The organism is Pseudoalteromonas gelatinilytica (genome assembly GCF_001641615.1).
Taxonomy (GTDB): Bacteria; Pseudomonadota; Gammaproteobacteria; order Enterobacterales; family Alteromonadaceae; genus Pseudoalteromonas; species Pseudoalteromonas gelatinilytica.
Genome location: NZ_LRRU01000019.1, coordinates 173,015 through 218,047, shown reverse-complemented (window position 1 = coordinate 218,047; position 45,033 = coordinate 173,015). Strand labels below are relative to the sequence as shown.

The window sequence follows — 45,033 nt, the reverse complement described above, 5'->3', positions numbered from 1 at the left end:
TCGCTAACTTTACTCTCGCTAACTTTACTCTCGCTAACTTTACTCTCGCTAACTTTACTCTCGCTAACTTTCCCTCGCTAACTTAAAAACAAAAAAGCCCTTACAGCGAGCTGTAAGGGCTTTGTTATCACTATTTAAAAGTCTTATTTACGTTTACGGCGGCGGCCGATAAGCGCTAGTGGTGCAAGTAGTAGTGTTAAGAAACCAAAGCTACCGTTGCTAGATTTAGTTACTTTCTTCTCTTCTACTGGCTCAGCTTCGTTAGTTACGGCAACAGTGAACTGCTCTGATACAGAGTCTGTACCATCGCTTACTGTTACTTCAAATACTAACTCGTCATCGCTTGAGATAGCACCTGGCGTGAAGCCTAGAGTTGCAGTGTCAGCACCTGTAAGTGTTGCTGTTGTGCCGCTTAGTTGCGTCCAGGTGTAGCTTAGCGTGTCATCACTGTTACGGTCTGACGCTGTTGCCGTTAAAGTGCCTGAAGCAGATTCAGAAACAGACGCATCACCCGATACAGACACTAATGGAAGTGCGTTATCACATGCTAATGCATCACCTGCAATTACATTTGAGAAGATTGGTGATGTTACATTGCTAACAGTTACGTTATCAATCCACCAGCCGAACTCACGTACTGCACTATCTGATGACATACGGAAACGTAATTTTGCACGGTTACCGTTTAGTTCAGTACCGAAACGAATTGTTTCGTAGTTACCGTAAGCACCGCTGCCATCCACATTGTTACCTGTGAAAGTATCGCGATCTTGTAGTGCTTGCGCGTCGTTTTCGATTAACGGGCCATCGTAACCAACATCAAATGTACCGCCCATTTCAGTAACATCAACCCAGTTACCGCCGTTTACGCTGATCTCTACAACACCACCATCCCATTCGTTTTCGATTAGGTAGAAGTGCCAGAATGAAACTTCAAAGTCACCCGCAAAACCGATATCAAACTCTCTTGACTCAACTGCAACATCAGACTGGAAGTCATTGTTGTTTAGGTACATTGTTTGCTCGCCAAGACCAAAGCCAAAGCTGTTAAAGAAGTTGATATTACCGCCCGTTGCCATGCTTTGTGTGCCAACTGCTAAGTCGTCACCTGTCATTACGTTTTCTTTCCAATCACGTAATGATGCACCTGCTACTTCCATATCGTCAGCAGTTTGTGAGCTCACTGGTGCTTTATCTTCAAAGTCCATGTTCACAAGGTAAGATACTGTATCGCTTGTAGCTTCAACAATTTCATCATCTGCAGACAGCTCTGGGAATGACACTTCAATTTCAAGTGTATCAGCAGTGCCTGCATCATTTAGTGTAAACGTGATAGGCGCGCTTGTTTGCGAAGCATACGGATTTGTATCGTCGAATGTGATTAAACCATCATTTTCGAATGTTACATCGTGACCGCTAACAACTGTTAACTGTGCTTGTGTACCCGTTAGTACTTCACTACCGGTGTTCATGATGCTAACAGTTAATGTACCTGTTTCGCCTTTATCTAGCACGTTATCGTTTGAACAATAACCTAATTCAGCACCGTTGTAGTTTGCATTCATTGCCACATCTTTGAATGTGAAGCTAGCAAGTTTCATTTTGTCTGATTCAACAACGCCTGTTAAATCTTCACTGAAACGCTCTGGCGCTTTAGCACCTAAGCCCATACCACGCTTAGCGAATGCACCTAAGATTAGTTTGTAATCTTCAGGGTCAACTGCGTACGCTGCAGCTAAGATAGCATCACGTGCTTCAGTATATAGCGGAGCAACAGGAGTTAGCTTGTAACCAGCAACTAAGTAGTTAGCCATGCGGTTTTGCGCATCTTCAAAGCCGTGCTCGTTAATAAGTGCTACATAGCTTTCCCAAAGCATAGTTGCCCAAATTTCACCTGCTGCGTGTGGTGAAGCAACACTTGTTGGTGCAATACCTACATCAGCACCTGCATCTTCGGTAATATGACGGAAAGACAGCGGGTTTACTTCCATATTTGTTGAATATGGAACACGACGAATACCATAGTAGAAATCTTCTACGAAAGTACCGCTACCGTATGCTTTTTGGAACTTGTCGTTACCTGCGATGTTGATGTCATCAGCTTTAGCAATAAACATAAGAGAGTGGAAATCACCCCAACCTTCGCCCATCGCACGGCCTTGGAAGTTGATAAGACCTGATGAGTTACCCACTAAACGGTTACTGATATAGTGACCCCATTCGTGAGCAATAATACCGTTATCTAGCGTACCGTCTTTTAACGTTGCTTTATTGAACATGTTCACAGTTACAGTGTCGCCTGCAGCGATACCATCGTAAAGCGCATGACCGTCAGCATAGTTCAGACCCATGTTAGGAATGATCACTGCATCGTCTTCACCGCCCATTGGCGCTGGTTCATCTGTATCTGGGTTGTTGTTTACAACGATAGCACCAATTGCACCTGCTTCTTGAGCGTGTAGAACTTTTGCTGTGAAGTTACAAGAACCACGATCGACTAGCGCAATTTTGCCAGCCAGTTCTGCTGCATTTGTTGCAGGTTCACAACCGTCTGTTACGCTACCAGAATCAACGTTATTACCATCAACTAAACGAACAACTTCGCCTGCGATATCAGCAAATTGCATTTGACCAAAGCCAGATACTTTTGATGATTCAAGAAGACCAATCGTTGCGTCAGATGTAACAACCACACCGTAATCAACGCCAACTTTTGCGTCTTTTGAGTTGTATAGATACATTTGCATGCGAGGGCTTGCACCGTCAGCAGGCGTAGACATGTTTGCGTTGTTTAAACCACTATTATCTTGCGCTTGTGCTTCGATTGGGTCGCCTTCTACACCACCACGACCGTAGTTAGATACCTGCGCAACATTTGATGTTTCATCAAAACCATGGTCATAGAAGAAATCGTGTAAGAAGTTGTTCATATAGAACAAGTTTACGATTGCAGCTTTACGGTTATCGTAGCTGTTTGCTACTTGATCAACTTGGTAAGGATAATCGAATGTGAAATCTGATGTAGTTTCAGCAGTGAAGTCACCTTCTGTGTAACCTTGAGGTGCAATTACATCAGCATAAGCAAATACGTTGTTACCTGATGTTGTTGTTGCATCGTCTGCAAGCCACGGATCCATCGTGCTTAATTTTTTGTAGTAAGACAGGCTTACAAGTGGCGCATCTAGGATTTCAGTTTCATCAACTTGATCTGGGCCATCAGCTGGGATCACATCGCCGTGTGGACCTTCCCACGGGTAACCATCTTCGTCAGCCCATACACGGTAGTTAAAGTCTGCCGCGTGTGCTTTTAAGTCTTTCTTGAAATAAACTTTGCTATTTTGCGCGCCGATAACGTAGCTGAAGTAATCGCTTTCTAAGCTGTTTTTATCAGCAACTTCTACTTCAACATAGTATGCAGATTGCAGCTCGCCCGCTACTTCAAAGAACACTTTCTTAGCACGAGGCTGACCTAATACAACTTTGTCACCGTTTTGGTTAGACACAGTGTATTTAACATAGTCACCTTGTTCTGTTGACTTAGTTAGTGACACGTCGATATCAGCAAGTTCTTTAATTGCACGTTTAATGCTTTGCTCTGCACCTACAAATTCAGCAAGCGGTGCGAACGACTGCGTTGCATTTGAACTTGTGTTAGCAAAATAGCCAGAACCTGCGACTAGGTTATATTCTTTGTCCATGATCAGGTTGTATTCACGGTTGAATACTTCAATGTCATGTACTTTTTGCTTATATTTAGCAGTGATTGAACCAAGCTTTTGCTCAGATAAATCCGTTAATACTGCGTTTGAGACGCCTTTTTTAGCGGTGCTAACACCCGTTAAGGCATTTAAATAAAAATCTGCAGCATAGGCATTGCGTTGCTCAGGAAGCACCATCGCCATATCAGGTTTAGCTTGACCAACTGCATTCCATAAGAACGTAGCTTTACCTAACTGCTCATCGAAAATTGATTTGTGACCCGATACAGTTCTGCGCTCAGCTAATGCACGTTGCTGAGATACTTGAGGGTTGAATTGCACTTGAGAGCTAACGCTTGAGGCATTATAGAAGCGAGTTTGTTCACTAGCTTGCACTTGAGATGATGCCAAGATAGCCGTTACCATAGTAGCAACAGCTGTTACTTTGAATTGAGACATTCCTTACGTTCCCTATTGTTATATTTTTATTTTCGGTTAACAATCATAACCAAGTCCAATGTACCCAATACAGCAATTAAAAAATAGAATTAATTGTAAACAAAAGTAACAGACAAACAGGATTAAAATGAAGCAAATAATTAAAATACAAACACTTACACTAGTATTAGTACTAGTATCAGGCTGTCAAAAAAATGAAATAAGCGAGCAAGATACAGTACAACAGCCAACAACCAGTTCACAAAAAGAACAAATTTCAGTTAAAGATGTTAAAAAAGCAGTCGAAATCAACAAACAAAAATCGACGAATGCTTTTAGTAATAATGGTGAAAAAATTACCTTTGATGCACCTACTTTAACCAAAGGCACAGAAGTCTTTAATCACGCAATGCAAGAGCGCGGCATCGCCACTGGGGCAATTTACTTAACGCTAAAAGAAAACAGCTTACCAGTAGAGCTTAGCAGCCAATATACGCTGAAAAAAATGACCAACAAAAGCTATCGCTACCTTGCTGAAAAAGACACTGATTTATTAAAAGTACAAAACGCTTTTAAACAAAATGCCAACGTCGATGTTGTTGAAATTAAAGTTGATTATTCACCGATAAAAGAGGTGATGTAGATTGGGTAGAGCGCAGCGAAACCCAACGTGAAGGAGCTGTCAGCCGTCAGACGCGCGAAACAAGTTTCACGCCTACTAGTAGCAGCGGGTTTATCCCGCGTCATCATGCGATAGGTTCTAGAAGGAGCTGTCAGCCTTCAGCTATCAGCCGTCAGACGCGTGAAACAAGTTTCACGCCTACATCAAACCGTAGGCGTCATGCTTGCATGGCGTGTCTAACATTCAACGCCATTTAATCAAGCTAACTCAACATTCAAAAACAACACTTTTCGGCTTAAAACTTACAGCTGAAAGCTTAAAGCTGTTTTACCTACTCCACCACAAAATCAAAATAGGTGGTGGGGTATGCTTGCGGTTGGTAGGTAAAATGCCACCATTCCATTGAATAAGGGGCGAAACCGGCCTCTGTCATCAGGGTCTTCAGTTTATATCGATTGGCTTTTTGCTCAGCACTTATGCGCGGGTCGTCGGTGTTCGAAAGAGTGTCGAACATATCAAACGGTGAGCCCATGTCGAGCTCTTTGCCTTTTGCATCAACTAAGGTTAAATCAATCGTTGAGCCACGGCTGTGACCCGACTTGGCGGCGATGTAATCACCAAGCAGCTTGTCTTTGCCTAAGTTTGGATAAAACTCAGCTTTTGTGCGGGTATCTTCTAAATCGTTAACCCAACGCACAAAGTGATCAACGGCGCGCTGCGGGCGATAACAATCAAATATTTTTAAGCTCAGGCCTTGGGTTTGCGCTGCTATTTGCACATTTTGAAGCGCAGTGGCAGCACTGTTGTGCAATAAACATTTAGGTGCGTTGTAACCATCAACAGGTTTGCCAACAAAGTTATGATGACCAAAATAACGGATATCTAACACGGCATTCGATAGTAAAGCACCTACATCAACAAATTCGCTACGTTTATCATCGCTTGGGGTGGCACAAGCAGCGCTTGCACTCATAAGCGCAATACCGAGTAAAGAAGTGGATTTAGTTAAACGAGCCAACAATGTGAATGCCATTTTGATTTTCCATAAATAACTTAATAGCATCCACTATTGCACATTAAATAACTTATTCCAAGATTGAAGGCTCAGAAACGGGTGTAAGGTCTTGGCTATATGTTGCATCGACAACCGAGCGGTTACGACCTGTTTTTTTAGCTTGATATAAAGCTTGGTCAGCAAGCTTAAATACTTCATCAATGCTTAATTGCTCAATTGGCCAGCCCGAAATACCAATTGATACATTAATGCAGCCAACCGGGTCAATGTAGCTTTCTGACACCCGCATACGCAAACGCTCAGCCAGCTGATACGCACGTTTTGCTTCCACTCTTGGCATAATCACAATGAATTCTTCACCACCTGTACGAGCAACCACATCACTATCACGAGTAACATCTAACAAAATTTTAGCTAACGACTGTAGAACCACATCACCAATGTCATGACCGAACTCGTCGTTAACCCGTTTAAAGTGATCGATGTCGATAGCCAATACAGCAAAAGGGCAACGTTGAGCTATCAAATGGCTAATTTGCATATCGAGGCTACGGCGATTATGCAGGCAAGTGAGGGGATCAGTTTGCGCTTCTTGGCGCAATAGCCCTATTTTACTTTGTAATAACCCTACCCCTTTTAACATGGCTTTTCTGAGTTCATTACTTTCAAAGTACCATGAGCGAATTTGTGTCAGCTCAAGTGACGTTGAAGGGCGATCTAAAGTATTTGCAGTTTCGGCTAACTGCCTTAAAGGCTGAGCAATTAAACGTGCTAACACCCAAATCAATATAAATGTGAGTACACCTATTGGGGCGGTTTTTACAAACACTTGCCACATTAAATTATCAAGCGGTGCAAGCGTGCTTTCTAGAGGGCGCTGAGTGACGACTCCCCATGGAGCAACTGTCATAGGAGCGTAGCCTGCAAGCATCTCAACGCCTTTGCTATTGGTAACAAGCTGGGTGCCGGCGTTTCCTTTTAGTACTTCTTCAATTACTTGGTTATCAAACACTTGCTCACCAATACGGCTTTTATCTGGGTGATAGAGTAAGCGATGGTTTTCATCAACCACATACAGATAAGAGCCATCTTGATAATAATGAACTTGCAGCAATTCATTTAAAATACTGGCACGTTTTAAGTACAAAGTGCCGCCAATATAACCAATGAAGTTACTTTGTTTATCGAATAAAGGCTGCGACATAAAAATCAGTAAATTGCCTGCCATCGAAATGTACGGCTCGCTGATCATTGGAGTACGATACGACAAAGCCGCTTTAGTGCCAAAGCTATCTACTTTACGGTTTTGTAGTTTCAATGACTTTGGTGATACCCCTAAAATATCGCCTTGTGCATTAACAATAATGGTCGAATTAAAACTATTGGTTTGTAGCCTTAGTCGGTCAGCCTCAGAATTAATTAAGCCTTGATTATTAAAATCGTCTTCAAGTATTTTTCCAACATAAGCAAGCTGTTGCTGAGCAGTTAGTAAAAAGTTATCGGTCGCCGACACCAACTTAGCGGCGTATGCTTTATGGTTATTTAGGGTTTTATCTATTAGTTGTTGCTTCTGAACTTGATAGCTCGAGTAATAACTATTTAGAAAGGTAATAAGCGTTGTAGAAAACGCTAACACTAAAATTAAGCGGCGTAGGTTTAAACCATGGCTAAGACTATTAAGCACGATATTTCTCACATACAGGCCCAAAGTCCATATCGGGTACATCTAATACCTTTATACTAGCAAGATGTTCTGTGTACCTCTATAGAACTTTTGTCATAATTTGATTTAGCGCAAACAAATGAGTGCAATTACTCTAATTAATTAAAGTAACTCGGTTTAATAACTTCAGCTACCAAGCGCTCGTTGAATATGAACGGCATCAAAGCCACCTACCAACAACCTTCGCGGTTTAACATATTGAATTTAATGAACTATAAACTTAAGACAGTTAAAAGAACGGCTAATACGTACGATTTATATTGTTCAAAAAGCAGCTTGCTTTGATGTAATAATTTATTACACTATAAAAACAAAATAACAATAAAGTTTTCCTATGCGTCACCACTGTGCTGAAATCATCAATAAACTCCCTTCACATCGCCTCATGGCGTTAGATGTAATGCGGGGCTTGACTATTACCGCCATGATATTAGTGAATAACCCGGGTAGCTGGGGAGCGATGTATTGGCCTTTGAAACATGCACAGTGGCATGGTTGGACACCAACCGACTTAATTTTTCCGTTTTTTATTTTTATTGTCGGCATGTCTATCACGCTTTCAGTAAATAGCTTGCGTGCTAAAGGGGTCAGTGATCAACACATACTAAAAGCAGGGGTTATTCGTACCATTAAACTCATTGCCCTCGGTTGGTTTTTAGCCTTGTTTTATTACAACTTTCGAGACCCTTCTTTTAGCTGGGTTGATGACAAATTATTGCAGCTGCGTGTGTTGGGCGTGCTGCAACGTATCGGTTTGGTCTATTTAGTTGCTCTGTGTTGTTATCTCTATTTATCGCCTAAGAAAATAGCCATTACTTGCATCGCTCTTTTATTTTTTTATGGTGCCGCCATGCTTTATATCCCGTATACCTTGCCAAACGGCAAGGTAGTCAGTGGCTTCTGGCTACATGGCAATAATTTAAGTGCCTTCATAGATAATGCCGTACTTGGTAGTCATCACCTGTATTATGCCAATGCTAAGCCGCTGCCATTTGACCCTGAAGGGCTGTTCTCAACACTGCCTGCCATTGCAAGTGCGCTTAGCGGCATGTTGGCTGCGGTTTATTTAACTAAGCAACCCGACCTTAAAAAGCAAGCCCGTACACTTATCTTAGTGGGCGCATTAGCCGTTATTGCTAGCTATGCGATTGCACCAATAACACCTATCAATAAAGCGTTATGGACGCCGAGCTATGTGTTACTCAGCTCAGGGCTTGCAGCGATCTTCTATGCACTGTGCAGTGCTATTTTAGATATTTATAAGCTGCGTAGTTGGGGCGCTCCATTTATTGTATTTGGTGCAAATGCGATATTATTTTTTATGTTTGCAGGCGTGTTTGCACGGCTATTAATTATGATACCGCTCGGCGATAGCAGTTTAAAAGGCAGTATTTATGGCTTAATACAATTAGTGATCAGCAATGATCACCTCGCTTCTTTTAGCTTTTCACTGCTGTTTTTAGTGGTGTCTTATGGTGTCATGTACAGCTGCTACCGCAAAGGCATTTTTTGGAAAGTGTAGGCTTTAAAATTGATGAGCCAGTCAATCACTGGCTCATCAAATTAGCAATTACGCCCTGTTATATTGCATGGCTTTGTTTATCGAGCAGATACAAAATAGACTGATAACTAATGCCACTGTGTTCAGTTAAACCAATTTCGCAACTACGGCTATTAGACACACCCCGACTACAGTTTTTTGGCACTTGTTGTTTAAGAGTTTTTAACGCGTTGCCATTGAGCTCTGGTAAGTTAAAGCCCTTATCACCGGCAAAACCACAGCACTCAATATCAGCTGGAATATTCACCTCATTACTACATGCCTTGGCAAGTGAGACTAGGCTTTGCTCTTTACCTAATCGCTTAGAACTACAAGTAACATGGAGCATCACCGGCTCATTTACGGGCGTGACTTGCAAATTAGGCAGTAAATGCTGGGCAGCAAAATCAGCACTTTCATAAATTGTGAGTGCCGTATTTTGCGCGGCATTAAGAGTAGTAAGTGCACAAGGGCTGGCATCAAAAACAATGGGGTATTGGCCATTATTTGAAAGTGCCTCGAGCTCAGTAAGTAACTGCTCACTTTTGTTTTTAGACTCTTTATTAAAGCCTTTGCTAGCAAATGGCATACCGCAACAAAGTGAATCTGCTTGTTTCGGAAGTAGCACTTCATAGCCTGCTTTGGCAGCGAGTGAATAAATAACATCTAGTAGTGGGCGTTTATCATCGGCAAGTTTATCAGCCGCAAAAATCCGGCTTGCGCAGCTTGGCATATACACCAACTTTTTCGCTTGTTGGGGTTGTTGAAGCTTTCTATTAATTGGTTGCTCAGCTCTTGGCCATGCCGAGTAATACAGCGGTGTACCAAGTAACTTATTAGCAGGTTTACTCAGGCTTCTTAGGTTACTGCTGCCGATTGCTTTTTCGAGCACCTGCATCACGGTTAAACCAAATCGTGCACCCGTTGCAACAACCGCAAAATGCTTGCTGGCAAAGCGTGATAATGACCGTGCAACTTTGCTTGATAAGGCTTGCTCTGCTCTGAGCGATTTTATAAATTCGCCCGTGTTTATTCCCACCGGGCATTTAAGACCGCAAAGACCCGTTGCCGCGCACGTATCAATACCTAGGTATTTAAAGTCGGCCTCGATAACACTGAGCTTTTGATTTAACTTCTGTTTGCTTGCTACATCTTCGGTTGTTAGTAATTGATTGTGTAGCTCTGTGCGGTGTCGCCATAAAGTAATACGCTGCCTCGGTGTTAAGCTAAGTCCTTTTGATGGGCAAACAACTTCGCAAAAGCCACATTCAATACAGGTATCGATAATATCATCACTTTTTGGCATGACTTTTAAATGCTGAGTGTGGGCATTTTTGTCGTGATTAATAATAACCCCAGGGTTAAGAATATTTTGTTTATCAAATAGTGCTTTAAGCGCAACCATCACCGCGAAGCCGTCGTCTCCCCATTCGGTGGCAACAAACGGCGCCATGTTACGCCCTGTACCATGCTCAGCTTTTAATGACCCTTTTAGTTCAACCGCCACTAAGTTCGCCACATCAGCCATAAATTGCTCGTATCGGCTTACTTGTTCAGGTGTATCAAAAGCTTGGGTGAATACAAAATGCAGATTTCCGGCAAGCGCATGCCCAAAAATAATGGCTTCATCATAACCATATTTAATAAATAATTGATGCAGCGCATTAACGCCCTCAGCTAATTTATCAAGAGCAAAGGCAACATCTTCAATAATTACAGTGGTGCCAGTTTCGCGCACTGCGCCAACCGCAGGAAACGTGCCTTTACGGATATTCCAAAGTGCCGCATTACGGGCGCTGTCTGCTGAAAACTCAATCGCTGCCAGTTGACTTTGCTTAAACTCAGCAAGAAGTTGCTCGGTGACCTTTGTGAGCGCATCAAGAGCCTGTGCATTTTCAGCTCTTAACTCAATTAGCAGTGCCGCTGATTGCTCAGGGTAGCTGGCCACTTCTTTTGGCATTATGGCATGCTCAGACACCGACATCAGAGCACGTTTATCTAGCAGCTCAACGGCCGCAACATCAAGTTCACTCAGCCTTTGTACCAGCTCACACACCTTGCTGATATCGTCAAAAATAAAGAAACCTGTGTGTTTGTACTTATGTTCAACCACAGTGTGGTAGGTGATATCGGCGATAAAAGCTAACGTACCTTCAGAGCCAATAATGAGGTGCTTAATGATTTCGATTGGATCAGAAAAATCCAGCAGTGCATTTAAACCATAGCCAGTGGTATTTTTTAAACGGTATTTATGGGCGATGCGCTCACTCAAATCGGGGTTTTGCTTTACGCTATCAACCAGGTTCATTAGCTCATCAATCCAAGGGCTATGGCTTTGCAAAAAGGCATTACAGCTTTGGCTATCAGCCGTATTCAGCACAGTGCCATCGGCAAAAATGAGGGTCATATCTTTTACTGTGTGGTAGCTGTTTTGCGCCACTCCACAACACATGCCTGATGAATTATTTGCCGCCATCCCCGCTATTTTGCAGCTATTAATTGAAGCGGGATCTGGGCCAATCTTTTTACCAAACGGGGCTAATACTTGATTTACTCGAGCACCAATGATCGCCGGTTGTAAGCGTATTGCCTCGGCGTCATCAAGGATTTCAAACTTGCTCCAACTATCGCAAAGTAAAACCAATACCGAATCGGTAATTGCTTGCCCAGATAAACTCGTTCCGGCGGCGCGAAATGTGATGGGTACCTGTTGCTCGTTGGCAGCAATGATCACCTGCCTTGCTTGATTTTGATTGCTCACTAATACAATTAACTCAGGGATTAATCGATAAAAGCTGGCGTCTGTTCCGTACGCATAACGGCGCGAGTAATCTTCTATTAATGCTGACTCTGGTAAAAAAGGTTTAATTTGCTGTTTAAATGCGTGTAATCGAGTTAAAGCCATCTCGCCCCCAGGCTTGTCATATTTACGCTGATGATTATGGAATATATTATTACTTTAAATTGTACTAAAAAGCGACCCATTAAATTGATAAATTATCAACTTGCCACGCTTTTTATCAGCATAAAGGTTTGGTTATTTAAGCCTATTAGCCCTATTTGGTGATCTAACTTAGCTTTTTGCAGTCGGACTCAAAAACCGTTAGGGTAGCAAAAAAATACTGTATTTATATTTAAAAACCCATTAACATCAAGAATAATTTATTCTAAAAACTAAATAAGCGTTTTGCTTTGGAGCTTGCTGTGTTAAATAAGTTTGCACTATCGTCACTGGTTATCGGATTAGGATGTTTCATGCCATTACAATCATCATTTGCTGAGTCTGCATTAACTTTAAAACAACAGTTAGGGCAAAAGCTCATGCTTGACCTACGTTATTACTGTGAGCAAGACCCGGGTGAGCAAAAATGCCGTACACCGGTGACAGAGCTGCCGGCTGATTTAGCAAATATCATCACTAAACATAACATTGGTGGGGTGATTTTATTTGCAGAAAATATCGATACCGTGCCGCAAGTGATCAAACTTAATAATGACTTACAAAAAGCCGCTGCTAAGTCAGAGTTAGGCTTACCGCTGTTTATTTCGATAGACCAAGAAGGTGGCCGAGTTGCCCGTATTCCTCGTGATGTAGGTACGTCGTTTACCGGTAACATGTCGATTGGTGCGACCTATAAAGAACATGGTACCCACTTCGCGACTGAGTCTGCCCGCATTATTGCCGACGAGCTATTGGCACTGGGGGTTAATGTTAACTATGCACCCACGGTTGATGTAAACATGAACCCAGATAACCCAGTTATTAACGTGCGCTCTTACGGTGAAGATCCGCAATTGGTTGCAAAACTAGGTGGTGCCCAAGTGGCAGGGTTTGAAAACAACGGCGTTATTTCATCGTTAAAGCACTTTCCGGGGCATGGCGATACTAATGTAGATAGCCACACAGGCCTGCCAAAAGTAATGCATGATAAAGAAACTATTTGGCAGCAAGATCTCCCCCCTTTTAAAGAAATTATTAAAAACCAACAACCGGGTATGATCATGACTGCGCATATCCAATACCCAGCCCTCGACGACAGCACGTTTGTCAGTAAAGAAGGCAAAACCATGATCAAACCTGCTACGATGTCGCGCAAAATCATCACTGATTTATTACGTGATGAACTTGGTTATCAAGGTGTGGTGATCACAGATGCCCTCGATATGGCGGGGATCAGCCACTTTTTTGAACCAATTGAAGCGGTAGTAAATACCTTTGCAGCGGGTGTTGATATTGCCCTGATGCCAATCGAAATCAGAAGTCCTAAAGACTTAGCTGTACTTGAAGCCCTAATTGAACGATTAGAGCAAGAAGTACAACGCGGCACGTTAAATGCCAACGAAATGAGTGTTTCTGCAACACGCATTTTAAAACTTAAAGAAAAGTTTAAACTCAGCTCTTCACTTGATGACGAAGCAGCCATCAAAAAAGCGCAGCTGTTACTGGGTGATCAAAGCCATAGAAAAGTAGAAGCCGAATTAGCATTGGCAGCTATCACCGAAGTGAAAAACGAGAAAAACACCCTACCGCTTAGCATTAAATCGGGCAGCAAAGTGCATATTATTATGCCAGACACCCGCAAATGCTATGCTCTGCAGCAGGCGTTAATTGATAACACCGATAAGCTAATCAGCTTTAGCTGTACGAGTTTGCAAGGTTATGAGCCGCTTGCAACATTAAAAGAAATTAACGAAGCCGACATAATTATTGCCGCTAATGCGTCTCCAAAACAAAGTGCTGTTGAAGTTGGCGGGATGGATGATTTAGCTGATAACCCTGAGTTTGCAATTGCTAAAGCCGACCAATCTGCGGCATTAGAATCATTGCTAAAACAAGCAAAATTAGCCCATAAAAAGACCGTTTTTGTAAGCTTACGTGCCCCTTACGATATTGCCCAATTCGGAAAATTTGGCGATGCTGTACTTGCCACCTATGCTTACAATATAGATGTAGATACAGATGAAAAGATTGCTGGCCCTGCATTTACAGCGCTAGCAAACGTTTTACTAGGGAAAGCCCCTGCTAAAGGGCAGCTGCCCGTTACTATTAATGACCTGAACTGAGTGTTATTGTAGCAACAATGGGCAAGTGTTAATTTCAAGGAGAGTCACATGCAAAAAAATGCATCTTTAACCACCCCAGCGGCTATTCGTAAAATGGTACGCGAGGGTGACTACACTGGCAATACATCGGGCTTTGCACCGGGCTTTGTGCAAGCTAATTTAGTGATTTTACCTAAACAATACGCGTTTGATTTTTTGCAGTTTAGCCAAGCAAACCCGAAAGCTTGCCCAATCATTGCAACTAGCCGCATACCGGGCGTTACCGATATGCCAACGGTTGGTGAAGACATTGATATTCGTAGCGACTTACCTCGTTACCGCATCTTTAAACATGGCCAAATGGTTGAAGAAGTGACCGATATTTCGAGTCACTGGCGCGACGATTTAGTCACCTTTTTAATTGGTTGCTCGTTCTCATTTGAAGAAGCGCTGATTGCCGCGGGTCTTGAGATCAGAAATATCAGCGAGCAAAAAAATGTGCCTATGTATGTGACCAATATGGCTTGTCAGAGTGCGGGGATTTTCCACGCCAATATGGTTGTGAGTATGCGCCCAATGAAACCTGCCGATGCCATTCGTGCCATCCAAATTTGCAGCCGTTTTCCAAGTGTACATGGTGCACCAGTGCATTTTGGCGACCCTGCAGCAATTGGCATTAAAGATATCAACAAACCTGAGTTTGGTGATGCGGTAACCATTAAAGAAGGCGAAGTGCCCGTATTTTGGGCCTGTGGTGTTACTCCACAAGTTGCGATTGCTAACGCGGCTCCTGATTTTTGTATCACGCATAGCCCAGGGCACATGCTGATCACCGATATTCCAAATAGTAAAATGGCAGCGTTATAAATGACGATGAAACTAAACTGCGACCTTGGCGAAAGCTTCGGTATGTGGAAAATGGGCTTAGACGAGCAAGTTATGCCACATATTGATATGGCAAATATTGCTTGTGGCTTTCATGCTGGCGATGCCGATGTGATGGCAAACACCCTAGCCCTCGCCAAGCAGCACAAAGTAATGATTGGCGCACATCCAAGTTACCCAGATAAGCAAGGCTTTGGTCGCCGCTCAATGGCTATGAGCGAAAAAGAGCTGACCAATTGCCTGCATTATCAAATTGCTGCAATTGATGGTATGGCTGCAATACATGGTTTAACGCTCGAATACGTTAAGCCACATGGTGCATTGTATAACGATATGATGAGTGACGAGCAAACGCTGAATATCGTTATGCGTGCAGTGGCAAGTTATGCAAAGCCATTAAAATTAATGATTTTAGCGACCAACCAAGCTGCAAAACACAAAGTACAAGCAAACGATCTTCAACTAGAACTCATTTTAGAAGCATTTGCCGACCGTCAATACACAGACGAAGGTAAGCTTGTTGCACGTTCTTTAGCGGGCAGCGTACACGACAAAGCGGCACTAATGGCGCAAGTTAAACAGTTAGTTGCACATGGCACAGTCACTACACGAAGTGGTGAGCAGCTGGCACTTAATGCCGATAGCCTGTGTGTACATGGCGATAATGAAGCGGGTATTGCGCTCATTCAAGAGATCAAAGCACTATGTCAGCAAGCCTAAGCGACGCTGCGCTCAGCCAACAAATTGAAACCATGATGGTTGAACAAAACCCGCGTGGAATGCAGCATTTATACGCAAAACAACTTACGGGTACATATTTACGCGCAGCAAAACACCTTCATCAAGCACAAGGTACTGTGTTGATAGGTACGGGCTTTGCGGTTAACAATACTTTCGAAACCGACGGCCCAGTTGGTGCAATTGCACTTTACAAGGTACTCGAAAGACTTGATAAACAGCCCATTTTGGTTACTGGCAACCCCCTTTACAGTGCCTTGAAAAATGACTTTAACTGTTTTGAGCTGCCAATTAATAGCATTGATAATGCGCACTCTTTTAGCATTAAAGCCCTTGAGCAGCTAAAACCTGATTGTGTTTTATCAATAGAACGCCCGGGGCTTAACGAGCATCAGCGTTATTATAATATGCGCGGTATTGATATTTCGGAGCATTGCGGCTGCTTTGATTTTTTTGTAACAGAAGCACCTTGCCCCACCATAGCGATTGGTGATGGCGGTAACGAAATAGGCATGGGTAACCTTGCACAGCATATGCAAGCGCTAAACATCACTCCTTGTTTAACTCCTTGCGATGAGCTGTTACTCGCCGATGTATCTAACTGGGCAGCATACGGACTTATTGCCTTTTTAAGTCGCTGGCATAACAGCGATTTGCTGGCTGATATTGAGCCACTCAACATTTTGCATTACCTAAGTGAGCGCGGTAGTGTCGATGGCGTCACCCATAAAAATGAGCTCACCGAAGACGGCCTGCATGCAATACATGGTCAACAATTAATAACTCGGCTTCGCCAACTTGGCGGCTTTACGACAGAGAATGAGGTTTAACAATGGGCACGGTATACCTAAACGGTGAATACCTTGGCGCTGATGAAGCAAAGATTTCACCAATGGATCGCGGCTTCTTATTTGGCGATGGCATCTACGAAGTGATCCCATCATACCAAGGCAAAATGCTTGGCTTTGGCGCACATATTGAACGTATGAATAACGGTTTAAACGAGCTTGAAATTAAGCTCGATTACAGTGCCGATACGTGGCGTAAAATCTGTAATGATTTATGCGAAAAAAACCAAGGTGATAACCTAGGGATATATTTACACGTGAGCCGCGGCGCTGATACTAAACGTGCCCACGGTTACCCAACTAATATTACCCCGACCGTATTTGCGTTTGCGTTTGAAATTCCAGCAGAGCCAAAAAGCGACATAGATAGCGCAACAACTTACACCGTATCGCTTGAACAAGACCGTCGCTGGCAACGTTGCCATATTAAATCAACGGCACTGCTTGGCAACGTTATCCATTACCAGCACGGTGCAGCAGCGGGTAACAAAGAAACCATTTTATTTAACCGCTTAGGAGAAATTACCGAAGCCAGTTCAAGTAATGTGTTTATTGTAAAAGAGGGTGTGATCAGCACGCCTCCACTTGATAACCAAATTTTACCGGGGATCACCCGCTGGTTAATCCTCAATATTCTTCACAGTTACAGTGACTTTAACGTGCAAGAACGCATTATTAGTAAAGAAGAATTACTTGATGCCGACGAAGTATGGATCACCAGCGCCACTAAAGAAGTTGGGCCAGTTGTAAAAGTAAATGGCAAGTTAGTTGGCGATGGCAAACCTGGTGCAGTATGGCAACAAGTACAAAGCTTGTTTACCAAGCATAAGTTTGATTACTAATTTAATTGCAGTTTAAAACAAACGCCTACTTAAAGTAGGCGTTTTTTTTCGCTGTTATTTAGTGCTTATTTTATCAAATGGCCAAGCCTGTAATAGGCCATCACTGGTTTCTGAATATAGCTGCTTACCGTCGTACGCCACACTCAGAACCGACGTTCGCTGCCGCTGTTGTTTAGCTTCGTATTCTGCGATTAGTTCACCATCTGCAACGCGATATAAACGCATCTTCATTTTTGGTGAGCCCGTTAATAGCCATTTATCTTGATTAATAAATTGCGATGCAGTGAATTCAATAAAGTTAGAGTATGAGGCCACTTCTGATAGCTCTTTTTGATTGGCTAAATCAAAGAATACACGATCATCAACCGAATCAATTGCAAAGCCCAAGCTTGCTGTTTTATTTAAAGTAACGTGATTCACTCTGGTCGCTAAACGCTCTTCAAAACGAGTGCTGCCATCGCTCGTTGACCAAAGCTTTACGTACTTGTCGCTTGAACCAGTAAACGCCCACTGACCATCAGCCGATAACGCCACGCTATTAATATCTAAACGATGAATATCAAAACGCTTAGTATCGCCTGTGCGGGTATTTATTACCTCAGCCTTGCCGCTACGATAAGCAATAACCAACGTATCGCCTACGGCTGAAATAGCGATGTCTCTAGCGATTTCTTGCCCGGTAAGCCAAGTACCAATACTACGCCCAGTGCGAGTATCGTATAAAGTCACCGATAATCGATTTGAAATGAAAAAACGAGATTTGTTAGCGCTAAAGCCTGCAAGCTCAACATGTTCAGCGCCCTGCCCTGTTATACAATCGTATAGACGCGCTTTTAACTGATTATCCCAAACGCACACCTCAGATTGGGTTGCCACTAACGCGTGACTCGCATCTTCGGTTAGCGCCGTAGCACTTAGTAGCTCATTGCCATGGGCAAATTCACTACTAGCAGGGGCAGTAAACACCTCACCTCCACCACAGCCCACAAGGCTTAGTGCAAATACACAGCACAGAGGTTTAAACAGTTTCGACGTCATGATCATTCTCAATTTTTATAATTATTTTTGTATTGGAGCAGTGTAATGAAAATAAGCGGAAGTTGGTAGAGAATCTAGCTGTCAGCTTTCAGCCGTCGGCCATCAGGTTGAGATGCGAGGTGCGAGATGCGAGGAGAGAAGTAGGAGGTGCTTTAGCGCCGAATTTGCAAAAGGTGCGTACGAGTTAAAAAACTAGACGTGAAATTTATTTCGCGTGAAGCGCTGGCAGTTGCGCTATGCAGCGGCGCGCCATGCGAGCATGGCGCCTACTCAAAACGATTATTGGTCTGTTCTGCTCACGATTTCGTAGCCTTCAGCTTCATAATCATTGATGCATTTTTGAAATTTATTTTGAAGTTTTATTTCATCAAAAAAGCCTAGTGAGTATGCATCACACTTTACTTTCATATGTTCACTGTTTTCCAAAACCGCATTTAGTTTGAGCTCAGCAAAACCAAATTTATAGGCTAATTCTGTGAACTGTGAATACAGAACCAAAAGCAGTACAGCAAGAAGGGTAAGCGTTAGCGTATTTTTCATTTTTATTTCCTTTAAAAGTGTTGGTAAAAAGACTGGAGCAATTATCGAACCAACAATATAACCTCATATAAATCAATACAATAAAGTATTCACGCAAAAGCATAGTTGATATTTCCACCAATAAATAGTGAAAAAGACAACTATTTCCTAAAATAAATACAACTTTGGAGTGATGAGTGTTTTTTAGGTGCGAGGGACGAGATGCGAAGTATGAGATTCGAGGTGCGAGGAGGGAGGTGCGAAGTACGAGAAACGAGATGCGAGATGCGAGGAGCAAGGAACGAAGTGCGAGGAAGGAGGTGCTTTAGCACCGAAAAACAGCTGCCTCATCACAGCTTAAGATTACCCCACAATTTTTGTAGGCGTGAAATTTATTTCGCGCGAAGAGCCGGTAGTTATGCGATGTTACTGGCGTGCCATGTAAGCATAGCGCAAAGTAAAGTTAAGAGTAACGCGGCATAAAGCTACATAAGCTAGGCCCTGTTTCCTAGAGCCTAGCGCCTGTTAACTTTACTCTTTCTAACTTTCCCCTTGCTAACTTTCTTTACCCATGCGTAAAACAAAACACATTAAGTTTGTTACCGTCTAAGTCTCTAAAGTATCCCGCATAAAAGCCGGGCATTTCGCGTGGGCCGGGGGCGCCTTCGTCTGTGCCACCTAATTCTATGGCCTTCTTATAAAAGGCATCTACTTGGGCTGGGGTTTCGACTGCCAGAGCAATCATAGTGCCGTTACCTACTGTGGCTTTTTCATCGTTATAAGGTTTGGTAACCGCAAAACCGGGCTTATCTTGGCCTGTGCTCCATGCCACAAAGCGGTCAGTTTCTAAAAAGCGCTCTGCGTTTAGAGTGGCGAACAATTCATCGTAATACTTTACTGCTTTAGCTAGGTTGTTAGTGCCTAGCATTATGTAACCTATCATTGTGTGCTCCTTACGTTTAAAAGTGTCTGTACTCAACATAAAAGGGAAATGACCATCTGTCTATTGATTTCTCCATTCATCGCAATGGACTATATTTCTGATGGTTGTTACTTTATAACAGGTCAACACGCCCTAATTTCTGCTCACTAACAAGGAAATAAAATGAAGTTTAAAACGTCTTTAGCACTGCTTGCAGCAGCCAGCTTTTACAGCCATGCAGGAGCTAGCAATACCTTTCAACTTGAAAATGTTTTTGATCTTGAATACGCCAACCAAATAGAAATGACAAAAAATGGCGATACAATTTACTTTGTGCGTAATCGCATGGATATCAAAAGCGACCGTAAAGTCAGTAATATTTGGTCAGTAAACCCAGATGGTAAAACCATGCTACCGCTAACGTCTGGCGTGCATATGGATTACTCTCCGGTGTTGTCACCCGATGAAACTCGATTAGCGTTTATTTCTACCCGAGATGGTAGCAGCCAAATCTATGTAAAATGGTTAAAAACCGGTAACGTAGCAAAAATTAGTAACCTAACGCAAAGCCCTGGCGGATTGACTTGGACGCCAGATGGCAAACAATTGGTGTTTAGCCAGTTTGTGCCAGCAAAATCAGCAAGCCCAGTGTCTTTACCGGGTAAGCCTGAAGGCGCTAAGTGGGCAGAGCCAGCTAAATATATTGACGATACCTATTACCGTGCCGATGGCGGTGGCTACTCTGAAAAAGGCTATCATCACTTTTTTATCATCAGTGCAACGGGCGGCAATGCACGTCAATTAAGCTCTGGTGATTTTGATCATGGTGGTGCTATTAGCTTTAACGAACAAGGCGATGCGTTTTATTTCTCGGCTAATCGTCATGAAGACAATGAATTACACCCGACTGAATCTGAAATCTATAAACTTAGCTTAGCGGATCGTTCAATTACCCAAATAACAGACCGTAAAGGCCCAGATTCACGCCCTAAAGTCTCGCCAAATGGTCGTTATCTGGCATACACAGGCTACGACGACAAAAAGACTAACTATGAAAATAACGACATTTATTTACTTGATTTGAAATCAGGTAAAACCTCAGTGCTCACTGCCGATTTAGATCGTAGTGTCGAAGATATAAAATGGGATGATAGCGGTAGCGGCCTTTATTTTAGCTACGATAGTGAAGGTAAAACACACCTAGCTTACCAGCCGCGTAGTGGTAAACATAAGGTGATTACCTCAGAGATTGGGAGTGTTGCCTTTGGTCGCCCATATTCAGGTGGTGACTTTGATATTAGCGAAGATGGTGAAGTTGCATTCACACTTGCAGATACACAGCGTCCAGCTGATGTAGCATTAATTAAACGTGGTAAAACGGCGCGTTTAACACAATTAAACGAAGATGCGCTGGGCGACAAAGAACTGGCTAAGGTTGAAGAAATTTGGGTTAAATCAAGCCACGATGGCTTGGCTATTCAAGGTTGGATTGCTTACCCGCCGGGCTTTGATAAAAACAAAAAGTACCCACTTGTTTTAGAAATCCACGGCGGTCCTGTTGCAAACTACGGCCCTCACTTTAGCCCTGAAGTGCAATTATACGCAGCCAAAGGGAATGTTGTGCTGTATATGAACCCGCGCGGCAGTGACTCGTACGGCAAAGAATTTGCGCAAACAATTCATCATAACTACCCTAGTAATGACTTTGATGACCTAATGACAGGTGTTGATGCTGTCATCAATAAGGGCTTTATTGATGAGAGTAAGTTGTTTGTTACCGGCGGTTCAGGTGGCGGTGTTTTAACTGCATGGATTGTGGGTCATACAGACCGCTTTGCAGCAGCTGTTGTTGCTAAACCAGTTATCAATTGGATCAGCTTTGTACTAACTGCTGACTTCTATCCTTTCTTTGCTGACTATTGGTTCCCAGGTAAACCATGGGACAATATTGAGCATTATATGAAGCGCTCCCCAATTAGCTATGTGGGCAATGTAAAAACACCCACTATGCTGTTAACCGGCGAATCAGACTATCGCACCCCTATTTCTGAAACCGAGCAATTTTACCAAGCGTTAAAGCTACAAGGTGTTGATACAGCGATGGTACGTATTCCTAATGCCTCACATGGTATTACCGCTCGCCCATCAAACCTAATGACCAAAGTCGCTTATATTCAATGGTGGTTTGATAAGCATAGTAAGTAGTGGCGAGTTAGCAAGTTAGCAAGTTAGCAAGTTAGCAAGTTAGCAAGTTAGCAAGTTAGCAAGTTAGCAAGTTAGCAAGTTAGCAAAGCATTGTAGGCGCGATTTTATATCGCGCCATATCCGAACCATAACGCGGGGTAAACCCGCTGCTACTTTCTAACTTTCCCCTTTCCAACTTTCCCCTTTCTAACTTTCCCCTTTCCAACTTTCCCCTTTCTAACTTTCCCCTTTCTAACTTTCCCCTTTCTAACTTTCCCCTTTCTAACTTTCCCCTCGCTAACTTTACTCTCGCTAACTCCTCCCCTGTAAACCCCCTTTACACTTAAAATGTGAGTAACTCCTTACATACACTTTTCAAATATCGGACATTAATCCAAAAGCAGTTAGTAAAAAATCGGTTTATAGCCAAAATCAGTAACTTGAGTTAGTAAAAAATCGGTTTGTGCCGCTAAAAACCTAGCTTCAGTTAGTAAAATTTTGGTTTGTAAGGGTGTTGAGTTGGTAAAAAATCGGTTTATGGCTTGAGTGAGTTAATAAAAAATCGGTTTATAAATCGCTAGATTCTACAAAACAGCATTAAATTGCCGTTTATATGAGCCAATTTTAACCATTCTAGAGGCTGTAATCGGGCAATAAGCCCCAAATTAAGGCTTATAAGGCAGAGGTAGTTAAATCCTGATCTAAAATTCTTAGGCTGGTAAATGTGTGATCTGTATTTTTATAAAGCTAGTAAATGGCTGATCCAAGACTTGGTTAAAGAGTGATCCGAGATACGAGACGCGAGACGCGAGATGCGAGACGCGAGATGCGAGACGCGAGACGCGAGATGCGAGACGCGAGATGCGAGGTGCGAGATACAAGGTGCGAGATGCGAGGTGCGAGGTGCGAGGTTCGAGGTTCGAGGTTCGAGGTTCGAGGTTCGAGGTTCGAGGTTCGAGATGCGAGTCTGATGGCTGACGGCTGAAAGCTGATGGCTACAAATGAAAAAGGGCCCGAAGGCCCCTAACAACATTATTGAATAGCTATAAAGGAAATTACAACTTGGTTAGAACTGGTTCATGGTATTTGCTTCACCACCGGCTTTAAGCGCATTTTCACCAGAGAAGTACTCTTTATGAGTATCACCAATGTTTGAACCTGCTAGGTCTTGGTGTTTCACTGATGCTTGCTCACGGCGAATTTCTTGACGTTGTACGTCGCGAACATACGCTAGCATACCTAGGTCGCCGAAATAGCCTTCTGATAGAATATCAGTGCTTAGGGCCGCTGTATGGTAAGTTGGTAGCGTGATTAGGTGGTGGAAGATACCCGCTTCACGTGCACCATCTTTTTGGAAGTTCTGCACAAGTACGTCTGCTGCCGCTGCAAGCTCTGTGTCATCCATTTCTGGCGCCATTAATGCTTTATTGTCATCGATGCTTGGGTAAGCAGATAGGTCTTTACCTTGTTCTTGCCACTCAGCATATACTTGCTCACGGAATTTAAGTGTCCAGTTGAACGACGGTGAGTTGTTGTATACCAGCTTAGCATTTGGTACTTGCTCTTTAACGCGGTTAACAAGCTCAGCGATTTGTTTAACGTTTGGTTTTTCTGTTTCAATCCAAAGTAAGTCTGCGCCTGATTGTAAGCTAGTTACACAGTCTAGAACTACGCGGTCTTTCTCTGTGCCTTCACGGAACTGGTATAAACCATTATCTAAACGTGTTGGTTTGCAAAGCTGACCATTAAGCTTCATTGCTGTGTCGCCTTCGTTTAAGTCATCCACACTGTTTACTGGTGTTGTTTCAAGGAACGACGTGTATTGGCTAGCAAGGTCGCCAGGTGTTTTAGATACAGGCACTTTTTGAGTAAGGCTTGCACCTAATGAGTCAGTACGAGCAACGATAATACCGTTATCAATACCAAGCTCTAAGAATGCGTAACGAACAGCGTTAATTTTTGCTAGGAAATCTTCATGCGGTACAGTTACTTTACCAGCTTGGTGACCACATTGTTTTGCGTCAGATACTTGGTTCTCGATTTGGATAGCACATGCACCTGCTTCAATCATCTTTTTAGCCAGTAGGTAAGTTGCTTCTTCGTTACCGAAACCCGCATCGATATCAGCAATAATTGGCACAACATGGCTTTCGAAGTTATCGATTTTATTTAGTACTGCTTGAACATCACCGCCGTTTGCTTTCGCTTCGTCTAGGTCTTTGTAAAGGTGGTCAAGTTCACGTGCATCAGCTTGCTTTAAGAAAGTGTAGATTTCTTCGATTAGCGCTGGAACAGATGTTTTTTCATGCATACTTTGGTCAGGTAATGGACCAAACTCAGAGCGAAGTGCCGCAACCATCCAGCCACTTAGGTATACATAGCTGCGTTTGGTTGTTTTGTTATGACGTTTAATTGCCATCATCATTTGCTGTGCAGTGAAACCATGCCAACAACCTAATGATTGTGTGTATTGGCTGTGGTCAGCATCGTAAGCTGCCATGTCTGCACGCATAATGTCTGCAGTGTATTGAGCAATGTCTAGACCCGTACGAAAACGGTTTTGTAAGCGCATACGGCTTGCGTATTCTGGGTTGATTGACTGCCACGTTTTGCCTTGTGTTTGACATAAAGTAGCTAGGTTATCTGTTTCGCGTTGATATGTTGTCATAATAAAAATCCTTCGAACGGGTTATCTATTTTTTGTTAGTGAGAGTGGCTACTTGGCGTTTGCTTCGTAGCGCTTAATTCAACATTAGGCGGATTTTTTGGATTTAGTAAATTTATAGTTGTTATTGCCACTATATTTTTAGTGAATGGTAAATAGCCTGCTTATTAGCCTTTTTTACGATATGGTTGAACCATGAATGATCAAATTAAGCTCGTTTAAAGGACATTATTATGACCACTCTCTCACTTAACGGTTTAAGCGTTGATCAACAACTTGCACAGTTTGTTGAACAGCAACTTTTACCTGGAACAGGCATTAGCACAGACACCTTTTGGCAAGGTTTTGCTGATATCGTCAATGAACTAACGCCAATCAATCGTGCACTTTTAGAAAAACGCGAACAACTACAAGCTAAGATTGATGACTATCACAAGCAGCAGCCGGTATGGGATGCAACTAACTATCAAGCATTCCTTGAAGAGATTGGCTACCTCGTTCCTGAACCCGCTAGCTTCAGTATAGAAACAGAGCAAGTAGAGCCTGAAATCGCAAGCACTGCAGGGCCGCAGCTCGTGGTGCCAGTAAGCAATGCTCGCTTTGCCTTAAATGCAGCAAATGCTCGCTGGGGCTCACTGTATGATGCGCTATACGGCACAGACGTATTAAGCGATGATGACGGCGCTGAGAAAGGCTCGACGTACAACCCTGTGCGTGGCTTTAAAGTTATGGCTTATGCTCGCCAGTTCCTTGATAAAGCCCTGCCTTTAGCAAATGGCTCACACATCGAAAGCACCAGCTATGCAGTGGTTAATAATGAGCTTTTAATCACATTACGAGATAGTAGTCAGGTTCGCCTAGCAGACCCTGAACAACTGATTGGTTACCAAGGTGAAGCGCAAAATCCAAGCGCTATCTTATTGAAAAATAATGGCTTACATATTGAGCTGCAAATAGACCATCACCACCCAATAGGCCAAGCAGATAAAGCAGGTCTTAAAGATGTACTACTAGAAGCAGCCCTGACAACGATTATGGACTGTGAAGATTCCGTTGCTGCCGTTGATGCCGAAGACAAAGTAAACGTCTATCAAAACTGGCTTGGTTTAATGCAAGGAAACCTTGTAGAAGCATTTAACAAAGAAGGTAAAACCATTGAGCGTCGTTTAGCAGAAGATCGCCAATATCAAGGTGTAAATGGCGAAACAATCACACTAAAAGGCCGCAGCATGATGTTTGTGCGTAATGTTGGCCACTTAATGACTAACCCTGCAATCCAAGATAGTGAAGGCAATGACGTGTTTGAAGGCATTATGGACGCCATTATCACTAGCACCGCAGCACTTCATGACTTAAAAGGCACAGGCAGCCTTAAAAATTCAACGGCCAATAGCATTAATATTGTTAAGCCCAAAATGCATGGCCCAGAAGAAGTGGCATTCACTAATACCCTATTTACCCGCGTTGAGCAGCTGCTAGGCTTGCCTGCAAACACCATTAAAATGGGTATTATGGATGAAGAACGCCGCACTTCAGCTAACTTAAAAGCCTGTATTTTCGAGGCTAAAAACCGTGTTGTATTCATCAATACCGGTTTCTTAGACCGTACTGGTGACGAAATTCATACTTCAATGCAAGCAGGTGTGGTATTGCCAAAAGGCGCTATTAAACTTGAGCCTTGGATCAGCGCATACGAAGACCGCAACGTTGATATTGGCTTAGCTACAGGCCTCAGTGGTAAAGCACAAATTGGTAAAGGTATGTGGCCAATGCCAGATAAAATGGCGTTAATGATGGAACAAAAAAGTGGTCACCCGAAAAGTGGTGCAAATACCGCATGGGTGCCCTCTCCTACTGCTGCAACGCTGCATGCAATGCATTATCACGATATTGATGTATTTGCTTGCCAAAAAGCGCTTATGGACCGTAAAGAAGCAAGCCTTACCAGCTTACTCACTCCACCGCTTATGAAAGATGCCAGCAGCTTAAGCAAAGAAGATATTCAAGCCGAACTTGATAACAACGCACAGGGTATTTTAGGTTATGTTGTGCGTTGGATTGACCAAGGTATTGGCTGCTCAAAAGTACCAGACATTAACCATGTCGGTTTAATGGAAGACCGCGCCACACTGCGTATTTCAAGCCAACACATGGCCAATTGGCTGTATCATGGCGTTTGCTCTGAAGAGCAAATTAGAAAAACCATGGCACGCATGGCGAAAGTTGTTGATGGACAAAATGAAGGTGATCCGGCTTACAAAAATATGGCTGATTCAGCCGAAACTTTAGCACAAAGTGTTGCTTATCAAGCTGCATTAGCCCTTGTATTAGAGGGAGCTAAACAACCTAGTGGCTATACTGAACCATTATTGCATGCGTTCCGTATAAAGTATAAATCGCTTAATTAGCCACTCGGTTTGAACTCCCCTTCGAGTTTCATGTGTCGTTCATAGCAGCCTAAGGGCTGCTTTTTTTTGACTAATATCAATTGAACTCATAACGACAGTGAATACTCACCATTCATGACATAATAAAAATCTATTAAAAAAGGGGCATTTGTTACCAAATGCCCCTTTTTACGTACTAATATGTACTAATTTTTTAAAAATTAGTTTTTGACAATCGCATTGTGATAAACATTTTGCACGTCATCACAGTCATCAAGCATAGAAATAAACTTTTCAAAGTTTGCGATATCATCTGGATCAGTGATGTCTGTATGAACTTGTGGAACAAACGTGATTTCGTCTACTTCAAAGTTAATACCTTCAAATGCTTCTTCAAGGGCTGTTTTTGCTTTGTAGTACTCTGTGTGAGGAGCGAATACTGACACTTTGCCGTCTTCTACTTCTACATCTGTTACGTCTACATCAGCCATCATTAGCGCTTCTAGTACCACTTCGTCGTCTTCGCCAGCAAAACCTAAAACAGCTAAGTGGTCGAACATATGCGCTACACAACCCGGTGTACCAATTTTTGAATCTGTTTTAGTAAACGGTAAACGTACATCTTTGATAGTACGGTTAGGGTTATCAGTTAAACAGTCAACAATAACCATACAGTTACCTGGGCCGTAGCCTTCGTAACGTGCTGGAGAATAATCTTCCCCTGCTCCACCGGCCGCTTTTTTAATCGCATTGTCGATTACGTGTGCTGGAACTTGGTCTCTTTTCGCACGCTCAATAATACGCTTTAGCGCTTGGTTTACTTCTGGATCTGGTTCGCCATTTTTAGCAACAACGTAGATTTCTTTACCGTACTTAGAATTTACTTTAGTTTTTGCATTGGCTGTTTTAGCCATGGCGTTTTTGCGGACTTCAAATGCTCTGCCCATCTTATGCCTCTATGAATACATTTGATAATTGCCGATATTTTAGCAACTCATGACCGCTTGGGCTAGTACTAGGACATTTTGAAAAATAAAAAACTAACAATAAATCTCAGGAAAAATAAAAAACAAAGCTATTTAACATAACGCCTTATTTTCTTGAAAAGAGCCAACTAAAGTAGGCAGTTCTGAAAAATGGTGCAACACATAATCAGCTTGATTCGCATATTCAGGAATTTGATCTGGTGCATATAAGCAAGCTCGCATATTGGCATTATGCGCAGCCTGAATATCAAATAGGTAATCGCCGACATAAAGTAACTCTGATTGGTCAAGTTCCCATAATGTTGCAATTGCATTCAGGGCACTTGGATCAGGCTTAGCTGGCGCATCAGAGCGAGTCAGTACAGTTTCTATTGGTAAGGGGTTATTTTTTAATTTAATTGCTGCTGCACGGTCGTAGTTGCGAGTAACAATCGCCATCGGAATGTTATTTTCTTTCAGTCTGGTAATCGCCTCTGCAACGCCTGGCAATAAATGAGCGTGCTGTGCATCAATTAGCTCATGCTGATGAACGATATTCATCGCTTCTTCGCGCATGTAAGGCGAAGGTAACGAAGCAATATGCGCCAGTAAATCGCTGTCAAGAGGACAGCCGACCTGCGCTTTGATGAGTGAAAAATCTAACTCCGATGAAACCAAAGTACCATCTAAGTCAAAGATTACGCCACGAATATTGTTGTCATGGATAGTCATATAAATCCCTGTATATGAGAATTGGGAAAATGTTGATGCCCATTAATAAGATAGTTTACGAAATGGGTTAATTAAAGGATCAAAGGATTAAAAAAGCGACTTTTTTAATCCTTTTGGATTGGTATTACTCTGGATTTACCGACTCAAATCTAGCTTCAAGCCAGGTATCATCTTGGCTAAAGGTCAGTGTTTTTACCTTACCTTTACCTTCAATATTAACCATATTCACTTGTGTTGGCCAAAGGTCGCGTAGTGCTCCGTTGCTCATCCGAATGCCATGAATTCCCTCAGGGATCGTGACTTCTTGATAAACCCAAAAGAATTTACCATCAACTTGTGCACCGACTTCTTTCAACTCAAGAGGCTTGCCATCTAAAGTTTGTAGAGCAATATGTGACTCAACATAATCAGCAAAACGCTTTTGGTCTTCTTTATTACTTAAGATATCAGCGTTGCCGTCAAACAAATGGTCGACGGCGTGCTCTGTATCGTGTAAATAAAAACGATGCATCAGCTCTATGTTGTTGGTGCGTTTATTAAACAGCACCGTTGTCACAGATGCTTTTAACTGGTGCGCCATGGTTGGCGCACTCAGTAACAAAGCAAAAATAATCGCTGCAAAGCGCATTATTTTTGCTCCTGGGCATCTTTATCGTCGTCATTTTTCAGTTCAGTTTTAATATCTTGCATGATATCGCGGCTGACTTTCGCTTTACTCTTCTCACGTTTGTACACTTCGATACGCGATGGAATAATACGACGCGGGTAATTGTTGTTTTCGACATCAACATCCGCTGTTTCCCAGCGTGGATCGACTGTTACAGACACCAAGTTTTTACCTTTTTCTGTAACAATGAGCTTTTGTACATGCTTGTGATTACGACGCCAGATTTCAGCAGGAATGTACTGCTCTTCTTTCGTACCATCTTCATAAGTAAGCTCAAGTAAGATAGGCATGACTAAGCCACCTAAGTTTGAGAACTCAAGTACGTAGTAGTTTTTATCTTCTTTAATTGCACGCTCAAACGTTTTACGCTCCCAAGGCTCTAAACCTTTAAGGAATTTGTTATACGCGTTGCGCTCTTTATTAGTTACCGTAAAGCGGTCGTTTTCGTCATAGAAGTCAGTTACATCTGGGTTTTCTTCAACCCACAGTTTTTTACCTTCTTCTTTATTACGTTTTACGAATAACGGCATTGGCTTGTCAGCTTCGATATCACGTAAACGATTAAAGTCGATATCAGGGTTTTTAGTATCTAAACGCAGTTGGTAAACCTTGTCTAGCGAGATATCAACGTGATCTGTGGTGTAGAACCAACCACGCCAGAACCAATCTAGGTCAACACCTGACGCTTCTTCCATAGTACGGAAGAAATCTGCAGGAGTAGGGCGTTTATACTTCCAACGCTGTGCATATTCTTTGAATGCAAAGTCGAATAATTCACGGCCAAGGATCACTTCACGTAAAATGTTAAGTGCAGCAGCTGGCTTAGTATAAGCATTCGGACCTAAACGTAATACGCTGTCTGACTGTGTCATAACTGGCACTTGGTTTTCAGACTTCATGTAATCAACAACATCGCGAGGCTCAACACCCCAAGGAATTGTGTGGTCCCATTCACGACCAGCAACACCATCTAAGAAGCTGTTTAGACCTTCATCCATCCACGTCCATTGACGTTCATCAGAGTTAACCACCATAGGGAAGTAAATGTGACCTACTTCGTGGATAACAACGCCGATTAAGAAGCGTTTTTCTGCTTGAGAATAAGTTCGAGTACCATCGTCTTGTAGGTCAGTACGCGGACCATTGAAGGTGATCATTGGGTATTCCATACCACCTACAGGGCCATTTACAGACTGGGCCACAGGGTAAGGGTAGTCAAACGAGAAGCGCGAATACACTTGCATTGTATGAACAACAGCTTCGGTAGAATATTTCTTCCAAAGGTCGCCACCTTCTTTCGGGTAGAAAGACATCGCCATTACTAACGGCTGATCTTTACCACCTTGATGATAGCCTTTTGCATCCCACATAAATTTACGTGAAGACGCCCACGCAAAGTCACGTACGTTTTCAGCTTTAAAGTGCCATGTTTTTGTTTTGTCTGTGCCTTCTTTCTCGTTTTCTAACGCTTCTTCTTCAGTCACGATGAAAACAGGACGTTTAGCATCTTCAGCTTGCTCAAGGCGCTTACGCTGTGTGCTCGTCAGAACGCTGCTTGGGTTATCAAGTTTACCCGTTGCCGATACGATGTGGTCAGCAGGTACGGTTAACTCAACATCATAGTTACCAAATTCAAGCGTAAACTCACCACTGCCTAAGAAGGCTTTGTTCGTCCATGCTTCATAATCTGTGTATGCAGCAAGACGAGGGAACCACTGTGCTAATAAGAAGATATCGTTGCCATCTTCTTCAAAGTGTTCATAACCTGAACGTGCACCAACGGCATCTTCTTCAACAATGTTAAAGGCGAAGTCCATGCTGAACTCAACGTCTTTACCCGGTTTAAGTGGCTTGTTAAGGTCAATACGCATTAAGGTATCGACGACAGTAACTTTAAGCTCTTTTCCGTCTTCGTCTTTAACATTGGCGATTTGATAACCCAGCTCGTTGTCGGCCATGAATTGCTGACGACGTAACTGACCTAAGCTCAATTTAGTTTCTTTAGGCTGAGGGTCACCTTGCAATGTTTTACCATTGAAAGTAGATGTCATTTCAGCAATTGAGTCAGATTTAAAGATATTTTGGTCTAGTTGTAACCAAAGATACTTTAACGTGTGCGGCGAGTTATTTTTGTATTCGATAGTTTGGCTTGCTGTTAAGCGGCGTTTCTTTTCATCAAGCTTTGCATCAATGTCGTAGTTTACTTGCTGTTGCCAGTAATGTTCAGCGGGCTCACCGGCTGCACTACGATATACGTTTGGAGTTGGAAGTGCTTCATCTAGCTGACGGAACTTGTCAACGAATGAGCCTTTAGTTTGCTCAACAGATGACGCCATGACAGCTGAAGATACTGCTAAAGGCAATACCAAAGCACTCAACTTAAGAACTGCTTTTTTCATTGTTAATCCTGTAATTAATTTGCCAGCGTACCATCGCAAACTGCTAACAAAGTTGCAATAAAATAACGATAAAGTGCGGGATTTTTCAGGTAGTATTCAGCACATCTAAGCGAGCCAATTTTTTTCAGTGAATTCGCCTTAAATAAAGTCCTGTAAAGGGGGTTTACAAAACACTGGTTAATTTTAGTTCAGCACTAATTCATCCCAAAGTATTACAGTTAATAAGTAGATACTCTGCTTAAATTCTAGTTAATGATGAAAGGGTGATTAGATGAAGTTTTATATTGTAAAAAAAGACTCTCGTTTAGCAGCCATTCCTGCTCAAGAATCAATTCTAAACGAGTACAAAGAACGCGGATTTGAATTTGTCGAGGTCATTGCAGCCTGCGATGAGTCAGATGCATTATCTCGGACATCTCCTGGTGTAAATGGGTCTAAAAAATGGCTAATTTACCCGACTACACTGGTAATTTTATCCTTAATTGCCATTATTTTTGCAATAAATTAAATTTTGCGACATTTGCTATTGAAATTTACTGCCATTTGTATTTAAAATCGCCCACTTTTTTGATTTTGGGGTCTGCGAAGCATGAATTTAAACCCCAAAATGTTTGGTAATCAGCATAGAATTCGGTGAGCGTATGGATTTCTATATCCTAAAAAAACAACAAGAACTAATTGCAATTCCAGCGGACGAACAAAATTGTAAACAGTACCTAGATTCAGGGTATTTTTATATCGACAAAGTAGCAGCATGTAATGAAACAAATGCCCTTAAGATTTTACAAGCTAAGCAAACTAAAGCGCTTAAAGTACCTATGATAATGGCATTGTTAGCTTTGCCAATGGTGGTTTTTGCTTGGTATAGCTTAAGTTAACAAACCAGGCTGGGCATCTTGGCTCAGCTTAGGTATATTGACGCTCTTAATAAATAATAAGAGCGTTTAATGAAAGTCCTTCATACATCTGATTGGCATTTAGGCCAACAATTCTACGAGCATTCCCGATTCGATGAGCATCAAGCATTTCTAGCTTGGTTAACCGATACGCTTGTGTCAGAGAAGATTGACTTACTACTGGTTGCGGGTGACATTTATCATACGGCAACACCTCCTGCCAGCGCAGAAAACCAACTCTACCAATTTATTAAAACCACTAAGCAGCATTGCCCTGACTTACACATAGTGATTATTGCTGGCAACCATGATTCAGCAAATCGTATTATGGCGGCAAAGCCTTTATTGGCTCAGTTTGATACCTATGTTGTTGGCCGCTTTGATAGCAATGCTCCTCATGAAGTGGTACTGCCAATCAGCACAAAAAACGGCGATGCGAATGTTGTTGCCATGCCATTTTTACGTAGCAGCGATTTAAGCAGCTATAACCGCCAACAAGAGCAACCGTTAAGTTACAACCAAGCCGTTGCCCTTGCTTACAAAGATGCATTACAAGCAGCAAACGAATTACCTAACGCGCCATTAATTGCTATGGGCCACCTGCATGCAAAAGGCGGAGACATCTCATCTGATTCTGAACGTAACTTAGTTATTGGTGGTGAAGATGCGATATCGGCAAGCATATTTACTGATCAACCTGATTATGTCGCGCTAGGGCATCTTCATAAGGCTCAAACCGTCGCGAAGAAAGAGACCATTCGCTACAGTGGCACGCCAATGCCGATGTCATTTTCTGAAAGACGCTATCAGCATCAAGTTGTGCTAGTCGAGCTTAGTGACTCAGGTACTTCTGTAAACCCCCTTTACATTCCTAGCTTTTGTAAAGTCATGTTGCTGCCAGAAAAAGACTGTGTGCCACTAAACGAACTCTGTGAGCTTATAAAACAGCTCGATTTAACGGATGAAGATTTAGCGCCATACCTGCGGGTTAAATTGAGCGCCCATGACACTGACACCACTTTCAGAGAACAAATAGAACAAGCCCTTGAAGGTAAGCAAGTTAAGTTCTGTGGTATTGAAAGGGTACGTCAGCAGGGCTATCAGCAAGACGATGAACAAACTCTATTTGAAGATGTCTCGCAGATTGAAGCGCTAAACCCACATTCACTTTTAGAGCAAGCATTTGCAAACAATAAAGATATGGCAGGGCAGGCGGTGCCAAAAGAATTAGAAAACTTACTAAGCCAAGTGATCGATGAATTGAATGCAGAGGACCTACTATGAAAATTTTAGCGATTCGTGTTCATCAACTCGCCTCTATCTTAGACGCCGAAGTCGACTTTAGCGCTTCGCCTTTAAAAGAAGCAGGGTTGTTTGCCATCACCGGTGATACCGGCGCGGGTAAAAGCACATTACTCGATGCCATTTGCTTAGCGCTTTATAACAAAACAGCAAGATTACGCGGCGATACTGGCAATAAAATTGACTTTAACGGCGACAATATCAAACTCAATGACTCGCGTAATTTATTACGCCGCGGGGCAGGGCAGGGCTTTGCTGAAGTCGACTTTGTTGGCCAAGATAAACAACAGTACCGAGCAAGGTTAAGCTTTAGCCGAGCGCGAAATCGCGCTGACGGAAAATTACAACCCGCACAACATAGCCTGTATTCATTACCTGATGAAACCCTAATCGCCGATCGAAGCGCGGCAGGGAAAGAAATCGAGCGTATTATCGGTTTAAGCTTTGAGCAGTTCTCACGCGCTGTGCTGCTTGCGCAACATGAATTTGCTGCGTTTTTAAAAGCAACCGGAGATGAGCGTGCGCAATTACTTGAGTGTTTAACAGGCACCGATAAATTTAGCCGTATTGGTCAGCGAATTTTTGAACGTCATCGAGAACAGCTGCAAGCATTAGAGCAGTTAAAGTTAAGTTTAAGTAACTATCAGGTTTTAAGTCCTGAACAGGTCGAAACGAAACAAACAGAACAAAAAGCGCTTGAGGCTAAACTTGCTGACTTACAAAAACAAATAAAACAATTTGAACAGTACCAAGCGTGGTACAAGCAAGCATCTCAGCAGCAGCAACAGCTGAACCAAGCTGAGCAAGCAAAGCAAGAGTTACAGCAGCAAATGCACGCGCTTGCTGAAAAAGCCACTGAAGCGAAACAAGCTCAGCAATGCCTAGAAATAAAAGATAACCGTGAACGCGTCACTACGATTACTGCTCAACATGGGCAACTTATCAAAAACCGTGAGCAGCTTTTAAACGTTGACCATAAAACACTGATCAAAGACGCTGAGCAAACGCTTGAAAAGCAAACCGCGCAACTAAACCAAGCAAAGCAAGCACAAAAAGACGCGCAACCTATTATTAGCCAGGCCCGTGAGTTAGATAAGCAACTTGCCGTATTAAACCAGCAAGCAGCGGCGCAAAAAGTACAAGCTGATAAAGCGAAACACCATCATCAAGAGCTGACTAATACACTAAATAGCCATAAAGCCGAGCAGCAAAAACAGCTAGAGCAACAAGCGCAAATCAATGGCTATTTAGAAACACACGCGCAATGGCAACCATTAGCGAAAGACTGGTCATTCTATAAAAGTGAGTTAGGCCGCTTTAGCCAGCAACAACGCACAATTAGCCAATCACAGCAGAACGTAAAGTCTCTTCAGCCTAAGATTGATGAGCAGCAAGCAGCTGCGCAGCAGTATAAAACTCAATACCAAGCCCTTGAGCAAGAAATTAAGCGCCTAAATGAGCAAGATACTGCCTTTAAATCGAGTTTAAACACCCAATCGATGGCAGATATTGATGCGGGGCTTGAGGCGATTAAACACCTGATTGAAAAGCGCCAAGTATGGCAAACTAATCATCAGCAGTTAAAAAATTGGCAAACCCAGCTAAACACATTAAGCCAAACTGAGCAGCAACTACAAACAGCATTAAAAGATGCGCAGCAAGGGGCAGAGCAAGCACAGCAGCAGGTTTCGTTTTGTGAGCAAAACTTACAGCAAGTGCAGCTTAGAGCCAGTGAAGGGGTCAGCCAGTTACGCGCCACTTTAAAGGCAGGAGAGCCGTGTGCAGTATGTGGCTCAAAAGAGCACCCGTTTATGCATGAAGAAATGGTAAACGAGCAATTTAGTCAACTTATTAACGACTTTACCAACCAGTTAACTAACGCAAAACAGCACTTAAAAGCTCAGCAAGCATTACAGCAAGCTAAAAGTAATGAGCTGGCGGCATGCAGCCAACAGATAAGCTCGTTAACTGGGCAAATCTCAGAGCTAAGCGCGCAACAACAAAGCCTCAAAGAAACCATGGCAGCTAATCGTACTGAGCTAAATGATTTAACCGAAGATCAGTTAAACGAGCGTCAGCAACAGCTCAGCCAGCAAAAACAGCAATACTACAAAACCCTCGAGCAGCAACAGCAGCTGCAAAACACGCTTGCGGCTAAGCAAGCTGAGTATAATCAGCAAGGGCAAGCGCTACATAGCAAAGAGCAGCAGTTAAACGAATTACAACAACAGCTGAATAATCAGCAAACACGTTTAAACGAGCTCAATGATGAGCATCAGCAGCTTTATACGACACTGAATCAACAGTTCGCCAGTGCACCTTGGTGGCTGGCACTCAATACACAAAGCATTTCTTTAGAGAACATTGCAGAGCACGTTGAGGCTTATCAAGCTTCGCTGCAAACGGCGGATGAGCTTAAAACTAGCTTAAAAGCCATTGAGCAGCACCTTGCACATGTAACGCCGCAGCTTAACGAAGCACATGCCTCTTTAACTCAGTACAACGAGCAACTAAGCCAAACTGAAAACGAATTAACGCAGATACAATCAAAGCGCGAGGGCTTATTTAGTAACGCGGCGATATCGGTAGATGAGTTTATAGCAGAGCTTGAAAAGGCGATAGATTCAGCGCAGCAGGCACTGCAACTTGCCCAGACAAACCATAGTAATGCAGTGAAGGCGCGTGACGAACAAGCCATTCAAATCGCCAATTTTGACGAGCGTGAAAAAGAACTCACCGCAGAGCAAGCAGCACTTAATGAGCGCTTTAGTCTGTGGTTTAACGATTTTAAAGCGCAGCACCCAAGTTTGGATGAGCAAGCAGTTAGTCAGCTATTAACGATAAACCACGCTGAAATTAAACAAACTCTGGCAGATTACCACACCAGCGAAAGTAGCTTAAAAGACGCAGAGGCGCTTTTAAAACAACGACAACAGGCATTGGCTCAGCACCAAAAAGAAAAGCCAGCTCTCGGTGAAGATGAGCTGCAATTACAGCTTAATCAAGCCACAGAGCAACAAGTACAAGCGAATAACGCATTATTGCAAGTTGCAACTGAGCTTAAAACCCATCAACAAAATAGCCAAGCACTTGAAGATAAACAAAAGCTATTAGTTGAGCAGCAAAAAAGCTATGAGCACTGGCATTTACTCAATAAGGTGCTCGGGGATGCCAGCGGCAAAACCATGCGTAATTTAGCGCAAACGCAAACCTTAAAAATACTGCTGCACTACGCGAATAGTCACTTACAGACACTAAATAAACGCTATAAATTAACAGCCATAGGGCAAACGCTCGATATCGCTATTATCGATAAAGACATGGCCGATGAGCAGCGCTCTGTTAATACATTATCTGGCGGTGAGTCATTTTTAGTGTCGTTAGCACTGGCGCTAGGGCTTGCCTCGTTGTCGTCGAATAAAGTGCAAATAAACTCTTTGTTTATCGACGAAGGGTTTGGTACGTTGGACAGTGAAACGTTAAGCATCGCGATGGATGCTCTTGATTCTCTACAAGCACAAGGCCGCAAAGTAGGAGTTATTTCTCACGTATCAGAAATGACCGAACGCGTTGCCACCCAAGTGCATGTAGCGAAAAAACCAGGTGGTTATTCAACCATCTCAGTTATTTAAAGGATTAGCATGCCAACTTTTAATCACGAAGAAGCAAATCACTACGACGAACGCATTTTGCGCCTAGTTCCAGGTTATGAGCTATTACATCAAGCAACCGCAGCCCAATTAGCAACCACGCTGAGCGATGATGCGTGCATTTTAGTAGTTGGTGCCGGAACAGGTAAAGAAATCATTGAATTAGCGGCGCTAAAACCAAGCTGGCAGTTTATTGCTCAAGACATTTCACAAGACATGCTCGATATTGCCGAGCAACAGTTTGGCCAGCATAACATCAGCGATCGCGTGACAGTTCACTGCGGTGATATCAACGACATCGACACTCAATGTGACGCCGCACTGTGTTTACTGGTAATGCACTTTGTTGAAGATAACGGCGATAAAAAAGCGCTATTAAAAGCGATTCACAGCAAGCTTAAAAAATCGAGCAACTTATACATTGCCGATTTAATGCGCCCAGAAACCGCTTTTGAGCGCGAATCTCAACTACAGCTGTGTACACAGTTAGGTTTAACCGAGGTCGGCGTAGAACGCATGCGCCACAACCTAGAGCACGAGTTTTACCCATTAGACCGCATTCGTTTTTCAGAGTTAATGAATGAAACCCGCTTCAGCACCCCAAAACAGTATTTTAAAGTACTTGGTTTTGCAGGGTATGTGGTTGGGAGTTAGCTCCCGAACCTAATACCCCGCGGCCTGTCCGTCTTTGCGAGTTTCAGATGCGCCGTAATAAACGCCGGTTTTTGGGTCTTTCAATATTGCTTGATAACCACCGTATGGGCCAACCGCGTCTTGTAAGGTGTGGCCTTTTTTCATTAACTCGCGGCGGGTTTCCATCGAAAAACCTGACTCTAAGCTAACAAAACCACCGTCTTCCATAATCTCACCGGTTGGCTGCGATGAACCTGTGTGCAGAATACGCGGTGCATCACCGGCTTCTTGCAGGTTCATACCAAAATCAATCATGTTGATCAGTATTTGAGCATGCATTTGTGGCTGTGTGGCACCGCCCATTACACCATAACTCATATATGGCTTGCCATCTTTGGTGACAAACGCAGGAATGATTGTATGAAATGGTCGTTTGCCTGGCTCATATTGGTTCATGTGGCCTTTTTTAAGCGCGAACATTTCGCCACGGTTTTGCAATACAAAACCTAATTTTGCCGGTGTCATACCTGAGCCCATGCCACGGTAATTACTTTGAATAAGTGAAACCATGTTGCCGTCTTTATCGGCGGTCGTCATATAAATGGTATCGCCTTCTACTGGGCCTGCATGGTCGCGTTTTGCGGCTTTATTAGGGTCTATCAGTTTGCGTCTTTCATCAGCATATTGCTGCGAAATGAGTGTTTGTACGGGAATGGTGTTAAATGCTGGATCGGCGTAGTACTTAGCACGATCTGCAAACGCGAGCTTTTTCGCTTCAACAAAGGTATGTACGTATTCTGGGCTATCAAAGCCCATTGCTTTGATATCGTAACCTTCAAGAATATTGAGAATTTGCTGTGCAGCAATACCTTGGCCATTTGGTGGTAATTCCCAAAGCGTATACCCTCTATAATCGGCGCTCACAGGTTTAACCCATTCACTATGGTGGGCAGCTAAATCTTCATAGGATAAGTAGCCGCCGTTTTCCTTCATGTAACGACCAATTTCTTTAGCAATATCGCCTTTGTAAAAGGCATCTCGGCCGCCTTTGGCAATTTTACGATAGGTGTTTGCAAGGGCTGGGTTCTTAAATATTTCCCCTTTTTCTGGCATTGCCCCATCAGGCATATATACATCTTTGAAGCCTGGGTATTTACCACGAGCAGCCACACTTTTTTGCATGTAATAGGCAATCAGTTCAGACACAGGGAAACCATTTTCAGCGTAGTCGATAGCAGGTTGGAGTAAGGCTTTCATTGGTGTTTTGCCAAACTTTTTATGTAACTCAAACCAACCATCTACCGCACCAGGTACCGACACAGGCAATGGCCCATAAGCAGGAATGTAGTCACCTTGTGCTTTTAAAGTATCAAAAGACAAGCTTAGTGGTGAACGGCCAGAGGCATTTAAACCGTAAAGTTGCTTGCTTTTGTTATCCCAAACAATGGCAAATAAATCGCCACCAATTCCACACCCGGTCGGTTCAACCAGACCAAGCACTGCATTTGCCGCAATAGCTGCATCAATGGCATTACCACCGTCTTTTAATACTTGTAAGCCCACTTGCGTAGCTAACGGCTGTGATGTTGCAACCATACCTGATTGTGCGATGACTTCAGAACGACTAGCAAAGTTATGGCCAGTGATGCGATCGTAAGCTTGAGAGGCGCCTGTTGCGCCTAAGCATACTGCTAGCACTAAGCTTTTAAAGAGTGGAGTTGGTTTCATAGTTCTTGCCCTTTTTATTGTTTTAATCACTATAAAAAGCAATTAAAGATGAGGCAATGGCTTTGCGTTCGAGCGCGAAAAATCACGATTGACTTCAAAAATAAGAAAAATAGCGGCTAACTTACCTAAAATCTCTCCAATTTAATAAATAGCAGACCCATTTAAGCACTGCTGTGCAACTGTCGATGCTTCGCCGTGAGAGTGCCTATCCTCTTCTACAAACTGATCAACAAGAGGATCAATCAGGTTTTCTTGCTTTATGGTATCGAGGGCGTGTTGCAGCTTAGTGACCACCTCTGGCGATGTGTTTTTGTTAAGTGCCAAGTAATTACCCACTAAAGCAGGGTGCTTTAACTCAAATACCGGCGTTACTTGGTCTGGGCTCATACCTACATTCATCAATTGTGATGACAGAGTGAGAGAGGAGCCAATAAGCAAATCATGCTTGCCTTGCTTAAACATTTTAAGCTCTTCGAACTTTTTTGAGTAAGTTAAAAATTGCTGGCCTTCAGTAAGGTTAAAATCAGCAAGAACGGTTTGATAAACATCACCACGAGATACGCCAATGGTGTAGTTTTGCAACGACTGTGTACTCGTTACTTTAATGTCGTTGCGATTATTTAAACGGTATAAACATGAATGCCCAGATACCAAAGGGCCAACCCAGTAAAATTGAGTTTCTCGCTTTGCGGTCCGTGAAGTAGAGTAAATTCCTGCATTCGGTTGGGCGAGGGTTAGTGACATTGCGCGCTTCCAAGGCAATACACTAAACGAACAGCTCAACTTGGCTCTTTCGCACAAAGATTCCATGATTTTGGTGTTAATACCAGTGAGCTGATTGTGCTCCACAAAGTTATAGGGAGGGAACACTTCAGTATATAAAGTCAATTGTTCAGCACTCGCCATTGCAGTGCTGGCAGTGAATAAACTTACTATTGTTAAATGCTTAAACATCGCTCTTAACTCCAGTTTTTAACAGGTTATTCTGGTTTAACAATTCGACTTAACTGTTTTTGCAGTGTATTTAAACAAAATGGTTTGATAATAAAGCCGTTCACTTTTGCTGTAATCATCTCATTGACTGTTTGCTTGCTGTCTTCGCAGGTCACCATTAGTACGGGTAAATCGCTTAGTTCAGGAGTTTCGCGAATATGATTAAGCAAACATTTGCCATCCATTTTCGGCATGTGCAAATCAGTGATAACGAGATCAAATTTATGTTTTTCTAGTAAATCAAACGCTTGAGCGCCATCTGTCGCCTCCGTTATATCCTTATATTCAAGCCTACGCAACATGTTTATCAACACGTGGCGCATAAGTGGCATATCGTCAACGACCAGTATTTTCATCTAGAGTACTATTAAGTTTTACAGTATTTAAAGCTTAGTTTGCTAACTCAATAACGCAATAAACCAGAAACTAAGAAAAAATATCGGCAACAAGCTGGCTAAGTCGTGCAATTTTAATATTGCTTAGCTGGCGGTAGTCAAAATAGGGGCAGACAATCACTTTATCTGATTTACTAATGGCAAATTCATCATCAAGCCAAGTTAATTGGCAATGCAAAAGCCCGTCATTTATAAGCTGTTTAGCATGAGTTCGCCCTGCAATTATATGTAATTGCTCTGGTTTGCCTAATATCGGTGGGCTAAACAGTAATGCAGTTTGGCTATGTGCTTGCAGTAGTTGTTCATCGCGAAAGCTCTGCCAATCAGGTGCTCTTTTAGCAAAATCATAATATTCACTTGGTAGTGCAAAAAGTACTTTGCCATACACATTAAAAACTTTGCGCCAACCATTGCCACATGCTTGGTTTATTTCGTTTATTTGGCCGGGTTGCATTACATGCAAATGCTTAAGCTGTTGCCAAGCAGGCATCGGCGGGCGCTTTTCTATATAAACAGCGACTTTAAACGCCTCATCACCAAAACCTTGCAATGGCGCACTATTAACGACACTCATGACTTTTTAGCGAGGATTCGATCAAGATTATTTGCAAAGTTTTGGCGGTCAGCTTGGCTTAACGGCGGTGGGCCACCGGCCATTTCAACGCCACTTGAGCGCATTGTTTCCATAAAATCACGAACATTTAAACGTGAGCGAATGTTTTCAGTCGTATACAACTCACCGCGTGGATTAAGCGCTTGTGCGCCTTTTTCGATAACTTCAGCAGCTAAAGGAATATCACCGGTGATCACCAAATCATTTGGCTCGATGCGCTTAACAATTTCGTTATCGGCAATATCAAACCCAGAAGATACCTGCAAACGGCTAATATACTTTGAAGGGGGTACTCGCATCGCATGGTTCGCCACTAATGTGGTAAAGGTTTGTGTGCGCTCTGCGGCACGAAACAATATTTCTTTAATAACGACGGGGCAGGCGTCTGCATCAACCCAAATCTTCATGCTGTTCTCAATCTTTAATTTTAGACATTAATAGTTTACCGTAATTGAACTAAATTAGTGCTATTAACGTATTAATTTGTTTAATTTTTAAAGGGAGTAAAAACGTGCAAACATCATTAAAGTTAATCGGGATTTTGTGCATCACTGCCATTTTGTCTGCATGTACTGGCGTGCCAGACAACATCAAACCCGTCGATAATTTTGAGTTAAACAAATACACAGGGACTTGGTACGAAATTGCACGTTTAGATCATTCATTTGAACGCGGCCTTGAGGGCATTACCGCCGAATACTCAATTAACCCTGATGGCAGTGTAAAAGTTATCAATAAAGGTTACAGCGCTGAAGAGCAAGAATGGCAGCAAGCTGAAGGTAAAGCGAAGTTTGCAGAGCAACAAGACATAGGCCACTTAGAAGTCTCATTCTTTGGGCCATTCTATAGCTCATATGTAGTATTTGAATTAGATAAGCAAGACTATCAATACGCTTATATCACGGGTTATAACAAAGAGTATTTATGGTTTTTGTCGCGCACACCGACCGTGACAAAACAGCAAATGCAGGACTTTATAAACACAGCAAAAGAATATGGTTTTAAAACAGACGAGCTTATTTATGTTGACCATAGTCGCTTGTAAAGGGGCTTTACAACTGTCTTTAAACTATCACTAATGTGCAACACAACTGTAATGGATGCTAGGCAAACTATGCATCGTTAAATTGAAGCAACATGTGATCCCCCAATTTAATCCCCTGCTTGGGTAGGCATTGCCTACCCATTTTTTTTAAACAATTTGCTCCATTAAGCATTATTGCAAATTGGCATGAGATCAGTTTTTTACTAACTAAGCTAGAAAATCATCACCGAAAAGCCACACAATAGCAAAACAGACATAGTTAATACGCTAACATGCTTTACCCATGAAACAGTAAAACTGTATAAAATCATGAGCATAAGTACACTTAAAGCCATATAACCGCAAAACAGCAATGCGCCGTACCCAGCATCTGACAGCACGCAAAGCACTAAACTTAGTAAAATACTGATCCAGCCGCTTAATAAAAAGCTATTTCGCTGTTTTTCGGTTAATTTCTTTTTGAATACATCACGGAAATGATTGAATTTTGCAAGTGCAAAACAATTAAACCCTAAAAAGCAGAGACTAAATTGCAGTAACTCCATCATCCTTGTTGCTCCTTTAACAGCCTGTTTTTATTTAATTTAGTCTTATTTGTAGCGGTTTTATGGCTAGGTATTTTTTTGCTTTGTAGTAAAAACAGCAGCCCAGCAAAAATAAACGCACTATCAATACCGAATAAGGCCCACTGCTGAGTTAGTAAATACGTGATCCAATTACCATCTGTTGTCAACGCATTTACCACAGGTACTAATAAGCAAGCAGCCGCGTTAAGCCAAGCACTATAGCGCCAGTGGCGTTTTTCTCGGCCAGTCACAGCAACAACTAACATCGCCAGCCACGCTAAGAAAAACACGAGTATTTCTTTATCGGCACGCCCAGCTAACTCTAAAGGTAATAAACGATTGGCAATGAAGAACGCTGCGGTTGCAAGGGGTAAGCCCATCAGTGTGGCTAAATTTAGTGTCTCAACGAGCTTAAGTCCAAAGCTTGGTTTTTGGCCTGCTTTGAGTCTCTCGCGTAAGCGCTTAGCCCACATGATGCAGCCTGTAGCTATCATGGCACAGCCTGCAACACCACAGAAAAAATACAACCAACGCAGTAAAGGCTCCGCTAAGCGACCGCTATGTAATGCTGTCATTGAGTCATAAAACTGCGCCGAAGCGCTCCAATCTTCGCCTGAACTCGCTTCAAGCTCACCTGTTACACCATTGAATAAGTAGCGTGGTCCGTTATCTACAACCTCTTTGCCGGTTGCCAAATAAACCACAATTTGTGAGGTCGCTGTATTGGCATTTCTTACAAACACATAGCTAATGTCAGCATTCGGTGACTTAGTATAAATCTGATCTAATACATCTTTGATTGCCACCATAGGGCGCTGCTCTTCACAAGGCTTGGCACGTTTGTTAATAGGCAATGCCTCATCAAACATTTGCCTTAAGCCATTTTCATATACGGTTTCGGCAGGGTAGGGGAACAGCATAAATATCAACGTGATAATTCCCGTGTAGGTGATCATGATATGAAATGGTAATGCCAGCACCGACGAAACATTGTGTGCATCAAGCCAACTTCGGCTACCTTTGTTTGCTCTAAAGCTAAACATATCTTTAAAAATACGTTTGTGGATCACGATGCCAGTTATAAGCGCAACCAACATAAATAATGAAGCTAAACAAACAATTATCCGCGCAGTAAATACATCTATGTAATGTAAATCAAAGTGCAAACGATAGAAAAAATTCCCCCCCTTAGTATCCCGAGGCTCAGGCAATTGTTCTAAGGTATTAGGGTCTAGATACGTATAGTTGAAAGGCGCACGGCGCTGACCAGGCTGTTTAGGCTCAGCAAACCCATAGCTTAAAATAGGGTTACGCGGCTCAGGTAAGTTTATTCGCCAAGATA

The 45,033-nt window shown here is 42.7% G+C and carries 34 protein-coding genes (1 of these 34 running past the window's edge); 15 read left to right on the top strand and 19 right to left on the bottom strand.

Going from position 1 to position 45,033, the window contains the following annotated elements; all coding sequences use genetic code 11:
- Nucleotides 1-143: 143 nt before the first annotated feature.
- Nucleotides 144-4,157 (bottom strand): rhombosortase-dependent M36 family metallopeptidase, encoded by a 4,014-nt coding sequence (locus NH153_RS11395; RefSeq protein WP_063703889.1) that lies wholly within the window; start codon nt 4,155-4,157, stop codon nt 144-146.
- A gap of 127 nt (nt 4,158-4,284) precedes the next feature.
- On the opposite strand from NH153_RS11395, the gene NH153_RS11390 reads away from it, so the two are divergent.
- Complete coding sequence (locus NH153_RS11390; RefSeq protein ID WP_063703886.1) at nt 4,285-4,779, top strand: serine protease external chaperone; 495 nt, start codon at nt 4,285-4,287, stop codon at nt 4,777-4,779.
- Between the two features lie 310 nt (nt 4,780-5,089).
- Here NH153_RS11390 and NH153_RS11385 read toward each other — a convergent pair whose 3' ends face one another.
- Nucleotides 5,090-5,791 carry a M15 family metallopeptidase gene (locus tag NH153_RS11385; protein WP_082874042.1) on the bottom strand — a complete coding sequence of 234 codons (702 nt, stop codon included), beginning with the start codon at nt 5,789-5,791 and terminating at the stop codon, nt 5,090-5,092.
- 52 nt (nt 5,792-5,843) lie between these two features.
- Nucleotides 5,844-7,457, bottom strand: coding sequence for a sensor domain-containing diguanylate cyclase (locus tag NH153_RS11380; protein WP_240494366.1), 1,614 nt, complete (start codon nt 7,455-7,457; stop codon nt 5,844-5,846).
- Nucleotides 7,458-7,830: 373 nt separating this feature from the next.
- On the opposite strand from NH153_RS11380, the gene NH153_RS11375 reads away from it, so the two are divergent.
- Entirely contained in the window at nt 7,831-9,018 is a 1,188-nt protein-coding gene (locus NH153_RS11375) for an acyltransferase family protein (protein ID WP_063703883.1), read from the top strand.
- 58 nt (nt 9,019-9,076) lie between these two features.
- Here the strand turns inward: NH153_RS11375 and NH153_RS11370 are convergent, their stop codons facing one another.
- A complete protein-coding gene (locus NH153_RS11370; RefSeq protein WP_063703880.1) occupies nt 9,077-11,941 on the bottom strand; it encodes an FAD-binding and (Fe-S)-binding domain-containing protein in 2,865 nt (954 codons plus the stop codon).
- Between the two features lie 350 nt (nt 11,942-12,291).
- Here NH153_RS11370 and NH153_RS11365 point away from each other — a divergent pair, with 350 nt between their 5' ends.
- Genes NH153_RS11365 through NH153_RS11345 form a run of 5 tightly spaced genes read left to right on the top strand, consistent with a single transcriptional unit; the run spans nt 12,292 to nt 17,392 of the window.
- Nucleotides 12,292-14,100, top strand: coding sequence for a glycoside hydrolase family 3 protein (locus NH153_RS11365; protein ID WP_063703878.1), 1,809 nt, complete (start codon nt 12,292-12,294; stop codon nt 14,098-14,100).
- A 48-nt stretch (nt 14,101-14,148) separates the two neighbouring features.
- Nucleotides 14,149-14,946: a putative hydro-lyase gene (locus NH153_RS11360; protein ID WP_054563164.1), complete on the top strand. Its 798-nt coding sequence runs from the start codon at nt 14,149-14,151 to the stop codon at nt 14,944-14,946.
- A 6-nt stretch (nt 14,947-14,952) separates the two neighbouring features.
- Complete coding sequence (locus tag NH153_RS11355) at nt 14,953-15,684, top strand: 5-oxoprolinase subunit PxpA (protein ID WP_063704479.1); 732 nt, start codon at nt 14,953-14,955, stop codon at nt 15,682-15,684.
- Nucleotides 15,669-16,532 carry a glutamate cyclase domain-containing protein gene (locus tag NH153_RS11350; protein WP_063703875.1) on the top strand — a complete coding sequence of 288 codons (864 nt, stop codon included), beginning with the start codon at nt 15,669-15,671 and terminating at the stop codon, nt 16,530-16,532. Before NH153_RS11355 ends, NH153_RS11350 begins: the two co-directional genes overlap by 16 nt.
- Before the next feature lie 2 nt (nt 16,533-16,534).
- Nucleotides 16,535-17,392: an aminotransferase class IV gene (locus NH153_RS11345; protein ID WP_063703873.1), complete on the top strand. Its 858-nt coding sequence runs from the start codon at nt 16,535-16,537 to the stop codon at nt 17,390-17,392.
- Between the two features lie 54 nt (nt 17,393-17,446).
- On the opposite strand, the gene NH153_RS11340 is transcribed toward NH153_RS11345, so the two are convergent.
- The 3 genes from NH153_RS11340 to NH153_RS11330 form a co-directional block, all read right to left on the bottom strand.
- On the bottom strand, nt 17,447-18,430 hold the full coding sequence (locus NH153_RS11340) for a WD40 repeat domain-containing protein (protein ID WP_063703870.1): 984 nt from the start codon (nt 18,428-18,430) through the stop codon (nt 17,447-17,449).
- A 279-nt stretch (nt 18,431-18,709) separates the two neighbouring features.
- Nucleotides 18,710-18,970: a hypothetical protein gene (locus NH153_RS11335; protein WP_054553385.1), complete on the bottom strand. Its 261-nt coding sequence runs from the start codon at nt 18,968-18,970 to the stop codon at nt 18,710-18,712.
- A gap of 544 nt (nt 18,971-19,514) precedes the next feature.
- Complete coding sequence (locus tag NH153_RS11330) at nt 19,515-19,892, bottom strand: VOC family protein (protein WP_054563159.1); 378 nt, start codon at nt 19,890-19,892, stop codon at nt 19,515-19,517.
- 162 nt (nt 19,893-20,054) lie between these two features.
- On the opposite strand from NH153_RS11330, the gene NH153_RS11325 reads away from it, so the two are divergent.
- Nucleotides 20,055-22,076: a S9 family peptidase gene (locus NH153_RS11325; RefSeq protein WP_063703868.1), complete on the top strand. Its 2,022-nt coding sequence runs from the start codon at nt 20,055-20,057 to the stop codon at nt 22,074-22,076.
- 1,045 nt (nt 22,077-23,121) lie between these two features.
- On the opposite strand, the gene NH153_RS11320 is transcribed toward NH153_RS11325, so the two are convergent.
- A complete protein-coding gene (locus NH153_RS11320) occupies nt 23,122-24,723 on the bottom strand; it encodes an isocitrate lyase (RefSeq protein WP_054563156.1) in 1,602 nt (533 codons plus the stop codon).
- A gap of 230 nt (nt 24,724-24,953) precedes the next feature.
- Between NH153_RS11320 and NH153_RS11315 the strand changes: the two genes are divergently transcribed.
- Entirely contained in the window at nt 24,954-27,128 is a 2,175-nt protein-coding gene (locus tag NH153_RS11315; protein ID WP_063703866.1) for a malate synthase G, read from the top strand.
- A gap of 200 nt (nt 27,129-27,328) precedes the next feature.
- Here the strand turns inward: NH153_RS11315 and NH153_RS11310 are convergent, their stop codons facing one another.
- The 4 genes from NH153_RS11310 to NH153_RS11295 all read right to left on the bottom strand — a co-directional run bounded on the left by NH153_RS11310 (nt 27,329) and on the right by NH153_RS11295 (nt 31,870).
- Nucleotides 27,329-28,054, bottom strand: a complete 726-nt coding sequence (locus NH153_RS11310; protein WP_063703863.1) for a YebC/PmpR family DNA-binding transcriptional regulator — start codon at nt 28,052-28,054, stop codon at nt 27,329-27,331.
- 132 nt (nt 28,055-28,186) lie between these two features.
- A complete protein-coding gene (locus NH153_RS11305; RefSeq protein WP_063703861.1) occupies nt 28,187-28,804 on the bottom strand; it encodes an HAD family hydrolase in 618 nt (205 codons plus the stop codon).
- Nucleotides 28,805-28,928: 124 nt separating this feature from the next.
- A complete protein-coding gene (locus NH153_RS11300; protein WP_063703858.1) occupies nt 28,929-29,432 on the bottom strand; it encodes a DUF6702 family protein in 504 nt (167 codons plus the stop codon).
- A complete protein-coding gene (locus NH153_RS11295; protein ID WP_063703856.1) occupies nt 29,432-31,870 on the bottom strand; it encodes a M1 family metallopeptidase in 2,439 nt (812 codons plus the stop codon). The genes NH153_RS11300 and NH153_RS11295 overlap by 1 nt, the downstream gene beginning before the upstream one ends.
- Before the next feature lie 271 nt (nt 31,871-32,141).
- On the opposite strand from NH153_RS11295, the gene NH153_RS11290 reads away from it, so the two are divergent.
- The 5 genes from NH153_RS11290 to NH153_RS11270 all read left to right on the top strand — a co-directional run bounded on the left by NH153_RS11290 (nt 32,142) and on the right by NH153_RS11270 (nt 38,372).
- Nucleotides 32,142-32,378, top strand: coding sequence for a hypothetical protein (locus tag NH153_RS11290; RefSeq protein WP_063703853.1), 237 nt, complete (start codon nt 32,142-32,144; stop codon nt 32,376-32,378).
- Between the two features lie 133 nt (nt 32,379-32,511).
- A complete protein-coding gene (locus tag NH153_RS11285) occupies nt 32,512-32,748 on the top strand; it encodes a hypothetical protein (protein ID WP_054553375.1) in 237 nt (78 codons plus the stop codon).
- A 69-nt stretch (nt 32,749-32,817) separates the two neighbouring features.
- Nucleotides 32,818-34,050, top strand: coding sequence for an exonuclease SbcCD subunit D C-terminal domain-containing protein (locus NH153_RS11280; RefSeq protein ID WP_063703850.1), 1,233 nt, complete (start codon nt 32,818-32,820; stop codon nt 34,048-34,050).
- The gene (locus NH153_RS11275) at nt 34,047-37,700 is read left to right on the top strand and encodes an AAA family ATPase (protein ID WP_063703848.1); all 3,654 of its coding nucleotides are present in this window, start codon (nt 34,047-34,049) and stop codon (nt 37,698-37,700) included. The genes NH153_RS11280 and NH153_RS11275 overlap by 4 nt, the downstream gene beginning before the upstream one ends.
- Before the next feature lie 9 nt (nt 37,701-37,709).
- Nucleotides 37,710-38,372 (top strand): class I SAM-dependent methyltransferase, encoded by a 663-nt coding sequence (locus NH153_RS11270; RefSeq protein WP_063703845.1) that lies wholly within the window; start codon nt 37,710-37,712, stop codon nt 38,370-38,372.
- 9 nt (nt 38,373-38,381) lie between these two features.
- Here NH153_RS11270 and ggt read toward each other — a convergent pair whose 3' ends face one another.
- From ggt to NH153_RS11245, 5 genes are all read right to left on the bottom strand, one after another.
- Nucleotides 38,382-40,079 (bottom strand): gamma-glutamyltransferase, encoded by a 1,698-nt coding sequence (ggt, locus tag NH153_RS11265; protein ID WP_082874040.1) that lies wholly within the window; start codon nt 40,077-40,079, stop codon nt 38,382-38,384.
- A 141-nt stretch (nt 40,080-40,220) separates the two neighbouring features.
- Nucleotides 40,221-41,033 (bottom strand): substrate-binding periplasmic protein, encoded by an 813-nt coding sequence (locus NH153_RS11260; protein WP_063703839.1) that lies wholly within the window; start codon nt 41,031-41,033, stop codon nt 40,221-40,223.
- A gap of 26 nt (nt 41,034-41,059) precedes the next feature.
- Nucleotides 41,060-41,428: a response regulator gene (locus NH153_RS11255; protein WP_063703837.1), complete on the bottom strand. Its 369-nt coding sequence runs from the start codon at nt 41,426-41,428 to the stop codon at nt 41,060-41,062.
- Nucleotides 41,429-41,498: 70 nt separating this feature from the next.
- Nucleotides 41,499-42,041: a DUF6942 family protein gene (locus tag NH153_RS11250; protein ID WP_063703835.1), complete on the bottom strand. Its 543-nt coding sequence runs from the start codon at nt 42,039-42,041 to the stop codon at nt 41,499-41,501.
- Nucleotides 42,038-42,487, bottom strand: coding sequence for a YaiI/YqxD family protein (locus tag NH153_RS11245; RefSeq protein WP_054563136.1), 450 nt, complete (start codon nt 42,485-42,487; stop codon nt 42,038-42,040). Before NH153_RS11245 ends, NH153_RS11250 begins: the two co-directional genes overlap by 4 nt.
- Nucleotides 42,488-42,591: 104 nt before the next feature.
- On the opposite strand from NH153_RS11245, the gene NH153_RS11240 reads away from it, so the two are divergent.
- Entirely contained in the window at nt 42,592-43,125 is a 534-nt protein-coding gene (locus tag NH153_RS11240; RefSeq protein WP_063703833.1) for a lipocalin family protein, read from the top strand.
- 212 nt (nt 43,126-43,337) lie between these two features.
- Here the strand turns inward: NH153_RS11240 and NH153_RS11235 are convergent, their stop codons facing one another.
- Together NH153_RS11235 and NH153_RS11230 are read right to left on the bottom strand one after the other, a co-directional pair.
- A complete protein-coding gene (locus NH153_RS11235) occupies nt 43,338-43,673 on the bottom strand; it encodes a DUF3325 domain-containing protein (RefSeq protein ID WP_063703831.1) in 336 nt (111 codons plus the stop codon).
- Nucleotides 43,670-45,033, bottom strand: partial view of a PepSY-associated TM helix domain-containing protein gene (locus NH153_RS11230; protein WP_063703829.1) — the 3' portion only. The gene runs 238 nt beyond the window's last position; only the last 1,364 of its 1,602 coding nucleotides appear in the window; its start codon lies off the right edge, out of view — the gene reads right to left on this strand; the stop codon is at nt 43,670-43,672. The genes NH153_RS11235 and NH153_RS11230 overlap by 4 nt, the downstream gene beginning before the upstream one ends.

What these genes read in the sequence shown, in the direction of transcription:
- NH153_RS11395 (WP_063703889.1), bottom strand. Translation starts at nt 4,157, where the DNA reads ATGTCTCAATTCAAAGTAACAGCTGTTGCTACTATGGTAACGGCTATC.
- NH153_RS11390 (WP_063703886.1), top strand. Translation starts at nt 4,285, where the DNA reads ATGAAGCAAATAATTAAAATACAAACACTTACACTAGTATTAGTACTA.
- NH153_RS11385 (WP_082874042.1), bottom strand. Translation starts at nt 5,791, where the DNA reads ATGGCATTCACATTGTTGGCTCGTTTAACTAAATCCACTTCTTTACTC.
- NH153_RS11375 (WP_063703883.1), top strand. Translation starts at nt 7,831, where the DNA reads ATGCGTCACCACTGTGCTGAAATCATCAATAAACTCCCTTCACATCGC.
- NH153_RS11370 (WP_063703880.1), bottom strand. Translation starts at nt 11,941, where the DNA reads ATGGCTTTAACTCGATTACACGCATTTAAACAGCAAATTAAACCTTTT.
- NH153_RS11365 (WP_063703878.1), top strand. Translation starts at nt 12,292, where the DNA reads ATGCCATTACAATCATCATTTGCTGAGTCTGCATTAACTTTAAAACAA.
- NH153_RS11360 (WP_054563164.1), top strand. Translation starts at nt 14,149, where the DNA reads ATGCAAAAAAATGCATCTTTAACCACCCCAGCGGCTATTCGTAAAATG.
- NH153_RS11355 (WP_063704479.1), top strand. Translation starts at nt 14,953, where the DNA reads ATGAAACTAAACTGCGACCTTGGCGAAAGCTTCGGTATGTGGAAAATG.
- NH153_RS11350 (WP_063703875.1), top strand. Translation starts at nt 15,669, where the DNA reads ATGTCAGCAAGCCTAAGCGACGCTGCGCTCAGCCAACAAATTGAAACC.
- NH153_RS11345 (WP_063703873.1), top strand. Translation starts at nt 16,535, where the DNA reads ATGGGCACGGTATACCTAAACGGTGAATACCTTGGCGCTGATGAAGCA.
- NH153_RS11340 (WP_063703870.1), bottom strand. Translation starts at nt 18,430, where the DNA reads ATGACGTCGAAACTGTTTAAACCTCTGTGCTGTGTATTTGCACTAAGC.
- NH153_RS11335 (WP_054553385.1), bottom strand. Translation starts at nt 18,970, where the DNA reads ATGAAAAATACGCTAACGCTTACCCTTCTTGCTGTACTGCTTTTGGTT.
- NH153_RS11330 (WP_054563159.1), bottom strand. Translation starts at nt 19,892, where the DNA reads ATGATAGGTTACATAATGCTAGGCACTAACAACCTAGCTAAAGCAGTA.
- NH153_RS11325 (WP_063703868.1), top strand. Translation starts at nt 20,055, where the DNA reads ATGAAGTTTAAAACGTCTTTAGCACTGCTTGCAGCAGCCAGCTTTTAC.
- NH153_RS11320 (WP_054563156.1), bottom strand. Translation starts at nt 24,723, where the DNA reads ATGACAACATATCAACGCGAAACAGATAACCTAGCTACTTTATGTCAA.
- NH153_RS11315 (WP_063703866.1), top strand. Translation starts at nt 24,954, where the DNA reads ATGACCACTCTCTCACTTAACGGTTTAAGCGTTGATCAACAACTTGCA.
- NH153_RS11310 (WP_063703863.1), bottom strand. Translation starts at nt 28,054, where the DNA reads ATGGGCAGAGCATTTGAAGTCCGCAAAAACGCCATGGCTAAAACAGCC.
- NH153_RS11305 (WP_063703861.1), bottom strand. Translation starts at nt 28,804, where the DNA reads ATGACTATCCATGACAACAATATTCGTGGCGTAATCTTTGACTTAGAT.
- NH153_RS11300 (WP_063703858.1), bottom strand. Translation starts at nt 29,432, where the DNA reads ATGCGCTTTGCAGCGATTATTTTTGCTTTGTTACTGAGTGCGCCAACC.
- NH153_RS11295 (WP_063703856.1), bottom strand. Translation starts at nt 31,870, where the DNA reads ATGAAAAAAGCAGTTCTTAAGTTGAGTGCTTTGGTATTGCCTTTAGCA.
- NH153_RS11290 (WP_063703853.1), top strand. Translation starts at nt 32,142, where the DNA reads ATGAAGTTTTATATTGTAAAAAAAGACTCTCGTTTAGCAGCCATTCCT.
- NH153_RS11285 (WP_054553375.1), top strand. Translation starts at nt 32,512, where the DNA reads ATGGATTTCTATATCCTAAAAAAACAACAAGAACTAATTGCAATTCCA.
- NH153_RS11280 (WP_063703850.1), top strand. Translation starts at nt 32,818, where the DNA reads ATGAAAGTCCTTCATACATCTGATTGGCATTTAGGCCAACAATTCTAC.
- NH153_RS11275 (WP_063703848.1), top strand. Translation starts at nt 34,047, where the DNA reads ATGAAAATTTTAGCGATTCGTGTTCATCAACTCGCCTCTATCTTAGAC.
- NH153_RS11270 (WP_063703845.1), top strand. Translation starts at nt 37,710, where the DNA reads ATGCCAACTTTTAATCACGAAGAAGCAAATCACTACGACGAACGCATT.
- ggt (WP_082874040.1), bottom strand. Translation starts at nt 40,079, where the DNA reads ATGAAACCAACTCCACTCTTTAAAAGCTTAGTGCTAGCAGTATGCTTA.
- NH153_RS11260 (WP_063703839.1), bottom strand. Translation starts at nt 41,033, where the DNA reads ATGTTTAAGCATTTAACAATAGTAAGTTTATTCACTGCCAGCACTGCA.
- NH153_RS11255 (WP_063703837.1), bottom strand. Translation starts at nt 41,428, where the DNA reads ATGAAAATACTGGTCGTTGACGATATGCCACTTATGCGCCACGTGTTG.
- NH153_RS11250 (WP_063703835.1), bottom strand. Translation starts at nt 42,041, where the DNA reads ATGAGTGTCGTTAATAGTGCGCCATTGCAAGGTTTTGGTGATGAGGCG.
- NH153_RS11245 (WP_054563136.1), bottom strand. Translation starts at nt 42,487, where the DNA reads ATGAAGATTTGGGTTGATGCAGACGCCTGCCCCGTCGTTATTAAAGAA.
- NH153_RS11235 (WP_063703831.1), bottom strand. Translation starts at nt 43,673, where the DNA reads ATGATGGAGTTACTGCAATTTAGTCTCTGCTTTTTAGGGTTTAATTGT.